This window comes from Massilia pinisoli, assembly GCF_024753285.1.
In the GTDB taxonomy this organism is placed as follows: Bacteria; Pseudomonadota; Gammaproteobacteria; order Burkholderiales; family Burkholderiaceae_D; genus Telluria; species Telluria pinisoli.
Genome location: NZ_JANUGW010000016.1, coordinates 56,886 through 112,892, shown reverse-complemented (window position 1 = coordinate 112,892; position 56,007 = coordinate 56,886). Strand labels below are relative to the sequence as shown.

At 66.5% G+C, this 56,007-nt stretch carries 57 protein-coding genes (2 of these 57 running past the window's edge); 23 read left to right on the top strand and 34 right to left on the bottom strand.

What is annotated here, in order from left to right:
- The 3 genes from NX784_RS20065 to NX784_RS20055 form a co-directional block, all read left to right on the top strand.
- Positions 1-632, top strand: the final stretch of a protein-coding gene (locus NX784_RS20065; RefSeq protein WP_258818461.1) for an MATE family efflux transporter. It extends 799 nt beyond the left edge of the window; only the last 632 of its 1,431 coding nucleotides appear in the window; its start codon lies off the left edge, out of view; its stop codon occupies positions 630-632.
- Positions 629-952, top strand: coding sequence for a low molecular weight protein tyrosine phosphatase family protein (locus NX784_RS20060; RefSeq protein ID WP_258818460.1), 324 nt, complete (start codon positions 629-631; stop codon positions 950-952). Before NX784_RS20065 ends, NX784_RS20060 begins: the two co-directional genes overlap by 4 nt.
- A gap of 249 nt (positions 953-1,201) precedes the next feature.
- Positions 1,202-3,421 carry a S9 family peptidase gene (locus tag NX784_RS20055; protein WP_258818459.1) on the top strand — a complete coding sequence of 740 codons (2,220 nt, stop codon included), beginning with the start codon at positions 1,202-1,204 and terminating at the stop codon, positions 3,419-3,421.
- A gap of 148 nt (positions 3,422-3,569) precedes the next feature.
- Here NX784_RS20055 and NX784_RS20050 read toward each other — a convergent pair whose 3' ends face one another.
- The 3 genes from NX784_RS20050 to NX784_RS20040 all read right to left on the bottom strand — a co-directional run bounded on the left by NX784_RS20050 (position 3,570) and on the right by NX784_RS20040 (position 6,698).
- Positions 3,570-3,749: a CsbD family protein gene (locus tag NX784_RS20050; RefSeq protein WP_258818458.1), complete on the bottom strand. Its 180-nt coding sequence runs from the start codon at positions 3,747-3,749 to the stop codon at positions 3,570-3,572.
- Positions 3,750-3,839: 90 nt separating this feature from the next.
- Positions 3,840-4,466 (bottom strand): class I SAM-dependent methyltransferase, encoded by a 627-nt coding sequence (locus NX784_RS20045; RefSeq protein ID WP_258818502.1) that lies wholly within the window; start codon positions 4,464-4,466, stop codon positions 3,840-3,842.
- Between the two features lie 165 nt (positions 4,467-4,631).
- A complete protein-coding gene (locus NX784_RS20040) occupies positions 4,632-6,698 on the bottom strand; it encodes a M13 family metallopeptidase (protein WP_258818457.1) in 2,067 nt (688 codons plus the stop codon).
- Between the two features lie 203 nt (positions 6,699-6,901).
- On the opposite strand from NX784_RS20040, the gene NX784_RS20035 reads away from it, so the two are divergent.
- Complete coding sequence (locus NX784_RS20035) at positions 6,902-7,186, top strand: flagellar protein FliT (RefSeq protein WP_258818456.1); 285 nt, start codon at positions 6,902-6,904, stop codon at positions 7,184-7,186.
- A 55-nt stretch (positions 7,187-7,241) separates the two neighbouring features.
- Here NX784_RS20035 and NX784_RS20030 read toward each other — a convergent pair whose 3' ends face one another.
- Together NX784_RS20030 and NX784_RS20025 are read right to left on the bottom strand one after the other, a co-directional pair.
- Complete coding sequence (locus tag NX784_RS20030) at positions 7,242-7,628, bottom strand: winged helix-turn-helix transcriptional regulator (protein WP_258818455.1); 387 nt, start codon at positions 7,626-7,628, stop codon at positions 7,242-7,244.
- Positions 7,629-8,073: 445 nt separating this feature from the next.
- Positions 8,074-9,462, bottom strand: coding sequence for a FimV/HubP-related protein (locus NX784_RS20025; protein ID WP_258818454.1), 1,389 nt, complete (start codon positions 9,460-9,462; stop codon positions 8,074-8,076).
- Between the two features lie 93 nt (positions 9,463-9,555).
- Between NX784_RS20025 and fumC the strand changes: the two genes are divergently transcribed.
- The 3 genes from fumC to NX784_RS20010 all read left to right on the top strand — a co-directional run bounded on the left by fumC (position 9,556) and on the right by NX784_RS20010 (position 11,707).
- Complete coding sequence (fumC, locus tag NX784_RS20020; RefSeq protein ID WP_258818453.1) at positions 9,556-10,950, top strand: class II fumarate hydratase; 1,395 nt, start codon at positions 9,556-9,558, stop codon at positions 10,948-10,950.
- A gap of 120 nt (positions 10,951-11,070) precedes the next feature.
- Positions 11,071-11,283 carry an RNA-binding S4 domain-containing protein gene (locus NX784_RS20015; RefSeq protein WP_166859783.1) on the top strand — a complete coding sequence of 71 codons (213 nt, stop codon included), beginning with the start codon at positions 11,071-11,073 and terminating at the stop codon, positions 11,281-11,283.
- Between the two features lie 136 nt (positions 11,284-11,419).
- Complete coding sequence (locus NX784_RS20010) at positions 11,420-11,707, top strand: DUF883 domain-containing protein (RefSeq protein WP_166859782.1); 288 nt, start codon at positions 11,420-11,422, stop codon at positions 11,705-11,707.
- Positions 11,708-11,734: 27 nt separating this feature from the next.
- On the opposite strand, the gene bufB is transcribed toward NX784_RS20010, so the two are convergent.
- The 8 genes from bufB to NX784_RS19970 all read right to left on the bottom strand — a co-directional run bounded on the left by bufB (position 11,735) and on the right by NX784_RS19970 (position 17,856).
- A complete protein-coding gene (gene bufB, locus NX784_RS20005) occupies positions 11,735-13,366 on the bottom strand; it encodes an MNIO family bufferin maturase (RefSeq protein WP_258818452.1) in 1,632 nt (543 codons plus the stop codon).
- A gap of 6 nt (positions 13,367-13,372) precedes the next feature.
- Positions 13,373-13,645: a BufA1 family periplasmic bufferin-type metallophore gene (locus tag NX784_RS20000; RefSeq protein ID WP_258818451.1), complete on the bottom strand. Its 273-nt coding sequence runs from the start codon at positions 13,643-13,645 to the stop codon at positions 13,373-13,375.
- Positions 13,646-13,884: 239 nt separating this feature from the next.
- On the bottom strand, positions 13,885-14,085 hold the full coding sequence (locus NX784_RS19995; RefSeq protein ID WP_258818450.1) for a YjfB family protein: 201 nt from the start codon (positions 14,083-14,085) through the stop codon (positions 13,885-13,887).
- Positions 14,086-14,177: 92 nt separating this feature from the next.
- Complete coding sequence (gene mobB / locus NX784_RS19990; RefSeq protein WP_258818449.1) at positions 14,178-14,714, bottom strand: molybdopterin-guanine dinucleotide biosynthesis protein B; 537 nt, start codon at positions 14,712-14,714, stop codon at positions 14,178-14,180.
- Positions 14,701-15,567 (bottom strand): general secretion pathway protein GspB, encoded by an 867-nt coding sequence (locus NX784_RS19985; RefSeq protein WP_258818448.1) that lies wholly within the window; start codon positions 15,565-15,567, stop codon positions 14,701-14,703. Before NX784_RS19985 ends, mobB begins: the two co-directional genes overlap by 14 nt.
- 1 nt (position 15,568) lies before the next feature.
- A complete protein-coding gene (locus NX784_RS19980) occupies positions 15,569-17,167 on the bottom strand; it encodes an ExeA family protein (protein WP_258818447.1) in 1,599 nt (532 codons plus the stop codon).
- A 15-nt stretch (positions 17,168-17,182) separates the two neighbouring features.
- Complete coding sequence (locus NX784_RS19975; protein WP_258818446.1) at positions 17,183-17,689, bottom strand: hypothetical protein; 507 nt, start codon at positions 17,687-17,689, stop codon at positions 17,183-17,185.
- A complete protein-coding gene (locus NX784_RS19970) occupies positions 17,671-17,856 on the bottom strand; it encodes a hypothetical protein (protein ID WP_258818445.1) in 186 nt (61 codons plus the stop codon). The genes NX784_RS19975 and NX784_RS19970 overlap by 19 nt, the downstream gene beginning before the upstream one ends.
- A 224-nt stretch (positions 17,857-18,080) precedes the next feature.
- Here NX784_RS19970 and NX784_RS19965 point away from each other — a divergent pair, with 224 nt between their 5' ends.
- The 14 genes from NX784_RS19965 to NX784_RS19900 all read left to right on the top strand — a co-directional run bounded on the left by NX784_RS19965 (position 18,081) and on the right by NX784_RS19900 (position 33,537).
- Entirely contained in the window at positions 18,081-19,079 is a 999-nt protein-coding gene (locus tag NX784_RS19965; RefSeq protein ID WP_258818444.1) for a TraB/GumN family protein, read from the top strand.
- Between the two features lie 136 nt (positions 19,080-19,215).
- Entirely contained in the window at positions 19,216-20,577 is a 1,362-nt protein-coding gene (locus NX784_RS19960) for a GIN domain-containing protein (RefSeq protein ID WP_258818443.1), read from the top strand.
- Positions 20,578-20,591: 14 nt separating this feature from the next.
- Complete coding sequence (locus tag NX784_RS19955) at positions 20,592-20,978, top strand: hypothetical protein (protein WP_258818442.1); 387 nt, start codon at positions 20,592-20,594, stop codon at positions 20,976-20,978.
- Positions 20,979-21,040: 62 nt separating this feature from the next.
- A complete protein-coding gene (locus NX784_RS19950) occupies positions 21,041-23,005 on the top strand; it encodes a CocE/NonD family hydrolase (RefSeq protein ID WP_258818441.1) in 1,965 nt (654 codons plus the stop codon).
- Between the two features lie 147 nt (positions 23,006-23,152).
- Complete coding sequence (gene htpX, locus NX784_RS19945) at positions 23,153-24,025, top strand: protease HtpX (RefSeq protein ID WP_258818440.1); 873 nt, start codon at positions 23,153-23,155, stop codon at positions 24,023-24,025.
- Positions 24,022-25,152: an AI-2E family transporter gene (locus tag NX784_RS19940; RefSeq protein WP_258818439.1), complete on the top strand. Its 1,131-nt coding sequence runs from the start codon at positions 24,022-24,024 to the stop codon at positions 25,150-25,152. The genes htpX and NX784_RS19940 overlap by 4 nt, the downstream gene beginning before the upstream one ends.
- Before the next feature lie 65 nt (positions 25,153-25,217).
- A complete protein-coding gene (locus NX784_RS19935) occupies positions 25,218-26,093 on the top strand; it encodes a glucosamine kinase nucleotide-binding domain-containing protein (RefSeq protein WP_258818438.1) in 876 nt (291 codons plus the stop codon).
- 11 nt (positions 26,094-26,104) lie between these two features.
- A complete protein-coding gene (nagA, locus tag NX784_RS19930) occupies positions 26,105-27,214 on the top strand; it encodes an N-acetylglucosamine-6-phosphate deacetylase (protein ID WP_370662953.1) in 1,110 nt (369 codons plus the stop codon).
- Complete coding sequence (locus tag NX784_RS19925; protein ID WP_258818501.1) at positions 27,207-28,217, top strand: SIS domain-containing protein; 1,011 nt, start codon at positions 27,207-27,209, stop codon at positions 28,215-28,217. Before nagA ends, NX784_RS19925 begins: the two co-directional genes overlap by 8 nt.
- Before the next feature lie 16 nt (positions 28,218-28,233).
- Positions 28,234-29,718, top strand: a complete 1,485-nt coding sequence (locus NX784_RS19920) for a glycoside hydrolase family 3 protein (RefSeq protein WP_258818436.1) — start codon at positions 28,234-28,236, stop codon at positions 29,716-29,718.
- 162 nt (positions 29,719-29,880) lie between these two features.
- Complete coding sequence (locus NX784_RS19915; RefSeq protein ID WP_258818435.1) at positions 29,881-31,179, top strand: tol-pal system YbgF family protein; 1,299 nt, start codon at positions 29,881-29,883, stop codon at positions 31,177-31,179.
- Positions 31,180-31,322: 143 nt separating this feature from the next.
- The gene (locus NX784_RS19910; RefSeq protein WP_258818434.1) at positions 31,323-32,390 is read left to right on the top strand and encodes a flavodoxin family protein; all 1,068 of its coding nucleotides are present in this window, start codon (positions 31,323-31,325) and stop codon (positions 32,388-32,390) included.
- A 121-nt stretch (positions 32,391-32,511) separates the two neighbouring features.
- Positions 32,512-33,252, top strand: coding sequence for a GntR family transcriptional regulator (locus tag NX784_RS19905; protein ID WP_258818433.1), 741 nt, complete (start codon positions 32,512-32,514; stop codon positions 33,250-33,252).
- A 24-nt stretch (positions 33,253-33,276) separates the two neighbouring features.
- The gene (locus NX784_RS19900; RefSeq protein WP_370662952.1) at positions 33,277-33,537 is read left to right on the top strand and encodes a hypothetical protein; all 261 of its coding nucleotides are present in this window, start codon (positions 33,277-33,279) and stop codon (positions 33,535-33,537) included.
- 51 nt (positions 33,538-33,588) lie between these two features.
- Here NX784_RS19900 and NX784_RS19895 read toward each other — a convergent pair whose 3' ends face one another.
- The 13 genes from NX784_RS19895 to rpsP all read right to left on the bottom strand — a co-directional run bounded on the left by NX784_RS19895 (position 33,589) and on the right by rpsP (position 44,838).
- Positions 33,589-34,371: an SDR family oxidoreductase gene (locus NX784_RS19895; protein WP_258818432.1), complete on the bottom strand. Its 783-nt coding sequence runs from the start codon at positions 34,369-34,371 to the stop codon at positions 33,589-33,591.
- A gap of 150 nt (positions 34,372-34,521) precedes the next feature.
- Positions 34,522-37,254, bottom strand: coding sequence for a M16 family metallopeptidase (locus NX784_RS19890; protein WP_258818431.1), 2,733 nt, complete (start codon positions 37,252-37,254; stop codon positions 34,522-34,524).
- Between the two features lie 213 nt (positions 37,255-37,467).
- A complete protein-coding gene (locus NX784_RS19885) occupies positions 37,468-37,932 on the bottom strand; it encodes a hypothetical protein (protein WP_258818430.1) in 465 nt (154 codons plus the stop codon).
- Between the two features lie 80 nt (positions 37,933-38,012).
- Positions 38,013-38,498: a DUF2199 domain-containing protein gene (locus tag NX784_RS19880; RefSeq protein ID WP_258818429.1), complete on the bottom strand. Its 486-nt coding sequence runs from the start codon at positions 38,496-38,498 to the stop codon at positions 38,013-38,015.
- Positions 38,499-38,937: 439 nt separating this feature from the next.
- Entirely contained in the window at positions 38,938-39,576 is a 639-nt protein-coding gene (locus NX784_RS19875; RefSeq protein WP_258818428.1) for an energy transducer TonB, read from the bottom strand.
- Positions 39,577-40,014: 438 nt separating this feature from the next.
- Positions 40,015-40,464, bottom strand: a complete 450-nt coding sequence (locus NX784_RS19870) for a CBS domain-containing protein (RefSeq protein ID WP_258818427.1) — start codon at positions 40,462-40,464, stop codon at positions 40,015-40,017.
- A 79-nt stretch (positions 40,465-40,543) separates the two neighbouring features.
- Positions 40,544-40,885 (bottom strand): DUF3579 domain-containing protein, encoded by a 342-nt coding sequence (locus NX784_RS19865; RefSeq protein ID WP_258818426.1) that lies wholly within the window; start codon positions 40,883-40,885, stop codon positions 40,544-40,546.
- A gap of 111 nt (positions 40,886-40,996) precedes the next feature.
- On the bottom strand, positions 40,997-41,956 hold the full coding sequence (locus tag NX784_RS19860; RefSeq protein ID WP_258818425.1) for a CobD/CbiB family protein: 960 nt from the start codon (positions 41,954-41,956) through the stop codon (positions 40,997-40,999).
- Positions 41,957-42,033: 77 nt separating this feature from the next.
- Positions 42,034-42,699 carry a CoA pyrophosphatase gene (locus NX784_RS19855; RefSeq protein ID WP_258818424.1) on the bottom strand — a complete coding sequence of 222 codons (666 nt, stop codon included), beginning with the start codon at positions 42,697-42,699 and terminating at the stop codon, positions 42,034-42,036.
- A 59-nt stretch (positions 42,700-42,758) separates the two neighbouring features.
- Positions 42,759-43,136, bottom strand: a complete 378-nt coding sequence (gene rplS, locus NX784_RS19850) for a 50S ribosomal protein L19 (protein WP_258818423.1) — start codon at positions 43,134-43,136, stop codon at positions 42,759-42,761.
- 90 nt (positions 43,137-43,226) lie between these two features.
- Positions 43,227-43,982, bottom strand: coding sequence for a tRNA (guanosine(37)-N1)-methyltransferase TrmD (trmD, locus tag NX784_RS19845; protein WP_258818422.1), 756 nt, complete (start codon positions 43,980-43,982; stop codon positions 43,227-43,229).
- Positions 43,983-44,008: 26 nt separating this feature from the next.
- Positions 44,009-44,572 carry a ribosome maturation factor RimM gene (gene rimM / locus NX784_RS19840; protein ID WP_258818421.1) on the bottom strand — a complete coding sequence of 188 codons (564 nt, stop codon included), beginning with the start codon at positions 44,570-44,572 and terminating at the stop codon, positions 44,009-44,011.
- A gap of 17 nt (positions 44,573-44,589) precedes the next feature.
- Entirely contained in the window at positions 44,590-44,838 is a 249-nt protein-coding gene (gene rpsP, locus NX784_RS19835) for a 30S ribosomal protein S16 (protein ID WP_056440640.1), read from the bottom strand.
- Positions 44,839-45,127: 289 nt separating this feature from the next.
- On the opposite strand from rpsP, the gene NX784_RS19830 reads away from it, so the two are divergent.
- Positions 45,128-45,541: a TM2 domain-containing protein gene (locus NX784_RS19830; RefSeq protein ID WP_258818420.1), complete on the top strand. Its 414-nt coding sequence runs from the start codon at positions 45,128-45,130 to the stop codon at positions 45,539-45,541.
- 62 nt (positions 45,542-45,603) lie between these two features.
- On the opposite strand, the gene NX784_RS19825 is transcribed toward NX784_RS19830, so the two are convergent.
- From NX784_RS19825 to NX784_RS19790, 8 genes are all read right to left on the bottom strand, one after another.
- Entirely contained in the window at positions 45,604-47,394 is a 1,791-nt protein-coding gene (locus NX784_RS19825; RefSeq protein ID WP_258818419.1) for an acyl-CoA dehydrogenase, read from the bottom strand.
- Between the two features lie 129 nt (positions 47,395-47,523).
- The gene (locus tag NX784_RS19820; RefSeq protein ID WP_258818418.1) at positions 47,524-48,456 is read right to left on the bottom strand and encodes an electron transfer flavoprotein subunit alpha/FixB family protein; all 933 of its coding nucleotides are present in this window, start codon (positions 48,454-48,456) and stop codon (positions 47,524-47,526) included.
- A 16-nt stretch (positions 48,457-48,472) separates the two neighbouring features.
- The gene (locus NX784_RS19815) at positions 48,473-49,222 is read right to left on the bottom strand and encodes an electron transfer flavoprotein subunit beta/FixA family protein (RefSeq protein WP_258818417.1); all 750 of its coding nucleotides are present in this window, start codon (positions 49,220-49,222) and stop codon (positions 48,473-48,475) included.
- Between the two features lie 210 nt (positions 49,223-49,432).
- On the bottom strand, positions 49,433-49,660 hold the full coding sequence (locus NX784_RS19810; protein ID WP_258818499.1) for a sulfurtransferase TusA family protein: 228 nt from the start codon (positions 49,658-49,660) through the stop codon (positions 49,433-49,435).
- A gap of 345 nt (positions 49,661-50,005) precedes the next feature.
- Positions 50,006-52,621, bottom strand: coding sequence for an alanine--tRNA ligase (gene alaS, locus NX784_RS19805; protein ID WP_258818416.1), 2,616 nt, complete (start codon positions 52,619-52,621; stop codon positions 50,006-50,008).
- 82 nt (positions 52,622-52,703) lie between these two features.
- A complete protein-coding gene (locus NX784_RS19800; protein WP_258818415.1) occupies positions 52,704-54,362 on the bottom strand; it encodes a flagellinolysin in 1,659 nt (552 codons plus the stop codon).
- 70 nt (positions 54,363-54,432) lie between these two features.
- Positions 54,433-55,185 (bottom strand): glycerophosphodiester phosphodiesterase, encoded by a 753-nt coding sequence (ugpQ, locus tag NX784_RS19795; RefSeq protein WP_258818414.1) that lies wholly within the window; start codon positions 55,183-55,185, stop codon positions 54,433-54,435.
- Positions 55,186-55,207: 22 nt separating this feature from the next.
- On the bottom strand, positions 55,208-55,555 hold the full coding sequence (locus NX784_RS19790) for a DUF1294 domain-containing protein (RefSeq protein WP_258818413.1): 348 nt from the start codon (positions 55,553-55,555) through the stop codon (positions 55,208-55,210).
- A gap of 150 nt (positions 55,556-55,705) precedes the next feature.
- Between NX784_RS19790 and NX784_RS19785 the strand changes: the two genes are divergently transcribed.
- On the top strand, positions 55,706-56,007 hold the 5' portion of the coding sequence (locus NX784_RS19785; RefSeq protein ID WP_258818412.1) for a hypothetical protein. Its footprint extends 235 nt past the window's final position; 302 of the gene's 537 nt are visible here — the first part of the coding sequence; it begins with the start codon at positions 55,706-55,708; the stop codon falls past the right edge of the window.

Genomic DNA, 56,007 nt, shown 5'->3' with positions numbered 1-56,007 from the left:
TCGGCATCATCAGCCTGCTCGTCGCGCGCTTCGGCGTGATCGAAGTGTCGGCGCACCAGATCGCGCTGAACTTCGTGTCGCTCGTGTTCATGGTGCCGCTGAGTTTCGGCATCGGCGCGCTCACGCGCGTGGGCCAGGCGATGGGCGAAGGCAATCCCGTGCGGGCGCGTTTCGTCGCGTGGGTCGGCACGGGCATGTGCATCGCGTTCGGGCTGATCTCCGCCCTCTGCATCGCCGTGTTCCGCTGGCAGATCGCCGCGATGTACACGTCGGACGCGGCCGTGCAGGCCACGTGCGTGATGCTGCTGCTGTTCGCCGCGCTGTTCCAGCTGTCCGATGCGACGCAGGTCGCGGCCGCGTCCGCGATCCGCGGCTACAAGGTGACGCGCTCGCCGATGGTCATCCAGATGATCGCGTTCTGGGGCGTCGCCCTGCCCGTCGGCTGGATCCTCGGCCTGGCGCCGAGCTGGTTCCCGTGGTCGCCCGGCAAGCCGATGGCCGCGACGGGATTCTGGATCGGTCTCGTGCTCGGGCTGACCGTGGCTGCCGTGCTGCTCGCGTGGAGCTTGCACCAGCTGTCGAAGCTGCGCGTGCGCGACGTGGCGCATGTGCCCGTGACGGAGACGCCATGAGACGCGTGCTGTTCATCTGCACACAGAACCGGCTGCGCAGTCCGACGGCCGAACACGTGTTCGCTTCATGGCCCGATATCGCAACGGATTCGGCCGGCCTGGGCAACGATGCCGACGTGCCGCTGTCGCCGGAACAGATCGCCTGGGCGGACCTCATCTTCGTGATGGAAAAAGTGCACCGGAATCGCCTTGGCCAGCGCTTCAGGCACCACCTGAACGGCAAGCGCGTGATCTGCCTCGACATTCCGGACGAGTACGAGTACATGCAGCCGGAGCTGGTCAGGCTGCTCGAAGCCAAGGTCGGCCCGTACCTGCGCTGAAGGATCTGCAAGACGAAAAAAAGCCGATGGACGGGGAATCCATCGGCGTAACCCTAGGAGAGAGTTTCATCCTATTGTCGGCATTGGGGCGCCGACGAATTGATCATAGTGCATGGGATCGATTGCATACATTACAGTTCATCCATCATTGACAGCCATCTCCCCGCTGTCGTTACAGCGTTTCCGGGACGACTCTGGTATCGTTCCGCCGTTGCACAAACCCATTCCTAAAAACACTACCCAAAACCCATGCGCCTTCTTCTCTGCCTTTTAGCCGCATTGTCGGCCGTTCCCGCATCGGCGGAACGGCTGACGCTGGACCGTATCCACGCCGACCCGGCGTTGTCCGGTCCGGGCGTCCGCAGCCTGCGCGTCTCGCCCGACGGCGAACGCGTGACCTTCCTGCGCGGACGCACCGACAACCAGTTCCAGCTGGACCTGTGGGAATTCAACATGAAGGACAAGACCACGCACCGCCTGGTCGACTCCAAGCAGTTGGTCCCGAACGAGAACCTGTCGCTGGAAGAAAAGGCGCGGCGCGAACGTGCGCGCACGGCGAGCCTGTCCGGCATCCTGAGCTATAGCTGGTCGCCCAGCGGCAAGCAGTTGCTCGTCCCCATCGCGGGCGACCTGTACCTCGTCGACGTGAACAAGCCGGAAGCGGCGCGCAAGGTCGCGTCGGGCAACGTCGGCGATCCGAAGATTTCGCCGAAGGGCCGCTACGTCTCGTACGTGCGCGACCAGAACCTGTTCGTCATCGACCTGACGACGGGCCAGGAACGCCAGCTGACGACCGATGGCAAAGGTACTGTGCACAATGGCGAAGCGGAATTCGTCGCGCAGGAAGAGATGGACCAGCAGACCGGCTATTACTGGGCGCCGGACGATTCCGCCATCGCGTACCGCCACTACGACGAGGCGCAGGTGCCCGTCGCGCGCCGTTTCGAGATCTTCGCCGACCGCACGGAAGTCATCGACCAGCGCTACCCGGCCGCGGGCGCGAAGAACGTGCTGATCGACCTGATGATCGTGAACCCGGCGACGGGCGCGCAAAAGCAGGTCGACCTCGGTCCGGCCAAGGACATCTACCTCGTGCGCGCCGACTTCAGCGCGGACGGCAAGACGCTCGTCTACCAGCGCCAGTCGCGCGACCAGAAGCGCCTGGACCTCGTCGCCGTCGACGCGGCCACGCTCGCGCAGCGCCCGCTGCTGACCGAGACATCGAAGACGTGGGTCAGCATCCACGACGACCTGCGCTTCCTGAACCGCCAGAACGCCTTCATCTGGGCGTCCGAGCGCAGCGGCCGCAAGCACCTGTACCTGTACGATATGTCGGGCAAGCTGCTGCATCCGATCTCGAGCGGCGAATGGGGTGTCGACAACATCCTCGCCGTCGACGAGCAGGCCGGCAAGGTGTATGTCGCATCGAACAAGGACGCCGTCGTCGACAAGCAGGCGTACGCGCTGAACCTGGACGGCAGCAATGCCGCCAAGCCCGCGCGGTTAACGAAGCAGGACGGCTGGCACGAAGACGTGTTCGCCCGCAACGGCAAGATCTTCGTGGACACGTTCTCCGATCCGAACACGCCGCCGCAAGTGTCGATCCGCCGCGCGGACGGCACGATGGTCGAGTGGCTCGAGCATAACGAGCTGAACGCGTCGCACCCGTACGCGAAATACGTGACGGACCACCTGCCGACGGAATACGGCACGATCAAGGCGCACGACGGCCAGACGCTGTACTACTCGATGATCAAGCCCGCAAACTTCGACGCGAGCAAGCGCTACCCCGTGTTCCTGTTCACGTACGGCGGCCCGCATTCGCAGCGCGTCACGCGCCAGTGGGGCAATCTGTTCAACCAGTACATGGCGCAGCAGGGCTTCGTCGTGTTCGTGCTGGACAACCGCGGCTCGTCGCGGCGCGAGCGCGCGTTCACCGACGTCATCTACGGCGACCTCGGCGCGCACGAAGTCGAGGATCAGCTGACGGGCATCGACTGGCTCGCGCAGCAGAGCTTCGTCGATCCGAAGCGCGTGGGCGTGTTCGGCTGGAGCTATGGCGGGTTCATGACGTTGCGCCTGCTGGAAGCGGGCTCAAGCAAGATCGCGATGGGTGTGGCAGTGGCGCCCGTGACGGACTGGTCGCTGTACGACACGCACTACACGGAACAGTTCGTGGGCGCGACGCCGCAGGCCGACCCGGCCGCGTACGAACGCAGCGGCGTATTCGCGCACCTGGACGGCTTGAAGTCGCCGCTGCTGCTCGTGCACGGCATGGCCGACGACAACGTGCTGTTCACGAACTCGACGCGCCTGATCGACGCGCTCGTCAACCGCAACGTGCGGTTCGAGCTGATGACATATCCCGGCGCCAAGCACGGCATTTCGTCGCGTGCGGGACAGCGCCACGTGTACGGGCTGATCGACGCGTTCTTCAAGAAGAACCTGGGCGGGACGGCGCCGAACTGAGTCGTCGCGTCAATGAAAACGGCCGCGCAATGCATCGCATGCGCGGCCGTTTTGTTTGGTACCGAAACGCATGGTGGGCACGGGGTGCCCACCCTACGACGCCGTAGGGTGGGCGGCCTCCGCCCACCATGCCCGCGCTACCGCACTGTCAGCGATTGCCCTTGTTGATCGCGTCGCGCAGATCGCCAGCCTTTTCCTGCACCTTGCCTTCGACTTGCTTGGACAGGCCCTTGGCTTGCTGCTCGCTGCTGCCGACCACCTTGCCGACTTCCTCTTGCACCTTGCCGCCGATGTCCTTGGCTTTGCCTTTGATTTGGTCCTCGTTCATGTCCGTATCTCCTTGTAGGTAAGACCGCCTGCTGAATCAAGCGGGATGCATTCAGGTTAATTGCATGCCGATCTTCATTCTGTACGCAACCTAACAGAGTGGCTTGCGCCAGACGCTGGCCAGCCAGGGCTGCTGGTCGCGCGGCAATCCTTCTGGCCGGTAATAGTGGCGCAGCGGCACGAAACCGGCCGCGACGACGTAGCGTTCCCACGCCGCGTAATCGTGGAAGCAGCCGTAGCGCGGGCCGTTCCAGCCCTCTTCGTTATGGCCGCGCGGGTTCGAGCTGAACAGCACGCCGCCCGGCTTCAACGTCGCGTTGAGTTCGTTCAGCACTTTCGGCAGCACGTCGCGCGGGACGTGGAAAAGCGACGCGTTCGCGAACACGCCATCGAACGTGGCGTCCGGCAAGTGCAGGTCGATGAAGTTCTGCTGCCACACCTCGCAGCCGCTGTACTCGCGCGCCATCTCGACGAAGCGTGCGCTGCCGTCCAGGCCGACGGCATGGTGGCCCAGCGCGGCGAACGTCTTGAGGTCGCGGCCCGGGCCGCAGCCGAAGTCGAGGATCGCGTACGGCGCCGGCGCCTCGATCGCGGTCAGCAGTGCCTCGATGTTCTGGCTGACGTCGTGGTCGATGGTGCCGGCAAAGAAACGGCGCGCGTTGTCGTCGTAATGGTGCAGCGTGCGCTGCGTGATGTCTTCGTAGTCGTCGTCGATCATGGCGGGGAGGTCGAAGTGAGCATGGACGATGCGCCGGCGGACGTCGAGATAATGCTGTTTCATGAGCAAAAACCACGATGAAAGATGCCAGGTCATTCTAGTCCGGGCATCTTCCATGCCGGCGCAGCTTACCCACGGGACATAAGCTGCCCCATCAGCGCAGGCTTACCAGACGCGCACACGCTCGTCCGGCGGCAGGTACAGCGCCTGGCCCGGCTGCACGTCGAACGCCTTGTACCACGCGTCCAGGTTGCGCACGGTGGCGGTGCGGTAGCGCGGCGGCGCGTGGCCGTCCGTCAGGATGCCGCGCCGCTCGGCCTCCTCGCGCGCCTTCGTGCGCCAGCTCTGCGCATAGCCGGTGAAGAACTGGCGGTCAGTCTCTTGTGTCGCATTCTTGCCGGCGGCCGCGCGGTAGGCGTCGTACGACGCTTCCAGACCCGCCAAGTCCGCGAGGTTCTCGGACAGCGTGAGCTGGCCGTTGACGGCGAGGTCCTGGTACGGCTTATACGCGTTGTACTGCTCGACGAGCTTGTGCGACGCGGCCTTGAAGTGCTCCATGTCTTCCTTCGTCCACCAGTCGCGCAGGCGGCCCTGGGCGTCGAATTGCGAGCCCTGGTCGTCGAAGCTGTGGCTGATCTCGTGGCCGATGATGGCGCCGATCGCGCCATAGTTGACGGCGTCCGGCGCCTTCGGATCGAAGAACGGCGGCTGCAGGATGGCGGCCGGGAAGTTCAGCGCGTTCTGCAGCGGCAGGTTGACGGCGTTGACGAGCTGCGGCGGCATCGACCATTCGGTGCGGTCCGGCTTCGTGTGCAGCTTCGCCAGTTCCTGCCCCATGTGGAACGCCTCGGCGCGCAACGCGTTGCCGAACGCATCTTTCGGGTCGACCTTCAGGCCCACATACGATTTCCACTTGTCCGGGTAGCCAACGCCGACGTACAAGGTCTTCAGCTTTTCCTTCGCCTGCGCGCGCGTAGCGGGGGCCATCCAGTCGAGCTTGTCGATGCGCTTGCCGAACGCCGTCACGATGTTCGCGACCATCCGCTGCAACTGCGCCTTGTTCTCGGCCGGGAAGTATTTCGCGACGTAAAGCTTGCCGACCGCTTCATCCATCGCCTCGTTCGTGGCGCCCAGCGCCCGCTTCCACCGCACGGATTGCTGCGGCGTGCCGGACAGTGCCTTGCCGTAGAAGTCGAAACGCTGGTCGGCGAACGCCTTCGGCAGCACGTTTGCCATGCGGTTGATGGTGTGGAACGCGAGATAGTCCTTCCACGTGGCGAGATCCGTCTTGTCGACGAGGGCCGCCTCGCCCTTCACGGCCGACGGGTGCCAGACGATGAACTTGTCCTGGTCGGACAGGTGCGCGGCCTTGAAGAACGCGTCCCATTCGATGCCCGGCGCGTTGGTAGGGAAGTCCTTGCGCGTCCACGTGTTGTCGGCCTTCAGCACGTCGGCCGAGTCGGCGCGGGTGGTGTGCGTGTTGGCGATGTCGACCTCGAGCGCGAAGATCTTCGCGGCGCGCGCGTCGGCGTCGGCGTCCGTCGTCGCGTAGCCGGCCAGTTTCAGCATCGCGGCGATGTGTTTTTGATATTGTGTGCGCAGGCCCGCCATGCGCTCGTTGTTGTCGAGATAATACGCACGGTCCGGCATGCCCAGGCCGCCCTGCAGCAGGTACGGCCAGTTGTGCGCCGGATCGTGCAGGCCGGGCGACACCCACAGCCCGAAGATGTTTTCGGTCGCAAAATGCGTATTGTTCAGCGGATCGACGTCCGCGCGCACGGACGCGCCCAGCACGCGCACGAGGCCGGCCTTGTCCTTGATGGCGGCGATCTGCGCCAGTTCGGGCTTCAGCGGCGCGGCGCCGCGCGCCTCGATCGCGGCCTCGTCCATATAGGCGTTGAAGTAATCCGCGACCTTGCGCGCTTCCGGGCCGGCCTTCTTGTCCGCGCCGACCGCCTCGATCAGCTTGACGATGCGCTGGTTCGTGTCTTCCGCCAGGTTGTCCATGGCGCCCCAGCGGCTGCGGTCCTCGGGGATGGTCGTTTTGGCAAGCCAATCCTTGTTGGCCCAGGCGAAGAAATCGTCGCCGGGGCGCGGCGCGGCCTGGGCGGTCCCGGCCGGTGCGGCCGCGGGCGGGGTCTGCCCGGATGCTTCCGCGCCCGTGGTAACGAGGGCGGTTCCGCACAGCACGAGGGCAATGGCGGTCTTGATCGGAGTCCTGCTGAGTTTCATGATGTCCCTTTATTGTTCAGGTTCGTCGGTCTCGTCGTGGCACGCGCCGGCATGGCAGCACGCGCCGGCAAGCACTATAGCGCGCCGTCCGAAAAAAAATTTCAAAAAAATCTTTCGAAAACCCTAAAGTTCCCCAAAACGCTGCCGTAAAAGGCAGACAACCGGTAATCCGGCCGGTGTGGTCACCCTGGTGGAGCGCAGTCATGACGTCCAACGAAGTCCTCGCAATGTACGAAAACATCGCCGCATTGAGCAGCCGCATGGCAGTGGCCGCGCGCGAAGGGGATTGGGACGGCCTGGCCCGCCTGGAAACGCAGTGCGCCCTGCAGGCGAGCGCGGCGAAGAGCGGCGTGCCGCCGCTGGCCGGCGTCGAGCGCAAGCGCAAGATCGACCTGCTCAAGCAGATCATGGCCAACGACCGCGCCGTGCGCGACATCACGGAACCGTGGATGGGCCAGCTCGACCGCGCGCTGAGCCCGGCTCACTGATCCGCCGCCACGCCAGCCGAAGCCCCTCGACCACGGTCCTGGGGCTTTTTGCTTTCTAGCTTGCCTCTGCCGCATGCGCCGCCTGCGCCGCCTGGATGCCGTCCAGGTTCCCTTCGATCCACGCCACCACCTCGCCGACCTTGCGGCCGATGCCCTCGCCCAGCGGCGTCAGCCGGTAGTCCACGTGCGGCGGCGCGACCGGGTGCGCGATGCGCTGCACGAAACCGTCCTGTTCCAGCCACTGCAGGGTCTGGCCCAGCATCTTTTCGCTGATGCCGCCCACCTTGCGGCGCAATTCGCCGAAGCGCTGCGGGCCGTCCAGCAAGGCGACGAGCAGCAGCACGCCCCAGCGGCTCGTCACGTGCTTCAGCACGTCGCGCGACGGGCAGTATTCGGAAAACAGGTCGGCACGCGGCGCGCGCGCCGGCGAGGCGTCGCTCATGTCCCCTCCTCATCGATCGGATGAAGCACCATGGTAGCGATAACCCGGGCATGGGGCCAACGCACCAAGCAACCGCGCGACCGCCAAACAAAAACCCGCGCAGCGACGGGGTCGTCTGCGCGGGTTGTTTAGTTCGTCGTGGCGACCCGTCGTGGACGTTCCGCCGGAATTGGGGGAGAGCGAGCACCAGGCATCCCCTGGCGTCGCCTCTTGCCGGTTGCCTCCGGCGTCCACCTGCCACTGCCGGCAGGCGAACCGCTTCCGGTCCCAGGCGCTTCCTCAGCGATAGTCCGGTCCCGCGCCACGCTATCGGTGGTGGCTGCGGCGGACCCTGGGCCGTTTCATGAGCTTTGATCTGTGATCAAAAGATCATTGAAACAGAGTATAACGCAAAAATCGGACTTGTGTAGACGACTTGTGCGCCGAACTTGAACGTGTTCAAGGATCAGTCCAGCGTCGGTTCGGCGGCCTGTTGCGCGCGGGGTTCAAGCGCATCCGGCTGCGTCTTCCCGGCACGCGCCGCGAAGCGCGCCCTCAGCCTGGCGAGGGGACCTGCGCCACCGCCGCCCGCACCGGCGCGGCGCCGGCGGACGACGACGAACGCCCCTGCCCCGCCCAGCGCCAGCACACCGGCGACGGCGGCGATCCAGCCCCATGGCAGGCCGTCATCGGGCGGCGGCGCTTTCGGCGCGTGCGCCACGAGCGGCTTGATCGAATGGATGGGGCGCGGGCCCGCCGGCACGACGGGCTTCACCGGCGTGGGCGGGACGGCCGCGGCCGGCTTGGGCGCGTCCGGTGCGGGCTTGGCGTCCTTGGCCGGCTCGGGTTTGGCGCCGTCCGGATGCGCCGGCGCGGGCTTGGCGGGCTCGGGCTTGGCGACCGCCGGATGAGCCGATGCGTTCTTGGCCGACTCGACCTTGGCGCCGTCCGGATGCGCCTGCGCGGCCTTGGCTGCCTCGGGCTTGGCGACGTCCGCGTGTGCCTGCACGTCCTTGGCCGGCTCGCCCTTGGCACCACCGTCCTTGCGCTCGAGCCCGGCCGGCGGCTTCACGCCGACCGGCGCCGTCAGCGCCACCTGCAGCTTCTTCATCCGGTCCTCGACCTGGCCCAGCCGGGCGCGCAATTCGTCGTTCTTCGCGCCGAGCGCCGCGCAGGCCTGGGCTTCCGCGGCGGGTCGCGCGCACGTGGCCGGATGGGCGTCCGGCTGCGCCACCGGCAGTGCGGGCGCCTTGGCGGCCGGCGCCGGATGCGGGCGTCGCACCGGCGGCCGGGGCGCGGCGGGCACGGCGGCCCCTTCGACGGCGGCAGTTGCAGCGGCAGCGGCGCGCGCCGCACGGGCCCGCTCGACCTGGGCCAGCAGCACGGCATCCGGCACCGGTGCGGACAGCGGTGCCGGTGCAGCCACGCGCGCCGGCGCGGGCGCGGGCGCGGGAGGCGGTGCCGGCGTGGGATCGGGCGTCAGCCACAGCGTGGCCAACCGCACGGCGCGCTGCCCCTTGTCGACGAGTTCCAGGTACAGGTGCACGTGGTCCGCATCGACGGGGCGCAGCGACGTCACGTGCAGGAACTGGCGGCCGTCGCGCCGCATCACGGACAGGTTCAGGCTGGCCAGCACGGGCGGCACGGCGATGCCGGCGCCGTTGTAGACCTCCGGGCTGGCCACGCGCACCTGCACGGGCGTGGCGGGATCGTCGAGCAAGGTCAGCTCCACGTCGGCCACGAGCGGCTGGCCGATGTGCGACGACACGCGCGGATCGCCCAGCTCGGCCGCGTGGGCAGAAACGAACGCGGCGAGGGAGAGACTGCAGAGGATAAGGCGTGTGCGGCGGGCCATGGCGTGGGAGCGTGGAAAATTGAGGCTTCTGCGTCGTTAACGACCGTTGCGGTACACTCTTTAATTCCATTGTCAAACCAACAGGACACATCCATGGAAAACCGGATCGAGAAGGACAGCTTCGGCCCCATCGAGGTACCGAACGGCCATCTGTGGGGCGCGCAGACGCAGCGCTCGCTGCACCATTTCCACATCTCGAGCGAGACGATGCCGCCCGAGCTGGTCGCCGCGCTGGCGCAGGTGAAGCGGGCCGCGGCCGCCGTCAACCGCTCGCTCGGCAAGCTTCCGCAGGACAAGGCCGACGCCATCATCCGCGCCGCCGACGAAGTGCTGGAAGGGCGCCATCCGGCAGAATTCCCGCTGTCCGTCTGGCAGACGGGCTCCGGCACGCAGAGCAACATGAACATGAACGAGGTGCTCGCCAACCGCGCGTCCGAACTGCTCGGCGGCGAACGGGGCGAGGCGCGCCTGCTCCATCCGAACGACCACGTCAACATGGGGCAGTCGTCGAACGACATGTTCCCGACCGCGATGCACGTGGCGGCCGCACTGGCCGTCGCCAAGGACGTGGTGCCCGCGCTGGCGAAGCTGCGCGGCACGCTGGAAGCCAAATCGCGCGATTTCGCCGACATCGTCAAGATCGGCCGCACCCACTTGCAGGATGCGACGCCGCTGACCTTGGGCCAGGAATTCTCCGGCTACGTGGCGCAACTCGAATTCGCCGAGCACGCGATCAAGAACACCCTGCCCGGCCTGCTGCTGCTGGCCGCCGGCGGCACGGCAGTCGGCACGGGGCTGAACGCGCATCCGGAATTCGCCAACCGCATCGCGGCCGAGATCTCGTCGCGCACGGGCCTGCAATTCAAGTCGGCGCCGAACAAGTTCATGGCGCTCGCCGGCCACGACGCGATGGTGCTGGCGCACGGCGCGCTCAAGACCTTGGCCACCGCGCTGATGAAGATCGCCAACGACGTGCGCTGGATGGCGTCCGGCCCCCGCTCCGGCCTGGGCGAGATCACGATCCCGGAAAACGAGCCGGGCAGCTCGATCATGCCGGGCAAGGTGAACCCCACGCAGTGCGAGGCGCTGACGATGCTGTGCTGCCAGGTGTTCGGCAACGACGTCGCCCTCACCGTCGGCGGCGCGCAGGGCAATTTCGAATTGAACGTGTTCAAGCCGATGATCGCCCACAACTTCCTGCAGAGCGCACGCCTGCTGGCAGACGGCATGCGCTCGTTCGACGAGCATTGCGCCCGCGGCATCGAGCCGAACCGCAAGCGCATCGGCGAGCTGATGGAGCAATCGCTGATGCTGGTGACGGCGCTGGCCCCGCATATCGGGTATGATCGCGCCGCGCAGATCGCCAAGACGGCCCAGCACGACGGGCTGACCTTGCGCCAGGCCGCGCTGCAGTCGGGCTTCGTCGACGAGGCGCAGTTCGACCAGTGGATCGTGCCCATCGAGATGACGCGGCCGAGCCCGGACTGACGGCGCCGCATGGCCATCGAACGTCGTCCCCGCCCGCGCGGGGGCGGCGTTGTTTTTTTTCCAGGTGTTGTCTAAACAGACACAACAGTACGACACCGATTGTTATCCAGGGATAGAATGATGCAAACAACAACTTTTGAACTGACATCGGAGTTCATCGAGCTGAACCAGCTGCTGAAACTGGTCGGCGTGGTGGACAGCGGCGGCGCCGGTAAGCACGTCGTGGCCAGCGGCGACGTGTCGGTCGATGGGAAGCAGGAACTGCGCAAGACGGCCAAGATCCGCGCGGGCCAGGTCGTGACCTTGGGCGACATCCGGATCCAGGTGCGCTGAAGCGTTGCCGCGCGGCCTGCAAGGTCGCGGTGGGTAAGCCGTCCCCGACGGTGCGGGTTGACGTTTGCGCGCTGACAAACTTGGGCAGTCCCCCTTCTCTATATTGAAGTCGTAAATTCGGCTAAAGGTGAGGAAGATGGAAACCCCGGAACCAAGCTCCATGACGCAGCAGCGCCTCATCGGCGACCTGCGCCTCGTCATCGAAAACGCGGAAGAGCTGCTCAAGAATACCGACCATTACACCGGTGTCGTATACCAGAACGCCCGCGCCAAATTGGCGGTGGCGCTCACGGCCGCCAACGAGGAACTGGCCCGCTTCGAGGAAGAACAGCTGAACCGGATGATGGAAGCGACGCACGCGGCGAACGAGCTGCACCACGACCGCACCGGCGAAGAACGCATCCTGCGCGCCTTCTACCACTGACGGCACGGCGGCCCCGCGGCGCCGCCTTCACCGCTCCGTCACGATTCTCCTCACGATTCCCCCATCCAGCCAGCGCCGCAGGTGCGCGGCCACATCGAAGTCCCCGTCCACGTCGAACGCCGCGTCGAGCGCCGCGCCGAACGTGCCACCGTGCGCGAGACATGCGAGCGCCGCGTATTCCGCCGCGCTGATCGCCTCCACCGTCACGGCGACGCGCGCGCGCAGCACGAGCGCGTGCGTGTCCGCCCGCAGCGCGTCCGGAAACGCGGGCCCGCCGTCCTGGTGCGCGCGCCACAGCGCCACCGTGGCCCACGGCGACGCGTGCAACCGCAGCGCCGGATGCAGCACGGCGCGCGCGGCCTCGAACGCATCGGGTGCGAGGCCCGCGACGGTCGGCGCCGGGCCGTCGTCATCGGGGGCGAACCACGCCTCGTGCACGCACCACTCGAGCCGCGCGACGTCCGGCAGGTACGGGTGGTCGGCGGCCGGCGGGAAGCCGGCGAGGAAATCGGGTAATTCGGCACCGAAACGGTTCAGGTCCGGGTCGCGTGCGGGATGCGCGCGGCCGAAGACGCCAGCCAGCGCGTCGAAGAAGTCGTCGCCCACGAGCCGGCGCAGCACGGGATACGCGGACGCCAGCGCACGCGTCCAATGCGCGGCGAGATTGCCCCGGTAGATGCCGACGCGGCGCGCATCGCCCTTCAACAGCGGCACGAGCGCCATGTCGCCGGCCGCATCGAACAGCGCGACGCCGAACGCTTGCTGGATCGTGTCCAGGTCGGCGCGCGGCGCCGGGTCGACGGTGATGATGAGGTCTCCGCCGGCACCCTGCCCCGCCGTGGCAGCCGCGATCGTGTCCGCGCGCGCCGCCTCGTCCAGCAGCACGGCGAGCGGCGGCAGGTCCGTGTCCCATTCGACGAGCGTGGGCACGGCGCCGAAGCGGGCCAGCGCGGCGCGGTACAGGTCCCACACGGGTGGCGCGACCTTGGCGCCGTGGTGGTCGATCACGCCGTCCGCCGTGACGAGGTGGCCGCCCAGGTGGATCTCGCCCACGCTCGCGCGCGGCAGTGCCTCGATGGCGGCGTACGGATCCTCGCCGTGGTTGCGCTCGTTGACATACAGGTTGTTCACGTCCAGCAGCACGCCGCATCCGGTGCGGCGCGCGAGTTCGGCGAGGAACTGGGCCTCGCTCATCGCATCCGCCGCGAAGCGCACATAGGTGGAGACGTTTTCGACGAGGATCCGACGTTTGATGGCATCCTGCACGCGCATGACGCGCGTCGCGACGAGGTCCAGCGCGGCGCCGTCCAGCGGCAGCGGCAGCAGGTCGTTCAGTTGGCGGTCGCGCAGCGCGCCCCAGGCGAGATGTTCGGAGACGAGGGCCGGTTCGATGGCCGCCACGAGCGCGGCGACGCGGGCCAGGTGGTCGTCGGAAAAGCCGTGCACGGAACCGAGGCCGAGGCCCACGCCGTGCAAGCCGACGGGATAGTCGCGCCGCACCGCGCGCAGCACGTGCCAGTCGTGGCCGCCCCGAGCGATAAAATTTTCCGTGTGCACCTCGACCCAGCCGACGGCCGGTTTGTCGTCGAGGAAGGCGCGGTAGTGCGGCGCCCGCAGGCCGATGCCGGCGCCTTGCGCGGGCCGGTCAGCGGCGGCCATGACGGCTTACTTGTCCTTCTTCTTCGGCGGCGTCAGCTTGCCGCCCGCTTTTTCGCACGTGCCCTTCGGAACGAATTTCCAATCGCCCGGCTCGTTGTCCGACTTCGCCAGGCCGGCGCAGCCATGGGTGGCGCTGCCACAATCGTTCTGGCCGGCCTTCGCCACGCCATAGCATTTTTCTTCGGCGCCGGACTGCGCATCCATCTGGCCGGCGGCCGATGCCTGGGCGGCGCAGACGCTCGCGAGCGCGGCGGCGATCAGGGCTTGTCGTTTATTCATGGGTTTCTCCGAATGATGGTGCGTACATGCACTACGGCAAGCATTCTAGCGCGGCCGGGCAGGATGCGGGAAAGTGTACGCCGGCCGGGGCGGCCGTTGGCGGCTGCGCGCGGGACGCTTTGGGTCGCCGCTGCACAGCCCGTTGGTGGCGGCTGAGCGGATTGTCGTTGTGTGGCCGCCCCCGTCTGCCGGGTACTGCGCCGATAACGCGGGGCGCGGCGATTCCGTTGACGTGCGCGTCAGGCCGTCGTGTTGACGTGGTTGCCCAGGTGCGGCGGCAGGTTCGGCGCGGGCGACGCGGCCTGCACGGCTTCCAGCAGCTGGGTCGCCTGGGCGGCCTCGATGTCCTGCGCTTTCTTCAGCACCGCGACGGCGACGTCCTGGCGGGTGCCCGTGTCGGCGATGCTGGTGGCGAGCTTGGCAATACCCATGACGTCCATATGTGCTCCTGTGGTGGTCTCGACGGTCGGCCGGGCGCCGAGTGCGCCCGTACAGCCGGTCATCTCCATTAACGGCAGGATCGTCGCGGACTTTAGGCCGGCAGGCGATGGAATTGACAGATCCAGCGCAAGACGGCGTCCCGGTCTTCCAGGTCCAGCCACGCGACATGCGCCGCGAGCCCGTCCGGCCGTGCCGCGGTGGACGCGACGGCGACGATGTGCGGATCGTCCGGAAACATCGGCGGCTTGCCGACTTCCGGCCGGTACACCTCCAGCTTCGGCAGCGGCTCCCATTTATAGCCTTCGACGAGCGTCAGGTCGGCCGGTGCGAGGCGCGCCAGGTGCTCGGCCAGCGGGGGCTCGGCGGCTCCGCGCAGCTCGCGCATGATCGCGACGCGGTACGGCGACGCGATCATCACCTCGGCTGCGCCGGCCGCGCGCAGGCGGGCGCTGTCCTTGTGCGGCGGCTCCAGCATGATGTCGTGGTGGCTGTGCTTGACGACGTTGACCCGCAGCCCCGCCGCCGCCAGCCGGCCGACGAGCCAGGTCAGCAAGGTCGTCTTGCCGCTGCCGGACCAGCCGATGACGCCCAGCACGGGGCCGCGGCCGCCGGCCTCAGTAGACGACACGGTAGCGCAGGCCCCGGTAGTTCATGACGGCCGCCTTGGGCAGCAGCTTTTCCAGCACGAGACCGGGCGCGACTTCCTCGCCCTCGTGGCGCAGCGTCTTGTCGACCAGCAGCAGGCGGTCCGCCGGATTCGCGGAATACATATAGCCGCCGAACGTCACGCGGGGGATGTCGCGCTGCTGGGCCTCCGGCAGCTGCTGCAGGAACGGCAGGCTGTCCTCGGGAGCAGGTTTGGCGGCGGCCTGCGCGGGGGGCGCCGGACGCGCCGCCGCCGGCTCGGGCGCGCGTGCGGGGGCGACGGCAACCTGCGCAGGTACGGCTGCTGCCGGACGCGCTGCTGCAGGCGCGGCGGCGGCCTGCGCCGGGGCGGTCGGTGCCGGAACGGCGGGCGCGCTCGGCGCCGGCCGCGCGACCGCAGGCTCGGTCACGCGTCCGGGTACGGGTACAGCGGCGGTCTGCGCCACCGATGCGGGCGCCGCCGGGACCTGCGCCGGGGCGATCGACGGCTCGGCCACGCGCGCGGGCGCGGGCGCATTGGCGGACACTGGCGCTGGCGCGGACGCGGGCGGCACGCTCACCTGCAGCGCATCCGGCGCGCGGACGGGCGCCGGCGTGGGCGTGCGGGCGGCATCGAGCCGCGCTGCCGGTGCCGCCGTGGGCGCCTGGCGCCACACGAGCAGCGCGCCCGCGACGACGACGAGCGCCCCTGCGCCGAGGCCGACGAGCAGCGGCTTGCGGCCGCCCGCCGCGCGCGCGGGCGCCACGGGCGCGGCCTGCTGCGCGTGGATCGTCGGCGCATTGCCGAGCTGGCGTTCGGCCTGGGCCTTCTTCAGGGCTTCGAGGATGTAGGACATGTCATTTTCCCGTGGCTGCCAAGAGGCGCGGCTCGGCGACGCCGGAGAGCTGGTTCAGCCGCATATAGGTGCGCGGGCCGGCCAGACCGTCCGCCTTCAGGTTCTGCTTCACCTGGAACGCGCGCAGCAGGCGCCGCGTCGGCTCGTCCAGGGCCTGGCCCGGCGGCGGGGCCGCGTGCTTGCCGTCGAGTTCCGCGAGCCGGGTCGCGATCCAGTCGACGTCCGGCCCGCTGTCGCCCGGCCCCACCTGGTCGCGGAAACCGCGCGGCACCTTCCACAACGTCGTGTAGTCGCCGTCCAGCCGGGTCGCCAGCGCGCCGAGGCTCACGATATGTGGCCGGCCGTCGATGGTGAGTGTGGCGTTCGTGTCGTCGATGCCGGTGAGCACGGCGTAGCCGAGCCGCTGGCCGTCGTGCAGGCCGATGATCGCGGGCCGGTCGAGCAGGCGCAGTTCGTACAGGCCGCCGTGGCCCTGGTAGCAGCGCAGGCCCAGGCGCGGCGCGCCGTCGCACGGGGCGCCCGCCGGCAACTGCTGCCCCCACAGCGCACCCAGCGCGCGCAATGCCTCGTCCTGCGTGCCGAGCGCCAGCGGTTGCGCGGACGGGTCGGCCAGCGCGACGGCCGGTGCCGGCTTGGCGGGCGCCTTCACGGCGACGGGCGCGGCCGGCGGTGCGGCGCCGTGCGGCACGGCCTGCCACGCGGCCGCGCTGAGCGCCGCGCCGGCCAGCACGCCGCCGGCCACGAACGGCCAGCGCAACGGGGGACGGGGGGCGCCGGCGGCGGCCGCGGCGTCGCCCGCGAACACTTCACGCGCGGCGCGGCGCAGGATCTTGGCCGTCACCTCGCGGCTGTTCTCGACGTAGGCGCCGAGCAGCGCGCGGTCGCACAGCAGGTTGATGCGGCGCGGCACGCCATCCGTCAGGCGGTGGATCAACGGCGCCAGCGCGGACGGGATCGGCGCCGCGCCCTGTACGCCCGCGACTGCCAGGCGGTGCGCGACGTAGGCATCCGTCTCGGCGGCCGACAGCGGGCCCAGGTGGTAGCGGGCGATCACGCGCTGGGCCAATTGCTCCAGCTCCGGCCGCGCGAGCATGGCGCGCAGTTCCGGCTGGCCGATGAGGATGATCTGCAGCAGCTTGCGCTCGCTCGTCTCGAGGTTCGTCAGGAGGCGCAACTGCTCCAATACCTGGGCCGACAGATTCTGCGCCTCGTCGATCACGAGCACGTTGTTGTGGCCGCGCGCGTGGCTGTCGAGCAGGTACGCGTTGATCGCGTCGACATAGGCCTTCACGCCGCCGCCCGCCGCGACGTCGATGCGGAATTCGTCGCAGATCGTCTGCAGCAGTTCTTCGACCGTCAGTTTCGGATTGAAGATGTACGCGAGGCGGCAATCGTCCGGCACCTGCTCGATGAAGCAGCGGCAGACGGTCGTCTTGCCGGCGCCGATCTCGCCCGTGAGCAGCACGAAACCGCCGCCGCTCTTGACGCCGTACAGCAGGTGCGCAAGCGCCTCGCGGTGACGCTCGCTCATGAACAGGTAACGCGGATCGGGCGCGATCGAGAACGGCGCCTGCTTCAGATGAAAATAATGTGTGTACATACCAATACCAAAGGCTTACCGGCGCGGCGGCAGCGGTTTGAACTTCGCGCAGTATATTTTGCTTTGGGCATTGTAGTAGGCGATCGTGCTGCCGGGGGTGGATATCCGCAATGGGTAGGCCGATGCGTCGGCCGCCACGTGGCGCACGCCGGCCGCCTTGCGGACCGCCTGTTCCAGTTCGTCCGGCGGCACGTCGGCGACGGCGCCCACGAACACCCACTCGCTCGTGTCGTCGCTGACCATCACTTCCGTCACGGGCGCGCCCCACAGCGTCGCCTCGCCCGTGCGGAACCAGTACGCGCCGCCCGTGTGCTTGTACGGCGCGCCGAAATGGGTCGTCAGCCAGGAATAAAAATACGCGTTGTCGAGATGGTCGTGGCACAGCAGCGCCGCGCCGATGACGGGGCCGAACGTGGATGGCTGCTTGTCCTGCGTCTGCGCACACGCCGGCCCGGCGAGAGACAACGCCAGCGCAAGCACGCCGGCAAACCGGCGCAGCGGCGTCACAGCTTGGACAGCCATGCCCGGTTGGCGGCGATCTTCGCCTTCACCGAAGCCGGCAGCGCTTCGTAGCAGCCGGGATGCTGCTTGAGGGCGTGCTCGCGCACTTCCTTTTCCAGGCCGTTGACGATGAATACATAAACGGCGGCACCGTCCGCATTCTTGCGCGTGCCCATGTAGCGGATCACTGTGTTCTCCTTGACGAGCATCCATTATGACATTCGGCCCCCGTTCCGGCCACGGGTCAGCTTGCGGCGGCGCGCCCGGACGGGCGAACGCGGCGGCGCGGCCGGCTGCGCCGTTGTGCTCGAGCCACATTCACGGCGGGACGTCTCGGCGGGGCGATGCCGCGTGGACAAACTGTCATGTTCGGCTCGGCCGTGCGCGGGCCCGGCGGCCTATAATCGCCGCCATGACGACCGCCCGCCTTCTTCCCTGCCTGTTCGCGCTCATGGTCGGCGCCGCGTCTGCCGCACCGGCCGCCGCGCCGCGGCTGTGGAAAGCCACACGCACCGCCCCCGAACACGGTACCACCGTGCTGTACGTGCTGGCAGCAACCTCGGTCGGCCTGCCCGTCGAGTTCGACGGCTATTACACACGCGCTGTGCTGCCTGCGCTGCGGGCGTCGAGCACGCTGTCCGTCGAGGGCGTGGGCGACGGCGACGAGGCGCCGCCCGACTTCGACGCCAATCCAGGCTGCGACCTGCGCCAGCTCGACGAAGCCGGCATCGCCCGGCTGAACGACCTGCGCCAGCGCATCCTCACGCTCACCTTGCAAGCCGACATGGCGCGCCGCGATGCCCTCGACGTCAAGGCGCTGGCGCAGGCGCCCGACCCCGACACGCAGGCACGCTCATGGGCGCGCCTGATCGAGATGAGCGACGAGTTCACGCTGCTGCAGTTCGCGCGCGACCAGGCGGCCGCGCTGGCGGCCGGCCGCAAGACCGAAGGGGCCGCGGCCGAGGCGCCGCGCGGCAGCGTGGCGGCGGCACTCATCCGCGCGCGGCCCGACATCGCCGTGCACGACATCGACGACCGCACGGGCATGATGCGCGCCTACTGCGCGTCCGGCCCGCGCCGCACGTTGCTGCTGCAGGACGTCGTCGACAACGCCGCCGAGCCGGCGGCCCGCGCCATCCCCCGGCTGACGCACGACTTCGACGCGTTGCTGCGCAACCGCACGCCCGCCGCGGGCGGCACGTTCGCGCGCCTGGCGCCGCTGGACGCGGGCCTCGTCTGCGCGCGCAATCGCGACTGGGTCCGGCGCATCAACGCGCTGGCCGACGGCGGGACGCATTTCTACGTCGTCCCCGTGCGCAACCTGTTCGCGGCGAAGCACGACGGGGCCGATTGCGGCGGCCTGCTGGCCGACCTCGAACAGGCCGGCTATACGGTCGCGCCGGTGAAGTAGAGCGGGCCGCCGTCCGCCCCCTCTTTTCCGCAGCCTGTTCCACGGATTCGCGCGTTCGTCGAACGGCGGCTGCGCGCCGACGGTGCCTGTCGTATCGTGCAGTCTCCCGGCGCTGCCGCACGAGAACGACGACACCATGAAGACCGCCCTCAAGCTCACCCTCCTCGCCGCCGCGCTCGCGGCCGGTGCCATCGCCACGGCACCCGTCTCGTACGCCGGGCCGCAAGACGCAAGCTCCGCCGTCGCGACGGAACGCCGCCCCGTCGCCGCCTTCAGCGCGATCGAGCTGGCGGGGCCGTACCACGTCGTCATCGACGCGCAGGCGCAGCCGGCACTGGAACTGAGCGGCGAGCGCCAGCAACTGGCCGAGGTCGAGACCCTCGTGCGCGGCGACACGCTCTTCGTGCGGCCCGTGCAGCGCAACGGTTTCTCCTTCAGCTTCGGCAAGCGCCGCGAGACCGTCACCGTGCGCATCGGCGCGGCCGGCCTGAAACGCCTGGCGACCGCGGGCAGCGGCGACGTCGAGGTCGACCATCTCGGCGGCGATCGTTTCACGCTGGCCGACACGGGACCGGGCGACGTGCGCGCGAGCGGCGCCGTGCGACAGCTGGCCGTGACGGCAAGCGGCAGCGGCGACCTGGACCTGACACGCGTGAAGGCGGCCGACGTCGACCTCACGATGAACGGTCCGGGCGACGTGCGGCTCGCGGGCGTGGGCAATACGTTGGCCGTGCAGAGCGGCGGTGCCGGCGACCTGGAAGCGGACGGCCTGCGCGTCGCGAAGGCCACGGTGCGCATGCACGGCCCGGGCGGCGTCAAGTTGTCCGGCACGAGCCGCGACCTGGACCTCGAGATGTCCGGCGCGGGCGACTTCGAAGGCTGCGCGCTGGCCGTCGACGGCGCGCGCAGCGTGCAGCACGGCCCCGGCCAGGCATGCATCGCGGGCAATCTGCGCCGCCTCGACGCGGAAGTGGACGGCTCCGGCGACCTGGCCGTGCGCGGCCTGCAGGCGAGCGCCGCGCAACTGCGCATGAACGGACCGGGCAACGTGACACTCGCGGGCTCCGTGGGCGACCTCACCGTGGAGATCGGCGGCTCGGGCGACCTCGACGCCGCGAACCTCAAGACGAACAAGGCGACCGTGCGCAGCCACGGTCCGGGTGGTGTCAAGCTGGCGCAGGTATCCGACACGCTGGACGCGGACCTGCACGGCTCCGGCGGCATCGACGCGCACCTTGCGGCCAAGCGCCTGCTGCTGCGCATGGGCGGCCCGGGCGACGCGCACGTCGACGGCACCGTGGCGCAAGTCGACGCGCAGTTGTCCGGCTCCGGCAGCATGGATGGCCGCGGCCTGACGGCGACCCACGCGGACATCGTCGTGCACGGGCCGGGCACGGCCAGCGTCAACGTCGACGACCGCGGCCGCACCGCGGCGAAGACAGTGGGCCGCGGCCAGCTGCTGCTGGTCGACCGCAGCGGGCCGCACGCGGGCCGGTGACGGCGGAGCGCACCATGCCGTCCGCCCTCGCCCGCCTGGCGCGTCGCATGACACTCCGCCTGGTGCCGCGCGCCCAGTCCGGCATCCGCACGTTCCCGGACGGCTTCGCAACCAGGGACGTCGTCGTGCCGTGGGACGACGTCTCGCGCGTGCTGGCCTTTCCCGGCGAAGGCGGCATGCGCATCGAAGTGCGGGCGTCGCACCTCGAGGAAGCCGTCGTGCTGGCGCAGACGCAGCCCGGCTTCGACGCGTTCGTGCGCATGGCCGACCGCCGCCTCACCTTCCCGCTCGCGTGGTGGGAAGGCTTGCCGCGCGCGCGCCGCGTCGTGCTGTTCGAAGCTGGTCTGCATGAAGTGCCGGCGTGCGGCGAACACGCTGCGGCGCGTACGGCGAACGGGTGAGCGGATGCGCGTCCGGCTGTGCTAATGTAGCGGCCGACCCGACCAGCCAAGGACGCCTCCCGATGATGCCACTCGCTGTCCGCCGCGCGCCGCGCTTCCCTCTACTTCTCGCCGCGCTGGCACTCGCCGGCCTCGCGCACGCGCAGGTGGCGCCGCCCGCACCGCAATATCCCGCGCTGCCTACCGAGACCCCGGCCGAATTCACCGCGCCGAACGCGGGCTTCAACTACGTGAAGCGCACGGTGCTGATCCCCATGCGCGACGGCACGAAGCTCAACACCATCATCATCGTGCCGAACGGCGTGCAGAACGCGCCGATCCTGTTGACGCGCACGCCGTACGATGCGTCCAGCCTCGTGAACCACGCGGACAGTTCGGACCTCGAGACGATCCTGACGGGCTACGACAACGCGGCCGACGTCATCGCCGAAGAGGGCTATATCCGCGTCGTGCAGGACGTGCGCGGCAAGTACGGGTCGGAAGGCGACTACGTGATGAACCGCCCGCTGCACGGGCCGCTGAACCCGACGCCCGTCGACCACTCGACGGACACGTGGGACACGATCGAATGGCTGACGAAGAACGTGCCGGAGACGAACGGCCGCGTGGGCATCATCGGCATCTCGTACGACGGCTTCCTGCCGCTGATGGCGCTCGTGCATCCGCATCCCGCGCTGAAGGTCGCCGTGCCGATGAACCCGATGGTCGATGGCTGGATGGGCGACGACTGGTTCCACAATGGCGCCTTCCGGCAGATCAATATGTCGTACATCCTCGAGCAGGTCGTCACGCGCGCCAACACGGTCAAGTGGCCCATCACGAACTACGACGACTACGACATGTACATGCGCGCGGGTTCCGCGGGCGCGCTGGCGCGCGAGCGCGGGCTGGAACAGAGCGGCTTCTGGAACAAGGTCGTCGCGCATCCCGCCTACGACGACTTCTGGCGCCAGCAGGCGATGGACCGCATCCTCGCCGGCGAACCCGTCACGGTGCCCACGTTGCTCGTGCACAGCCTGTGGGACGCGGAAGACATCTACGGCGCCATCGCCGTGTGGAAGGCGATCAAGCCGCACGATACCGACAACAAGGTGTTCCTGTCGCTGGGCCCATGGTCGCACGGCGGCGCGATCGGCGACGGCAGCTCGCTGGGCACCCTGAAGTTCGGCAGCGACACGGCGCTGACCTGGCGCCAGCAAGTGCTGAAACCGTTCCTTGCGCGCTACCTGAAGGGCGACGCATCCGTGCCCGCGATTCCCACGGTGACGGCGTTCGAGACGGGCACGAACAAGTGGCGCAACCTGGCCGCGTGGCCCGCAGGGTGTACGTCCGGCTGCGCCATCGAACCCGTCGCGCTGCACCTGACCGCCGGGCAGAAGGCCGTGCTCGGGGGCGCGGCGGATGCGAAAGGCTACGACGAATACGTGTCCGATCCGGCGAAGCCCGTGCCGTTCCGCCAGCGCCCGATCCCGCCGTACGGCTACGATGAAACGAAGGGCCAGACGTGGCCACGCTGGCTCGCCGACGACCAGCGCGAGGCGTCAGGCCGCACGGACGTCGCGACGTTCGTGTCCGACGTGCTGACGGCGCCCGTGAAAATCAGCGGCGAGCCGGTCGCCCACCTCGTCGCGTCGACGAGCGGCACGGATTCCGACTGGGTCGTCAAGCTGATCGACGTGTACCCGGACCAGGTGGGGTCGCAACCGGCGATGGGCGGCTATCAGCTGATGGTCGCGGGCGACATCTTCCGCGGCCGCTACCGCGAAGGTTTCGACAAGCCGAAGGCGCTCGCGCCGAACAAGGCGCTGGCGTACCGCTTTGGCCTGCCGACAGCCAACCACGTGTTCCTGCCGGGCCACCGCATCATGGTGCAGGTGCAATCGAGCTGGTTCCCGCTGTACGACCGCAATCCGCAGACGTTCGTGCCCAACATCTTCTTCGCGCAGCCGGGCGACTACAGGAAGGCCACGCAGCGCGTCTACCACAGCAGCTACGTCGAACTGCCGCTCGTGCGGGCCGCGCGATGATGGGTGGCGCGCATCGCTTATAATCGGTTTTTCCGAAGAAATCCTTCCAGATACTTCGCTTTTTCAAGATCCGTCATTGCCCTATCCTTCGCCTTGACAACGGCCCGCCGGGCCGCGATTCTTGTGTTAACGATGAGAGATACGACCATGAAACGGATCCTGCTTTTCCTTGCCACCAACCTCGCCATCATGCTCGTGCTGGGCATCACGGCGAGCCTGCTCGGTGTCGACCGCTACCTGACGGCCAAGGGCCTGAACCTGGGCGCCCTGCTCGTCTTCGCCGGCCTGATGGGCTTCGGCGGCGCATTCATCTCGCTGTGGCTGTCGAAACCCATCGCGAAGTGGACCACGGGCGCGCGCGTGATCGCGCAGCCGGCCAACGCCACCGAACGCTGGCTGCTCGACACCGTCGCGAAACAAGCCGGCCGCGCCGGCATCCCGATGCCGGAAGTGGCGATCTACGAGGGCGCGCCGAACGCGTTCGCCACGGGCGCGACGAAGAACGCGTCGCTCGTCGCCGTGTCGACGGGGCTGCTGCAATCGATGACGCATGACGAAGTGGAAGCCGTGCTGGCGCACGAAGTGGCGCACGTGGCGAACGGCGACATGGTGACGCTCACCTTGATCCAGGGCGTCGTGAACACGTTCGTGATCTTCCTGGCGCGCGTCGTCGCGTACTTCGTCGACCAGTTCCTGCGCCGCGACGGCGACGAGGCGCGCGGTCCCGGCATCGCATTCACGATCACGTCCGTCGTGTGCGACCTGCTGTTCGGCCTCGTGGCCAGCATCATCGTCGCGTGGTTCTCGCGCAAGCGCGAATACCGCGCCGACCGCGGCGCCGCGCAGATCATGGGCACGCCGCGTCCGATGATCGCCGCGCTGCAGCGCCTGAACGGCATCGCGCACGCCGACCTGCCGAAGAACCTGGCCGCATCGGGCATCGCAGGCGGCGGCGTGCTCGCGCTGTTCAGCAGCCACCCCTCGTGCGAAGACCGCATCGCGGCCTTGCAACACGCATGACGGACCGGCGCGCAACGCGACTCGTGGTGCCCGCGCTGTTCGCGCTGGCGCTGGCCTTCCTCCTGCAACACTTCCTCGGCGCGCTGGCGTGGGCCGGCCTGCTCGCCGTCATCACGTGGCCCGGCCACGTGCGCCTGCAGGCCCGCGGCTGGCCGCCTTTCGCCAGCGCGGCCTGCCTCGTGGGCCTGTTGATCCTCGGGTTCGTGGCGCCGTCGCTGGTGCTGCTCAATACACTGGGCGGCGAACTGGCCGGCGTGCAGCGCCTGCTCGCGCGCGCGAACGAGATCGGCTTGCCGGCGCCGGCGTGGCTCGCCCGGCTGCCCCTCGTCGCGGAACACGCGATCGCGTGGTGGAACGACCACCTGGCGCTGCCCGGCGGCTTGAACCGCCTCGTCGGCAGCGCCGCCGGCGACTTCGCCCCGCACCTGACGGGCGCCGCGCGCCTGTGGGGCTCGACGATTCTCGCCAACGCGCTATACCTCTTCCTCGCGCTGCTCACCTTGTTCGTGCTGTACCTGCACGGTCCCGCCGCCATCCACCACGTCGACACGGCCGGCATGCGCGCGCTGCCGCGCCAGTACCCGATGCTGCGCCGCGTGTTCCCGCTGTCCGTGCGCGGCACGGCACTGGGCCTCGTCTCCGTCGCGATCCTCGAAGGCTGCGTGCTGGGCGGCGCCTACTTCATCGCGGGCGCGCCGGCACCGGCGCTGCTCGGTGTGCTGACGGGCTACCTGGCGCTCGTGCCGGGCGGCGCGCCGCTGTCGTTCACGCTCGTCTCGCTGCTGCTGCTGGGCCAGGGCCATTCCGGCGCGGCGCTCGGGTTGTTCTGCTGGGGCGCGTTCGAGCTGTTCATGGTCGACAAATTCATCCGCCCGAAACTCATCGGCCGGCGCGTCAACCTGCCGTTTCTCGCCGTGCTGTTCGGCCTGCTCGGCGGCGTGTCCACGCTGGGCGTGATCGGCCTGTTCGTGGGCCCGTTCATGATGGCGATCCTGTTCGAATGGCTGCGCGGCGATGATATCGACAATACCGCATTCAATACCAATTTCAGCTCTCCGGGGGATGAAGCTCTTAGAGAAAACCAGACCAGTTTGGCCTCACCCGCTCAGCGCGACAATACCACTTAAATACCTGTTGACAAGCCTATCCGTGCTGCCTATAGTGCCCTGACCTTCCCGGCACAGCACTCAATATGATCGACTATCTCATCGGCGTCGACGGCGGCGGCACCGGCACCCGCGTGCGCATCGCCCGCCGCGCGCCTGGCGGCGCCGTCGAACTGGCGCAAGGCGCCGGCGGCCCTTCCGGCCTGGGCCTCGGCATCGCCCGCGCCTGGGTTGCCGTCCAAGACGCCGTCGCGCAAGCGTTCGCCGCGGCCGGCATCGAACGACCTTCCCTCGACCGCATCGCGATCGGCCTGGGCCTCGCCGGCGTACACAATCGCCAGTGGGCCAAAGAATTCGAAGATGCCGACCCTGGCTATGCCGCGCTGCGGCTCGAAACGGACGCGTTCACGACCTTGATGGGCGCACACGGCGGCCGCCCCGGCGCCATCGTCGCCATCGGCACGGGCAGCGTGGGCGAAGTGTTGCAGACCGACGGCACGCGGCGCGAAGTCGGCGGCTGGGGCTTCCCCGCCGGCGACGAAGCGAGCGGCGGCTGGATCGGCCTCGCGGCCATCAACCACATCGAGCAGGTACTGGACGGACGGCGCGCACACAGCGCGTTCGCGGCCGACGTCATCGACGCATGCGGCGGCCACCGCGCCGCCATCCAGGTCTGGCTCGGCCAGGCCACGCAGACGGCATATGCCACGCTCGCGCCGCTCGTACTGAAGCATGCGGATGACCCGGCCGCGCGCGCCATCCTGACGAAAGCAGGCGAGGAAGCGGCCGCCATCGCGCGCGCGCTCGACCCGGACGGCAGTCTCCCGCTGGCGCTGTGCGGCGGCCTTGGTGCCGCGCTGCGCGACTGGCTCCCGGCCGCGCTCGCGGCCCGTGCCCGCGCGCCCGAAGGCGATTCGGCACGCGGCGCGCTGAACATGATCGAGCTGCACGTCGCGGCATGAAAGGATTCACTATGCAAGGCAATATCCTGACACCGGACGGCTGGATCCGCGGGCGGCTCGTCATCGACGATGGCGGCGCGACGATCGCCGCCATCGAAGGCGACGCGGCCCATCCGTCATCGAACACGGACGACTACATCCTGCCCGGCTTCATCGACCTGCACGTGCACGGCGGCGCCGGACGCGACATGATGGAAGGCGGCGACGCGCCGCACGTGATCGCCCGGCTGCACGCGCGGCACGGCACGACGAGCCTCCTCGCCACGACGATGACGGCACCGCTCGACGACATCGACCGGGCCCTCACCGCCATCGGCACGGCGTGCGAACAGCGCGGCAAGGGCGAGGCGCGCATCCTTGGCGTGCACCTGGAAGGCCCGTACATCAATTCGGGCAAACTCGGTGCGCAGCCGCCGTTCGCGCGCGAAGCGACGATGGAAGAAGTCGAGCGTTTCCACGCGCAGGCACCGATGCGCCTCATCACCGTGGCACCCGAGGTCGACGGGCACCTCGCGCTCGTGCGCCAGATGACGGACGCCGGCATCCGCGTGCAGATCGGCCACACGAACGGCAGCTATGACGACGGCGTGCGTGCGCTGGAACAAGGCGCGGCCGGCTTCACGCACCTGTTCAATGCGATGCCGGGCCTGCACCACCGCGATCCCGGCATGGTGGGCGCCGCGCTCGCGCATGCGCAGTACGCGGAGATCATCCCGGACCTGTTGCACGTGCACCCGGGCGCGATCCGCACGGCGCTGCGCTGCATTCCGAACCTGTACTGCGTGACGGATTCGACGGCCGCCGCCGGCATGCCGGACGGCCAGTACATGCTGGGCCGCCAGGTCGTCCACAAATGCATGGGCGGCGTGCGCCTCGCGGACGGCACGCTGGCCGGCAGCACCTTGACGATGGACCAGGCGCTGCGCAACCTCGTCTCGATCGGCCTCGATCTGGCCGATGCCGCGCGGCGCGTGTCGACGAACGCGGCCGACTACCTGGGCGAAACGCGCCGCGGCCGCCTGGCGCCGGCCTGCTTCGCCGACGTCGTCGTGCTGGGGCGCGACCTCAAACTGAAAGCCGTTTATATCGAAGGAGAAGCGTGTGACCTCGCTGATGCTTGAAGAAGCCGTGTCCGCGGCCGACTGCGTCGCCCTGCAGCTGGCCAACGACGCCGACCGCTACGCGGCACTGGGCCACCGCCTGCGCAGCACATCCTTCCACAACGCGGTGACGGTGGCGCGCGGCAGTTCGGACCACGCGTCGAGCTACCTCGCCTACCTGATCATGGCGCGCATGGGCCGCCTCGTGACGTCGCTGCCGATGTCGCTCGTCACGTTGTACAAGGCGCCGCTGCAGGCCGCCGGCCTGCTTGCCGTATCGATCTCGCAGTCGGGCCAGAGCCCGGACGTCGTCGAACCGATCCGCTATTTCCGCGCGGGCGGCGCGACGACGGTGGCGCTCGTGAACGACATCGATTCGCCGCTGGCCCACGAGGCGGAATGGGCGCTGCCGCTGCGTGCCGGGAAGGAGCAGAGCGTCGCCGCGACGAAGAGCTTCATCGCGAGCCTGACCGCGGGGGCGCGCCTCGTCGCGGAGTGGCAGCAGGACGACGAATTGAAGGCGGGCCTCGCCGCCCTGCCCGACGCGCTGCGCCGTGCCGTGCAGACTGACTGGTCGGCCGCGCTCGAGGTGCTGACCCCGGCGCGCAACATCATGGTCGTGGGCCGCGGCATCAGCTTCCCCATCGCGCTGGAAGCGGCGCTGAAATTCAAGGAGACGTCCGCGCTGCAGGCCGAGGCGTTTTCCGGCGCCGAGATCAAGCACGGCCCGATGGCCTTGATCGACGAAGGCTATCCGCTCTTGATCTTCGCCACGCGCGGCCCCGCGCAGGCGGGCCTCGTCGCGCTGGCCGACGAGATGCGCGGCCGCGGCGCGCGCGTGCTGCTGGCCGCGCCGGCCGACGTGCCGTCGCGCGACCTTGACCTGCCCGTCGCGGGCTGCCCGGACCTCGACCCGATCGTCGCGATCGCCGCGTTCTACGTGATGGCGGCGCACCTGTCGGAAGCGCGCGGACTCGATCCGGACAAGCCGCGCCACCTGAACAAAGTCACGAAGACACACTGACCGCACTGACACGCTGATGCACACGAACGACTTACGCCAACTGGCCGGCCGGCTGATGATGATCCGGCTGTTCGGCACGGAACTCGATACGGCCACCGCCGATTTCATCCGCGCCAACCGCATCCGCGGCGCGTGCCTGTTCCGCCAGAACATGACGGACGCGGCGCAACTGACGCGTTTTACCGGCGACCTGAAAGACGCGATGGGCGCCGAAGCGCTGATCGCGCTCGACCAGGAAGGTGGCGCCGTCGTGCGCGCGCTGTGGGTGCCGCCGCCGCCGTCCGCGATGGCGCTGGGCGCCGCGGGCGATGCGAACCTCGCGCGCGACGTGGGCGCCGCGGTCGCGCGCGCGATCCGCGCGCTGGGCTTCAATTGGAACTTCGCGCCCGTGCTGGACCTGAACAACAATCCGCAAAACCCCGTCATCGCCGAGCGCTCGTTCGGCGCCGATCCGGAGCAAGCGACCAAGCTGGCGCTCGCATGGATGGCCGGCAGCGAGAGCGAAGGCGTGGCGTGCTGCGTGAAGCACTTCCCCGGCCATGGCGACACGCACGTCGACTCGCACCGCGACCTGCCCACCGTGGACAAACCCTTGCCGGACCTTACGCGCTTCGAATTCGCGCCGTTCCGCGCGGCGGCGCCGCATGCGCCCGCCGTGATGACGGCGCACATCGTGTATCCGGCGCTCGACGGGGACAATCCGGCCACGATGTCGCGCGCGATCCTGCACGACCTCTTGCGCACGCAGTGGGGTTATGAAGGCGTGATCATCACGGACGGCATGGACATGCACGCGATCGCACACCGCTACCGCGCGGGCGACGCGGCCGTGAACGCGCTGGTCGCGGGCGCCGACATGGTCATGGCCATCGGCAACCGCGAGACGCAGGAGGAGACGGTCGATGCGATCGCCGCCGCCATCGCGGACGGCCGCTTGCCGCTGGCCGGCGTCCATGCCCGCCTCGAACGCCTCGACCGGCTCGCACGAGCACATCCGGCCGGTGCGGTGCCGTACACCACCGATGCCGCCGACCGCGCGCTGATGGCGCAGGCGTGGCGCCGGGCGCTGACGGCGCGCGGCACTCTGGAACGTCCCGCGCCGGGTGCCAAGGTGCGCCTCGTCGCGCGCCAGGACGTCGTCAGCGACGGCGTGTCGGAAGCCGGAGTGCCGGCCGGCGCCATCGCCGCGATGCTCGGGCAGTTGTTCGACGTCGACCTCGTGACGTTCGCCGACGCGGAAACGTTCGACTGGGGCACACTGCCCGACGATGGGCGCTTCACGATCCTCGCGTCGACCTCGCGCCGCCGCTACGGCCCGCACGCCCGCGCGACGTGGACCCCGGACCTGCACCTCGCGCTGTGGAACCCGTACCAGGCCCTCGACTTCGCGGCACCCGCGCTGCTGACGTACGGCTTCGCGCCGCCCGCGCTGGATGCCGTGCGTGCATGGCTGACCGGCGACATCGCGGCGACGGGCCACTGCCCCGTGCCGGGCTTTTAGCGATGGCGGGTAACGACATGTAACGCCGCATACGGACACCGCACGGCTGGGGCACAATTGTCACGTCCGTCAACAGTTTGTGGGACAATGCACGCTTTGTCCGACATCGGCATCCGGCACCGTCGCCATATGTATTTCACGTCATTAAGAGAGGATTTTTCAATGTCCCAATTCCGTTTCGCCCGCCTTGCCATGATGCTGGCCGCCCTTGGCCTGAACGCGGCACCGGCCCTGATGCACAGCGCGTCGGCGCAGGACAAGAATGCACCGGCCGCCGCGCCGAAGCCCGACTCGGTCCGTCCCGAGCTGTACAAGCTGCTCGACCCGGCCCAGATCAAGCCGCTGATGGATGCAAAGAATTACGCGGAAGTGCAGAACCGCGTCACGCAGGCCGAAGCTTTCCCGGACAAGACGCCGTACGAAACCTATGTGCTGAACCGCATGAAGTTGTCGCTGGGCTCGACGACGGGCAACGACCAGATGGCAATGAGCGCGCTGGAAGCGATCCTCGCGTCGGGCAAGCTGCCGGAAGCGGACAAGCCCAACTTCACGCAAGCGCTGGCCACGATGTACTACAACGCCAAGAACTATCCGAAGGCGATCGAGCTGTACAAGCAGATCCAGGCCAGCGGCAAAGCATCCGACCAGGTCAACTCGGCACTGATCCGTTCCTACTACCTGAGCGGCGACTACGCGTCCGCACTGAAGGCCCAGGAGCCCGTGCTGCAGGCCGCGGAACAGGCCGGCAAGACGCCGTCGCAGGAAGACCTGCGCCTGTACGCATCGGCCGCGAACAAGGTCAAGGATGACGCCGCCTACCTGCGCGGCCTGGAGCAATTGGCCGCGTACTACCCGAACGACGATTTCTGGACCGACCTGATCAGCCGCGGCATCGTGCGCAGGCCGGGCTTCCAGGACGCCAGCATCCCCGACGTGCTGCGCCTGCAATTCGCCGCCGTCAAGCAGATGTCGTCCGACTCATACACGGAACTGGCCGAGCTGGCCATGAAAGACGGCTTCCCGACCGAAGCGAAGAGAGTCGTCGACGCTGGCTTCGCGGCCGGCGTGCTGGGCACGGGCAGCGGCGCCGCCAAGGACCGCCAGCTGCGCGACCGCGCCACGAAGGAAGCGGCAAGCGACGCCAAGAACATCGCCGCGGGCGAAGCGGGTGCCGCCAAGGCCAAGACCGGCGCCGGCCTCGTCAACCTGGGCTGGGCATACGTCACGATGGACCAGTACGACAAGGGCATCGGCTTTATCCAACAGGGTATCGCGAAGGGCAGCCTGAAGTCACCGGACGAAGCGAAGCTGCGCCTGGGCATGGCTTACGCCAAGGCTGGCCAGAAGGACAAGGCCATCCAGACGTTCCAGGAAGTGAAGGCGGGCGGCGGCCTGTCGGACACGGCCAAGTACTGGATCCTGCTGCTGAACCACCCGACGGGCGCCACGGCAGCCAAGTAATCCCATACCGCCGGATCTTCCCGGCCCAAAGGCGGCGCGCACCGACGGTTCGCGCCGCTTTTTTTCGTCTATGTTAATTGCCGTACGGGCAGCGCCGAGTCCGCGGCCGATAATCGCCGCAACTCTTCCAGAAAGGGCCGGCCATGACGACCGTACGCAAGGGACAGGCTCCCGCGAAACTGAACCGAGACGAATTCCACCTCGTGTTCACGCGCGACTTCTACGACCCCGCCTACCGGGCCGTCGCGCGGGAACTGGCGGCCGTCGAGGAAGTCGCGTGGCAGGCCTACGTCGATTCGCACAAGGCGCCCGTCACCGTGAAGGCGGGCCCCGGTTTCGCCGATCCGGACTACGACCTGTCCGTCGAATGGAAAGAGACGCACGACCGCCTGCTGGCCGCCGAGGCACATCAGAAGGACCCGGCCACGCGCAGCCGCGTGCTCGTGATCAATGGCGCGGCCCGCAACGACGGCAGCTGCCCCGGCGAAATCTCGAAGACATGGCGCCTCGCCAAGCTGTGCGAAGCCGTGCTGGCGGCCGAGGGCATCGAGACGGACCTGCTCGACCTGTCGCTCATCATCTCCGACTACGATCGCCACATCCACCCGTGCAAGGCCTGCGTGTCGACGGCGATGCCGCTGTGCCACTGGCCGTGCAGCTGCTACCCGAACCATTCGCTGAACCAGGAAAACGACTGGATGAACGAGATCTACGAGCGCTGGGTGGCCGCGCACGGGATCATCATCGTGACGCCCGTCTACTGGTACCAGTCACCGTCGATACTGAAACTGATGATCGACCGGCTCGTGTGCGCGGACGGCGGCAATCCCGATCCGACGTCCACGCACGGCAAGAAGGCGGAGGAAGCGAAGGCGCTGGAAGAACACTGGCATTATCCGAAGCACCTGGCCGGCCGCATCTACGGCGTCGTCGTACACGGCGACGTGGCAGGTATCGAATCGACGCGGCGCTCGCTGTCCGACTGGCTCGACTGGATGGGTCTCATCGACGCGGGCCCCGTCGCCCAGCTCGACCGCTACGTCGGCTATTACGAGTCGTATGCGGACAGCCACGACACGCTGGACAAGGACACGGCGTTCCAGGAGGAGGTGCGCAACGTCGCGCGCGCCGTGTCGGCCGCCGTCGCGGCCGTGCGCGCAGGCAAGCTGGTGCAGCCGGATCGCAAGGTCGTCAATCCGCGGCCGAAATGAGCGGGCCAGTCCGGCGCGGAAGGACCGCCTTCACCAGCGGTCTTTAGTTGGCGCTTTTTTGGCGCTTTTTTGGCGCGGTTTTGGTACTATCGCGGCATCGTTCGCCCCACATACCCACCGCATGTCCGACCTCGCGCAGTTGATGCAGCAACTCTCCGCCACGAGCAATCTGCCGCTGTACCAGCAATTGCAGCGCGCCCTGCGCGATGCGATCGAACGCGGCATCTACGGGCCGGCGGAGGCTCTGCCGGCCGAGCGCCAGCTGGCGGCGGAACTGGACATCTCGCGCATCACCGTGCGCAAGGCCATCGACGGCCTCGTCGAGGAAGGCCTGCTCGTGCGTCGCGCCGGCTCCGGCAACTTCATCAACACGCGCATCGAAAAGAACTTTGCCAAGCTGACGTCGTTCTCGGAAGACATGCGCTCGCGCGGACGCACCCCGCGCAGCGTGTGGCTCAAACGGTCGGAAGGCCAGGTGACGCCGGAAGAAGCGCTGCGCCTCGGCCTGTCGCCGGGCGCCGCCGTCTACCGCTTCAACCGCATCCGCTACGCCGACGACATGCCGATGTGCCTGGAATACGCGACCATCGCCGCGTCCGCCCTGCCCTCGCTGGACGCGGTGGACGTGTCGATGTACGAAGCGCTGGAAGCGAACGGCAAGCGGCCCGTGCGCGCGCTGCAGCGCCTGTCCGCACTGTTGCTGAACGCCGAGCAGGCGAAGCTGTTGCAATCGAAGGAAGGCGACGCGGGCCTGTGTGTGGAACGGCTGGGCTTCCTGCCGGACGGCCAGGCCGTGGAATTCTGCCGCTCGTACTTCCGCGGCGACATGTACGACTTCGTGGCCGAGCTGAGTGCCGGCTGATTCACTTTTTAAAACAACAACACCATGACGAACCTGACCTACGAAGCCTACCTGGACGAAGTCGCCACCTTGCTGACCGAACTCTACGACCTCGACGACGCCACCGCCATCAAGCTCGTCGTCGACGCGCAGGCCGCCGAGTATTTTTCGCCGCACGACGACCATCCTGACATGCGCACGCTCACGCGCGCACGCGAGGATGCCGTGGCGCTGTACAAGGCGCGCCAGGCGCGCGTGGGTACGCAGGCGAAGCAGCAGCGGGCGACGAGCCGGAAGCGCAAATAAAGAACGACATGCCGGCGGCGCGGTCCAAAAAATCTCGCGTAGAACCCCGTCTCAGATCGCAGTCAAACCACCATCGATGGCAAGCTGGTGCCCCGTCACGAACGACGCCTGCTCCGAGCACAGCCACAACGCCGCGCTGGCAATCTCGGACGGATCGGCGATGCGCCCCATCGGGTGGGCCGACTTGAGCTTCTTGTCGCGCCCTGGCTCGCGCTCGAGCGCGCGCGCGAGCATCGGGGTCTTCACGGCGCCCGGGCAGATGCTGTTGATGCGGATGCCATCCTTCGCGTATTCGACGGCCGCGCTCTTCGTCAGGCCGACCACGGCGTGCTTCGAGGCGGAATAGATGGCGCGATGCGGCGCAGCCACGAGGCCGCCGGCATCGGCGATGTTGACGATCACGCCACCGCCTTCCTGCTTGAGCATCTGGCGCAGCTGGCTCTTCATGCACAGCCACACGCCCTTGACGTTGACGCCCATGATGCGGTCGAACTGGTCGTCCTCGCCCTCGGCCAGCGGCAGGTATTCCTCTTCGACTGCCGCACCGTTCACGGCGCAGTCGACGCGGCCGTAGTGACCGACCGCCTTCTCGATCAGCGCTTCGACATCTGCCGCGACCGTGACGTTGGCCTTCACGAACAGCGCCTTGCCGCCCGCCTCGACGATCAGCGCCGCCGTCATATGGCCGCCATCGACGGCCGTGTCGGCGATGACGACGCAGGCGCCCGCGCGCCCGAATGCGAGCGCCATCGCGCGGCCGATGCCGCTGGCGCCACCCGTTACCAGCACAACCTTGCCTGCATACGAGATGCCGCCCGGTGTCTGCTTGGTCATGCCCTTCATCATGCTTCCTTTACAATGGCTTTACGCAATCTTCGCTTCCTGCGAGAAATACTGCGTTGAAGCAACATGATAGCGCCCGTCTCGGGCATTGACCAAGTTTCTCAGCACGTCGACCGCTTCATGAACGGCCGAGTGTTGCAATCAGGGTGCAGCTTTGGCTTTCGCCTTGTCGCCGGCCATGACGACGGACATCTTCGCCGGGTCGACGGCCTTGCGGAACGCCGCGTTCAACTGAGGCAAGGTGACGGCCATCAAACGTTTTTCGAACTCGGCCGACCATTCGAACGTGCGGCCGCGGTACAGGTACGACGTCCAGCCCGCCGCCAGCGCGCCATCGTCCGCACGATTCTGGATCCGTTGTTGCATCAGACCCGACTTCGCGCCGGCGAGTTCCGCCGCCGTGAAGCCATCCTTGAGCGCGCGCATGAGTTCCGCCCGGACGGCCGCATCGACCTTCGCCAGGTTCTGCGGCGCCGCGATGGCATTGATCGCGAACATGCCCGCACGGTCGAGGTCACCGGCCGCCAGGTTCGAGCCGACGCCATACGACAAGCCGTCCTTCTGGCGCACGCGGTCCATCAGGCGCGAGCGCAGCCCGCCCCCGCCGAAGATGTAATCGGCCAGCATCAGGGCCGGATAGTCAGGATCCTCGACGTTCAGGTCGACGTTGATGCGCGCCGCGTAGTAGCCATTTTCCTTGTCCGCCGTGTTGAGGAATTCATGGATCGGCGCGATGTCGCCGTTCTTGCGCAGCACAGGGGCCACGTGCATCGGGGCTTTCCACTGGCCGAACAATTGATCGACGAGGGGTGCGATCGCCTGGGCGTCGAAATCGCCGACGATGGCCATCTCGGCCGGCACCGTGCCGTAATAGTCGCGGTGGAAGGCCTTGACCTGATCCACGGTGGCGGTCTTGAGGTCGGCCAAATCTTCGTCGAGGGTCGTTTCGTGGCGGACATCGCCCTTCGGATAGATGTCGAAATGCTCATTCAGCGCGCGCGACGCGACGCTGGTCGGCTCGCTGCGGCTCGACTCCAGGCCCACGATCGATTGCTGGCGCAGCTGTTCGAATTCGCTGGCCGGGAACGTGGCTTCGTGGAGGACGTGGGCGACGAGCTTCAGTGCTTCCGGCAAATTCTCGCGCGTCGTCTGGAAATGCGTGAGGCTGCCGGAAATCTTGAGCTTGTCGAACGCGTCCGCCAATTGCACGCGGTCGTATTTCGACGTGCCGCGCATCAGCATCGCGGCCGTCAGGCCGGGCAGCGCGCCCTTGCCGAACAAGTTCTGTTCGTCGCCGATGTGCTGGCGCAGGTCGACGGTGACGGTCTGGCCGCGGTTCTTTTTCGCCAGCAGCGCCAGCTTCACGCCGCCGGCCGTCGTCAACGTCGTGCGCTTCATGATGTTGGCCTGGCTCGGATCGAAATCCTCGGCCGTCAACGTGGACGCCTGCGGCTTGAAATCCTTCAGCACACTCTGCACGCTGGGCGCGGGCGGAACGACGGCGCGTTCCGGATGGTCGTCCGGAATGAATTCGCCCGTGACGCGATTATCGCGCTTGAAATAGCGGCCCGCCGCGGCGGCGACCTCGGCCGACGTGATCTTGTTAACGCGGTCGCGTCCGACGAAAAACAGGCGCCAGTCGCCGAGCGCGATCACTTCCGACAGCGCGAGGCCCACCTGTTGCGGATCGTTCAGGCTGCGCTCGAATTCGTTCAGGAAGCTGCGCTTCGTGCGCTCCATTTCTTCCGGCGTCGGCGGATGCTGGGCGAATTCCTCGACGGCCTTCGTCAGCGCGGCGCGCACGGGTTCGAGCGGCGCATCCTTCTTGACGACGGCGCCGACGTATTGCAGGCCCGGCGCATATCCCGTCTGGCCGTAGGCGAATACCTGGCTGGCCTGCCCCGACTCCACGAGCAGCTTGTGCAGGCGGCCCGTGGGCGCGTCACCGAGAATGGTTGAAGCGAAGCTCAACGCGTCGCTGTCGTCGTGCAGGCCGGACGGCACCTTGTAGCCGAGCTCGACGATCTGCACGTCGCCCTTGCGGCGCACGGTGAACGTGCGCTCGCCGTCCTGCGTGGGTTCGACGGTCCAGAACTCCGGCAACGTGCGCTTGGGTTTCGGAACGACGCCAAACAGCCGGTTGATCGACAACAGCGTCTTCGCGGGATCGAACTTGCCCGCGACGAGCAGCACGGCGTTATCCGGCTGGTAATACGTGCGATAAAAATTCTGCAGATTGGCGATGCGGACGTTTTCGATATCGCTTTTGTTGCCGATCGTCGCGCGGCCGTACGCGTGCCAGTCGTACGCGACGCTTTGCATGCGCTTGGACAGCACGGCGCCCGGCGAGTTCTCGCCGTTCTCGTACTCGTTGCGCACGACCGTCATTTCCGAATCGAGGTCCTTCTTTGCGATATTGGAATGCGTCATGCGGTCCGCTTCCATGGCCAGCGCCCACTGCAGATTGTCGTCGGATGCCTGGAACACTTCGTAGTAGTTCGTGCGGTCGAGCGACGTCGTGCCGTTGAACTGCATGCCGCGGTCCTGGAACTGGCGCGTGATGTCCGGATGCTTCGGGCTGCCCTTGAACATCATGTGTTCCAGCAGGTGGGCCATGCCCGTCTCGCCGTAGTTCTCGTGGCGCGAGCCGACGAGGTACGTGACGTTGACGGTGACGGTGGGACGCGACGAATCGGGGAACAGCAGCACCTTCAAGCCGTTCGGCAGGCGGTATTCCGTGATGCCTTCGACCGACGGCCCCTGCACGACGCCCTTGGGCAAGTCGAAGGCCTGGGCACCACCGGCCGCGATGAAGGTGAGGCCGCCAACGACCGCATAAGCGGCCACGCCGCGCTGGAAAAACGTCAAGCTCATGTCACTCCGTCCGTAAGGTCCACGTTATCGGGACGCGCCACGGCCGAGGGGCCTGGCGCGGCCGCGGGACATGGTAACAGACGGTGGCTTAGGCTAGGCTTACCTGATGGACATTTACATCGTCGACCGTCAACGCTGCAATGGCTTTCGCATCCTCGTCGTCAAGGACCACGTTCAGATCATCGTCATCGCTGGGCATGGTGACTCCTATGTTCAGGCACTCCGACCTGCTGCGGTACGTCTGCCTGACCCTCCTGACTCGGCACGCCAGGCAATGCCAACCGTCGACATCACGAATACTAGGAACAGGGCTTGTGCAGCAAACGAAGCAAGGTCGAAGCCGTATCGCATTCCAACCCAAGCATTGATCACGACATCGCACACGATGATGGCAGTCGCGAGACCCAGTCCGAGTATGGGCTTGGTCATCAATAAGATGACAGCGAGCGCGTCAACAAATGTCAGTGCAGTCCAGAAAACGCAGACAAACGCGGGCAACCCACCATAGTCCCAATCGAAACCATGCGCGGCGACTATCCTCGCATGATTGAAGGACGCGCCAGCAAGACAAATGGCATAGATAAAGCGTATCAAGAAAGATGAATTTCGCATGGCCTTCACAAGTCCTTCCTCATTTTCCAGACACGACTGGCAGCTTCTGAGTGGTTTGACGCCCACGACCGCTCTCGCCCCACCCCGACGATTCAACTCGGCACAGCAACCCCGGCTAATCGTTTCCGCCCCATTCGACCTGCAGGCTACGCAAACAGGGCAGCGTATTCAGATACCCGATGTTCGTCGATTCCGTGTGCCTGCTCGATGTAGAGCTGGTGTTGGCTCGGCAGAAGGAAAACATCTGGCCGGGTAGCCGGACCGGTCAAACGCATTTCCGCATGTAAGCCGAGCGAGCCACCGGCCGTCGGGATGTCATTAGCGATTCGCGCAGCGAAAGGCGGCTCGTGTACTTGGTCGTCCGAGTCCCACAGTTCGTAGACTCGCTCAAACGTCGCCTGAGTGACTTCAACCCATAACCCAATGCAGTATGGTGTGTCGCGAAACTCGACAGGCAGAGGCAGCAGCGCACGGATGAAAAACCGCTTCCGTTCGATGACACATAAATCGTTATCTTCTCGAACGAGGCGACCCCGTTCCTCTGCAGAGAGTCGCGCCACGTCATCAGGGCGACGAAAAGTCAATTCCATGTCTTTCAATGGATGCTCTTGACCGCATTTGGAACAAATCAAGGTAACGTCTCTTTCATGAGTTGATGAAGCAGCCCACAGCGGCCAAAGACCAGCGCTTGTTCAAGTATCCGCTCCTGGGCGAACCCGGTCACTTGGTTGCTGCTCCGCCTTACCTCGAGAACGCATGAGCGAAACGAGAATCCACGAGGTCAGTGTCAGGAGTGGCCAAGCCACCATGAACGCGCCGTGGGCCAGTCCCCAACTGTGAAAGACTGGCCAGTTCATGATCCCGAATAGCCACCCGAGTGGAAACATCAGGGCAAACCCAAGGACTATCGAAATTAGAAGAAGCATGATTGACCTCCATCGTCGAGCGGCCGTTCTTGGCCGAACCCGGCAGTGCGCGTGCAGCAGTCAGGACGTTTGACTATGTCACATCCGCATCGTTGCACGGCATTCTTACCGCAGCAAACGGGGGGGCATATCACTCTCGTGAAGATCAACGCATGAGCACACGCCCGAACATCGCATCGGTGCTCGGCTTAGGCACGACCTTCGGATCGAACACGAAGCGGCAGGACTGTACATAGGCCGCCAACTGGTCGGCTGTGGCGGTGTCCAGCGAACCGCCTTCCGATTTGACGCCATACGGTTGCCCGGCGGCGTCAACCAGGAAACGTATCTTCAGGCCGCGCTCGTCGCTCGATTGGTCATCGAAGAGCTTCAGGCCAGCAAAGGTTTGCGACGCTTGGCAGCTGTCCGTCACCAGCGCCGGATGCGCCTCATGCCGATCCAGGCTCCAAACGTATTGCAGCGGATAGGTCTTACCCTGAAACGCAGCAATTTGCTCGGGAGGAAACGCGCAGCTTGACGCGAACGCCACCGTTGCATCGTCGAGCAAGCGCCAGCCACTGGACTTAGTCACCGTCACGTCGACCATCCGCCCCTCGGGCGATATCGTGTAGCGCAGGGTGGTTTTGCCCTCGAGCTCGTAGCGTAGCGCTTCTTTCGGGTATTCGGGTTTCGCGCAGTACTGCGGGGCGACAGGAGGATACTTTTGCGCCGGCGCCGCGGCCGACGGCAACGAGGTGGCGGCGAGAATAAGGACGGAGGCGACGCTAGCGGGATAGTTCTTCATGGCCTAGCAATATGTGAGGACGGGCACATGATATCGCTTAAGCGCACAGGAAAATTCTCCAATTCTCACGTCGCCATCCATTGATTGACGACGGCAGACCTGCTGCCATGGCCCGTGTCGAATGCATCAGGAACAGCTCTTCATCATAAAGCGCCGTGTCATCGCTGTAACCTCGACTTACCAGAAAAGCAATGCGGGCCGTACACTGATCCTTACGAACGGCCGGGTTCGGCCAGCAGCAGACGATCGCGTTCGATTCTCCGGATACCTGTTCTACATCGAAAAGAGACAAGTCATGAGTTTGTCATTCCACATCGACTACGACGGCAGGTGCGAGGATGCGTTTAATTTTTATGCGGCACACCTCGGCGGTGAAATCGGCACGATGCTGAAAGTTGCAGATTCTCCTATCGCGGTCTCATTATCGGCGCTTCACAATCACTGCCGCGTACGCCGCTCGTGCTGCTGCTGATAGGGACTGATGCGCGCCAGATCTTCCATCTCCTCGGCCAGGAAGCCGAGCAGGTCGTCCGCGCTGACGATGCCGACGAGGCGCCCGCCCTCGCCCACGACGGGCACGCGGCGGATGCCGCGCAGGCGCATGCGTTCGATGATGACGTTGACGTCGTCGTGCTCGTCGGCCGTGAGCAGGTCGTCCGTCATGATGTCGCCGACCTGCAGCCCGTTCGGGTCGAGGCCGAGGGCGACGACGGACACGACGATATCCCGGTCCGTGACGATGCCCGCCGGCGTGCGCTGGCTGTCGGTATCGTCGACGACGACGATGTCGCCCACGTGGTGTTTGCGCATGAGGAAGGCCGCACCCTGCACGCTTTCGTCGCGCGCGCAGCAGATGGTGTCGACCGTACAGAGTTTTCCGACTTCCATGGCCAGCTCCAACGTCAGATGCTTACGCTATCCTTGGAGCATAGTCGCAGGTTAGCGACAAATCAAACCTGCGCGGCGATCAGGCTTTCTTTTCGTTGGCGGGCGGCACGAAGCAGGCTTCGACGACTTGCAGGTCGTTGTCCTTGGCGAAATTGCACACGAAGTGGTAAGCGAGCGGTTCGATACTTTTGAGGGCGTTGTTCACGACGACGGCCTTGACGCCGTTGACGACGGTCGGGTGCACGTAGGGGGAGAATTTCAGGTGGGCGTTCGGACCGCCGCTGCCCGCCGGCCGGAAGCACGACATGACGCCGCACAGACGCTCGGCCCAGTCACTCGGGCGGAATTGCCTGCCCTTACTTGTCACGCCGAGAATGAAGAATTCGTCGGCGCCTTTCCCGGTTTGCGGTGAGTCGGCCATAGTGCGGCTTCTGAAACAAAGGCGTGGATGAGAACAACCCGACTATTATATCTTATAGAAGACTTGCGGACGAGCCCTTCGTGCCAGCCCGTGCTGGCACGCCAAAGATCATCAGCCGAGCAGGACGGCGCCGGACAGCAGCAGCAGGAGCAGCATCCATAATAACAGCGCGCGCCAGACCAGGCCGACCGTGCTTTGCAGTGCGCGCACGTTCGGCTCGTCGCCGGGGAGCATGTCGTCCTCGCCGGCGGACAGGTCGACGATCGCCGCGTCCGCAGGCAGCACGCGCGGCGCCGTCTCGGCCGGCGTGCCCAGGCGCACGCCCATGGCGCCACCGCCCGCGGCGAGGATGATCCCTTTCGATTCGTCCACCCACCGGTTGGCGAAATTGCGCCAGGCATAGATCGCGTCCTCGAAATTGCCGACGACGGCGAACGCGATCGCCGTCAGGCGCACGGGAATCCAGTCGATCCAGTAGAACGCGCGGGCGGCGAACTGACCGAACGCTTCGTTGCGCATGTGGTCCGGCTCGTTCCACGCGCGCGCGAGGTATTCCGACACGCGGTACATGACGGCGCAGGCGGGCCCGAGGGGCATCAGGAACCAGAAGAACACGCCGAACACATTGCGGTGCGTCGTGATCAGGGATTTTTCGACGGCGATGCGGGCGATCTCGGTGGCGTCCATGCCGACCGTGTCCAGCTTCGTCCACTCGGCGAGCAAGGTACGGGCCGTCGCCTCGTCGCCCGCGTTGAGGGCGAACTGGATCGACGTGAAGTAATGGCTGTAGTGGCGGAAACCGAGCGTCAGGTAGACGATCAGCACGTTCCAGGCGAACTTGGCGAACACGAACTGGTAATGGTCCAGGACGCCATAGATCACGGCCGTCGGCAGCATCAGCGCGGCCATCATCAGGAACCAGCCCAGCCGGCCATGGCTCGCCTGGCCCGCATTGCACCAGCCCTCGATGCGCATGGCGAGGCGCTTGATCTCGGCGTAGATCTGGTTATCCGCGCGCAGCGGCTTCAGCTGTTCGATCAGCAGCGCGCACAGAATGGAGAAAAAAGTCATGCACGGTCCTTTGTCGTTGTTGCCTTACTTCATTGCCCGCTACGATAGCGCAGAGACCGGCGCGAGTCCATGCCCGATCAGGCGCGCAGCAGATGAAATAAGTTGCGAAGCATACCTGCCGTCGCGCCCCAGATGAAGAAGCGTTCGTACGGCATCGCGTAGAAGCTGCGCCGGCCGCCGCCGTCGGGCAGCTCGAACGACATGCGCTGGTGGTTCATGCCGTCCATCAGGAACCGCAACGGCACTTCGAAGATGTCGGCCACTTCGTTCGATTCGGCCGTGAGGTCGAACGGCGGCGCGACGAGGCCCACGACCGGGGTGACGACATAGGCTGACGCCGTGACGTGGTCGGGCAGCACGCCGATGATCTCGATGTGGCGGCGCGACAGGCCGATCTCCTCCTCCGTTTCGCGCAACGCGGTTTCGATCGGCGAGGAATCGAGCTCTTCGGCGCCGCCGCCGGGGAAGCTGACCTGGCCCGCGTGGTTGGTCAGGTGTTCGGTACGCTGGGTCAGCAGCACGGTCAGGCCGTCAGGCCGGCGCACGAGGGGGATCAGGACGGCCGCACGGCGCAGCACGGGAAAGCGCTGGCGCATGTCTTCCGGCAATTCCGGCTCCCACAGCGGCGGATGCGCAAGGCGCGCGCGCAGCCAGGCGGCATCCAGGCGGTCGGCCGGCACCGCCGGCTCGCCGGCGATCGCGTCGACGGGCAGGCGCTTGGGATCGATGTGCAGTTTTGCCAAGGCTCTCTCCAAAAGAAAAAGGCATCCGCCTGGATGCCTTTTCCCTATCGCAATTGCTATTACTTTGCAGCAGCAGCTTTGCGGGTCGGCAGTTTCTCTTTGATACGTGCCGATTTGCCCGAACGCTCGCGCAGGTAGTACAGCTTCGCACGACGCACGTCACCGCGACGCTTGACTTCGATCGAAGCGATCAGCGGCGAGTACAGCTGGAACGTACGCTCCACGCCTTCGCCCGACGAGATCTTGCGAACGATGAAGTTCGAGTTCAGGCCGCGGTTACGACGCGAGATGACGACGCCTTCGTATGCCTGGGCGCGCTTGCGGTTGCCTTCGACGACGTTGACGTTGACGACAACGGTGTCGCCCGGTGCGAAATCAGGGATGTTGCGGCCGAGGCGCGCAATCTCTTCTTGCTCGAGTTGCTGGATCAGATCCATTTGTAGACTCCTTATACCATCTTGCCGGCGCGTTCGATGCCCGGTAGAGGATGGGGTTAAACATGCGAATAGCCTTGCGGTTATTCGCCTTTATTCCGCAACCAAGGTTGCGAGAAACTGCTCGTCGGCCTTCGTCAGCAGACCGGCGCTGCGCGCCTTGTCCAGCAGATCGGGCCGTTTCTTCGCGGTCGCCTCCAGCATCCGCTGGCGGCGCCACTTCATGATCTCGGCGTGGTTGCCGCCCATCAGCACGGGCGGCACGGCCACGCCTTCATAGACTTCCGGACGCGTGTAATGCGGCGAATCCAGCAAGCCGTTGACAAAACTGTCTTCGACGGCGGACGCGTCATCGCCCAGCACACCGGGCAGATGCCGCACCACGGCATCCATCAGCGCCATCGCGGGCAACTCCCCGCCGGACAACACGAAATCGCCCAGCGAAATTTCCTCGTCGACAACACGGTCCAGCAGGCGCTGGTCGACCGCTTCGTAGCGTCCGCACAGCACGACGAGACCGGGCTCGTCCTTCAAGTCCATCACGCGCGCATGCGTCAGCGGCTTGCCTTGCGGCGACATGAACACGACTCTCGGCGCAGGCAGGCCCATCTCGACCTGGCGCTGCTTCGCCGCGTTGATCGTCGCCTCGAGGGGCTTGGCCAGCATCACCATGCCGGGGCCGCCGCCATACGGGCGATCGTCCACGGTGCGGTGGCGGTCGGTCGTGAAATCGCGCGGATTCCAGATCGACAGGTTCCACAAGCCCTGCTCGTGCGCGCGCCGGGTCACGCCCGACTGCGTCAATGCGGCAAACATTTCGGGAAACAAGCTCACGACGTCAAACTGCATCGAGACCTCGCTTCAGGCGGACGGGATCAATAATCCAGACCCCAGTCCAGGGTAATCAGTCTGGCTTGCAGGTCGACCGTCTTGACGTACTGGTCCACGAACGGCACGAGCCGCTCCGGCGCTTTCACGTCGGGAGCGGCGTTCGGATCGGGCACGGGCGTGATCCGCAGAATGGACTGCGCGCCATTGTGCATCATGTCGGTCACCTTGCCGAGCGCTTCGCCCTGCAGGTTCACCGTCTCCAACCCGATCAGGTCGGTCCAGTAATACTCGTCTTCCGGCAGCGCCGGAAAGTCCGCCCGCGACACCTGCACCGTGGCACCTTTCAGGGCCTCGGCGCCTTCGCGGTCGGTCACGTCGACCAGCGTGGCCGTCACGTCGCCGCTGTGGTACTTCGCGTTCCGCACCTCGACGGGACGCAGCGACGGCTTGTCGAGCCACCAGGTTTTGATGTTCAGCAGCGCATCCGCATCCATCGAATACGGTGCGACGCGAATGCCACCCCGGATCCCGTAGGCGCCGGTGATGTGGCCGACCTGGATCAGGTCGTCAGGCGCGGTCGCGCCCGGATGTGCTGCCGAATCAGTCAAACCTTTACAACCTCGAATTAAGCAGCAGCCTTTTGCGACGAGATCAGGCGAGCAACGGTCGGCGACAGTTGTGCGCCAACGCCTTGCCAGTACGACAGGCGGTCAGCGGTGATGTTCAGGCCGACTTCTTTGCCCGAAGCCATCGGGTTGTAGTAACCGATGCGCTCGATGAAACGGCCGTCGCGGCGATTGCGCGAGTCGGTTGCAACGATGTTGTAGAACGGGCGCTTCTTGGCACCACCACGAGCTAAACGAATAACGACCATAATATTTCCAAAAAATTGTGCTGGACGGAGAAAGCCGACGATTATAGCGCGCCCTACCTCGCATCAGCAAGCGTTTACATAAAAACCAAGAACGCGGGGCGCGCAGTCCCGGCCGAATCCAAGATTATCGCCGATTTCGGGCCACTCCGCCACTGTGCGGCCCCGTTCTCCCTGCGGAATTGCGCATTGCGACCGCGTACTTGCCCCCGTGGACACCCGGAGCGCGAAAGCGCGTGCCACATACCCCGTTTTGGACGATACTGATGGCTTTCCTTTCAACAAGAACGCGATGTCGCAGCACAAGAACAAGACTCTCGCCACCTCCCTCGCCTTCCTGCTCGGCGGCATCGGCGCGCACCGTTTCTACCTCAAGGGCAGCGTCGACCGCATCGGCCTGCTGCACGTCTGCAGCCTCCCCGTGGCCGGCCTCGTGTACGGGCTCGGGCACGCGCCGAATCCGTTCTGGGTGCTGCTCCCGATCATCGTATCGTGCGTCGCCGGCTTCATCGAGGCCCTGGTCATCGGGCTCACGCCGGACGAGAAGTGGGATGCCCGCTACAACGCCGGCTCGGGGCGCCAGTCTTCGTCGCACTGGTTCGTGATCCTGCTCGTCGTGCTCACGATGCTGGTCGGCGCGACGGTGCTCATCGCCACGATCTCACGCATGTTCGACCTGCTGTACACGGGCGGCGCCTACGGCTGATCCCGCCGCGCCATGAAAAAAGCGGCCCGCAGGCCGCTTTCAATGCATCGTATGGATCGCCGTCAGAACTGCTCGACGTCCAGCGCCAGCACGCCCGCGCTGCCGTCCACGATCGCGTGGCGCAGGCCATCCGCCTGCGACAGGATGTGGTCGGCGAAGAAGCGTGCCGTCGCGATCTTGGCGCGGTAGAACGCCGCGTCGCCATCGCCGGCAGCCAGCTTGTTGCGGGCCACGAGGGCCGCGCGCGCCATCTGCCAGCCGCCCAGCACGACACCGGCCAGCTTCAGGTACACGACGCTGCCCGCGAACACGGCGCGCGGGTCGGCTTTCGTGTTCGCCACGACGTAGTCGACGACCGCTTCCAGCGCCGCGCTGCCCGCCACCAGTTGCGTGCGGATCGCGGCGAGGTCGGCATCCTGCGCGTCCGCCAGCTGCGCCTCGGTCGCGCGGACTTGCGCCAGGATAGCCTTCGCCACGGCGCCGCCGTCGCGCACCGTCTTGCGGCCCACGAGGTCGTTCGCCTGGATCGCCGTCGTGCCTTCGTAGATGGTCAGGATCTTCGCGTCGCGATAGTGCTGCGCGGCGCCCGTCTCTTCGATGAAACCCATGCCGCCATGGACCTGCACGCCGTCGCGCGCGACGTTCTCGCTCATCTCCGTCGACCAGCCCTTGATCACCGGCACGAGGTATTCGTACAGTGCCAGGTTGGTCTTGCGCGTCGCCTCGTCCGGGTGGCTGTGTGCCAGGTCGGACAGGCCGGCACCGACGTACGCCAGCGCGCGTGCCGCCTCCGTCTGCGCACGCATCGACATCAGCATGCGGCGCACGTCCGGGTGGTTGATGATGGCGACGGGGCCGCTGGAACCTTCGACGGCGCGCGACTGCACGCGCTCCTTCGCGAACGCGACGGCCTGCTGGTAGGCGCGCTCGGCCAGGCCGATACCCTGCATGCCGACGCCGAAACGCGCGGCATTCATCATGATGAACATGTATTCGAGGCCGCGGTTCTCTTCGCCGACCAGCGTGCCGATCGCGCCGCCATGGTCGCCGAACTGCAGCACGGCGGTCGGGCTCGCCTTGATGCCCAGCTTGTGTTCGATGGAGACGCAGTGCACGTCGTTGCGCTCGCCCAGCGAGCCGTCGGCGTTCACGTGGAACTTCGGCACGATGAACAGCGAGATGCCCTTCACGCCCGCGGGCGCGTCCGGCGTGCGCGCGAGGACGAGGTGGATGATGTTCTCCGCCATGTCGTGCTCGCCATACGTGATGAAGATCTTGGTGCCGAAGACCTTGTACGTGCCGTCGCCCTGCGGCACGGCGCGCGTGCGCACGGCGGCGAGGTCGGAACCGGCTTGCGGCTCCGTCAGGTTCATCGTGCCCGTCCACTTGCCGGAGATCAGCGGCTCGATGAAGCGCGTCTTCTGTTCGTCTGTGCCGGCCGTCAGCAGCGCCTCGATGGCGCCGTCCGTCAGCAGGCCGACGAGCGCGAACGCGATGTTCGACGCATTCAGCATCTCGATGCACGGCGTGGCGACGAGCTTCGGCAAGCCCTGGCCGCCAAATTCGGCCGGGTGCTGCACGCCTTGCCAGCCGGCATCCGCGAAGCTCCTGAACGCTTCCTTGAAACCTTTCGACGTTGTGACTTGGCCGTCGTGCCAGTAGCTCGGCTCCTTGTCGCCCGGGTGGTTCAGCGGGGCGACGACTTCGCCGCAGAATTTCGCGTTCTCTTCCAGCACGGCCTCGACGGTGTCGGGGGTCGCGTCTTCGCAGCCGGGCAGCTGGTTGATCTCGGACAGATTGGCCAGTTCGTTCATCACGAACAGCATGTCTTTCAGGGGGGCGTTGTAGCTCACCGCGGTCTCCTAGTTTCTCTTTACGTAAACGTCAATCTCAAGTCGCAAAAAAGGCGGGAACCCACAGCCAGCAACGGCAAACGCCGGTTAAACGCTACAGACTCGGGTTCCCGCCTTCGCGGGAGTGGATCAGCCCAGTTCCTTGACCAGGGCAGGCACGACCTCGAACAGGTCGCCGACGATGCCGTAATCGGCCACCGAGAAGATCGGCGCTTCCGGATCCTTGTTGATGGCGACGATGGTCTTCGAATCCTTCATGCCGGCCAGGTGCTGGATCGCGCCCGAGATACCGACGGCGATGTACAGCTGCGGCGCGACGATCTTGCCCGTCTGGCCGACCTGCCAGTCGTTCGGCACGTAGCCGGCGTCGACGGCGGCGCGCGATGCGCCCATGGCGGCGCCCAGCTTGTCGGCCAACGGCTCCAGGATCTTGAAGTTGTCGCCCGAGCCCATGCCGCGGCCGCCAGAAACAACAACCTTGGCGCCGGTCAGTTCCGGACGGTCCGACTTGGCCACTTCGCGGCCCACGAAGCTCGACTTGCCGGAGTCGGCGACGGCGGCGACCGTCTCGACGGCGGCCGAACCACCTTCGGCGGCGGCCGCATCGAAGCCGGTGCCGCGCACGGTGATGACCTTCACCTTATCCGTCGACTGCACGGTGGCGATGGCGTTGCCGGCGTAGATCGGACGCTCGAACGTGTCGGGCGAATCGACCTTGGTGATTTCCGAGATCTGTGCGACGTCCAGCTTGGCGGCGACGCGCGGCAGCACGTTCTTGCCGAAGGCCGAAGCCGGCGCCAGGATGTGCGAGTAGTTACCGGCGACGGCAAGAATCTGCTCGGCGACGTTCTCGGCAAGGCCGTCGGCGAATTGCGCGGCGTCGGCGACCAGCACTTTCGACACACCGGCGACCTTGGCGGCCGCTTCCGCGACGGCGCCGCAACCGCTGCCGGCGACGAGGATGTGCACGTCACCGCCGCATTGCGCGGCCGCGGTGACGGTGTTCAGGGTGACAGCCTTCAGGTGGGCGTTGTCGTGTTCAGCAATGACGAGTGCGACCATGGATGAAATTCCTTAATTAGATGACTTTAGCTTCGGTGCGCAGCTTCGCAACCAGGGTCGCCACGTCGGGCACTTTGACGCCGGCCGAACGCTTGGCCGGCTCGGCGACCTTGACGGTCTTCAGGCGCGGCGTGACGTCGACACCGAGGTCTTCCGGCTTGACGGTCGTCAGCGGTTTTTTCTTCGCCTTCATGATGTTCGGCAAGGTGACGTAGCGCGGCTCGTTCAGGCGCAGGTCGGTGGTGACGATGGCCGGCAAGGTCAGTTGCACGGTTTCCAGGCCGCCGTCCACTTCGCGGGTCACGGTGACCTTGCCGTCTTCCAGCACGACCTTCGATGCGAACGTCGCTTGCGGCCAGCCCAGCAGCGCGGCCAGCATCTGACCGGTCTGGTTCGAATCGTCGTCGATCGCCTGCTTGCCCAGGATGATCAATTGCGGCTGCTCTTCCACGGCCAGCGCTTTCAGCACCTTGGCGACGCCCAGCGGCTCGATCTCGGCAGCGGTCTCCACCAGCACGCCGCGGTCGGCGCCGATCGCCATCGCGGTGCGCAGGGTTTCCTGGGCCTGGGCCACGCCGCAGGTCACGGCAACGATCTCGGTGACCTTGCCGGCTTCCTTCAGGCGCGTGGCTTCTTCCACCGCGATCTCGTCGAACGGGTTCATCGACATTTTGACGTTGGCGATATCGACGCCACTGCCGTCGGACTTGACGCGGACCTTGACGTTGTAGTCGACCACGCGTTTGACGGGTACCAGGACTTTCATATTGGGCCTTTGGAAAATGGGGTGAAGACTAAAGACTAAAAATGATCCGAATTATAAAAGCAAATGTCGTTCAGGTCAGAATTAAAGCACGATCGTGCGTTTTTCGGCTAGAGGAAATACCCTAATCGTGATGTGTTGTGCGTGTTGGGGTTTCCTGAAGAACAGGCTATGGGGTTGCCCGGCGAACCGGGCCATCGGTGGAAAGCGGTGTTACTTGCGGCGGAGCCAGAACGTGAATTCGCCGTTGGTGTGGGTATGTGCCAGCAAGGCGTTGCCGGTCTGCTTGGCAAATGCCTGGAAATCGCGTACCGAACCGGTGTCGGTGGCGACGATGCGCAGTACCTCCCCGCTCGCCAGTTCGGCAAGCGCCTTCTTGGCCTTAAGAATCGGCAAGGGGCAGTTCAAGCCACGCGCATCCAGGTCCTTCTGGACCTCGATGGTGCCGGTGTCGATCATGGTTTCGCTCATCGATTGCCTGCTGGTTGGTAGGGCACGTGACCCCATAGTACTCCAATTACCCCATTATGACGCGCCGCACCAAAATTTGGTATCGGTGTTGCGATGTAACAACGGCAATAACTTGACAGGCGGACAGAGATGCGCGACGCATGACCGAAAGAAAGGGATGACCCGTGGATCGCTTGTCAGCGGGCCCTGGACTTGATGCGCCATGCGTTCAACATGACCTACCGTTGACCCTGCTCAAACTTCGCTCGATTCGTGCTCTTGTTGAATGCGTGGGCGGAAAATCCGCCCACGCTACCGTGACGCAGGCGGCGCTCGTTACGCGGACACGCGCTCGCCAACCCAGCCAGCGACGCCAGCCAGTGCCTGCGGCAGTGCGGCAGGATCCGTACCGCCGGCCTGCGCCATGTCCGGACGGCCGCCGCCCTTGCCGCCCACCTGCTTGGCGACGAAGTTGACGAGATCGCCCGCCTTGACCTTGCCGGTGGCATCGGCCGTGACGCCGGCAATCAGGCTGACCTTGCCGTCCGCCACCGACGCCAGCACGATGGCCGCCGTCTTGAGCTTGTCCTTCAGCTTGTCCATCGTTTCGCGGAGGCTCCCCACGTCGGCGCCTTCCATCGTGGCGGCCAGCACCTTGATGCCGTTCACGTCGATGGCCTGCGTCACCAGCTCGTCGCCCTGCCCCGCGGCCAGCTTCGACTTCAGCGCGGCGATTTCCTTCTCGAGCGACTTGACCTGGTCCTGCACTTGCGAGATACGCGACGGCAGCTCGTCCGGGCTCGTCTTCAGCGCGCCTGCCGCTTCGTTCAGCTTGCGGTTGATCGACTGCACGAGCGCCAGCGCGCCCTCGCCCGTCACGGCTTCCACGCGGCGGATGCCGGCGGCCACGCCCGACTCGGACACGATCTTGAACAGGCCGATGTCGCCCGTGCGGGTGACGTGCACGCCGCCGCACAGCTCTTTTGACGAGCCGATGTCCAGCACGCGCACCGTGTCGCCGTATTTCTCGCCGAACAGGGCCATGGCGCCATGCTTGATCGCGTCGTCCATCGACATGTGGTGCGCCTGCGTCGCGTGGTTCTGCAGGATCTCGGCGTTGACGATCTGCTCGACTTTCGCGATTTCCTCGGCCGTCAGCGGCGCGTTGTGGCTGAAGTCGAAGCGCGTCTTGTCCGGGTCGACCAGCGAGCCCTTCTGCTGCACGTGGCCGCCCAGCACTTCGCGCAGCGCCTTGTGCATCAGGTGCGTGGCCGAGTGATTGCGGATGGTGCGGGCGCGTTTGACTTCATCGACTTGCGCGTCGACCATGTCGCCCACTTTCAGCGAGCCCGACTGCAGCACGCCATGGTGGCCGAACACCTCGGCCTGGATCTTCAGCGTGTCTTCCACTTCGAACACGCCGCCGGCCGATTTCAGCAGGCCCTTGTCGCCCACCTGGCCGCCGGATTCGGCGTAGAACGGGGTCGTGTCCAGCACGACGATGCCGTCCTGGCCGGCCTTCAGCTCCTGCACCGGAGCGCCGCCCGCGTACAGCGCGAGCACGCGGCTGTTGTGCGCGAGGGCGTCGTAGCCGACGAACGTCGTCTTCTCGCCCGAGTACTCGACGTTGGCGGCCATCTTGAACTTGCCGGCGGCGCGGGCGGTTTTCTTCTGCTGCTCCATGGCGGCAGCGAAACCTTCCTCGTCAAGCTTGACGCCGCGCTCGCGGCAGATGTCCGCGGTCAGGTCCAGCGGGAAGCCGTACGTGTCGTACAGGGTGAACGCGGTGGCGCCGTCCAGGTTCTTCGGATCCTTCGCGAGCTGCGCTTCCAGGATCTTCATGCCGTGCTCGAGGGTTTCGCCGAAGCGCTCTTCCTCGGCCTTCAAGGTCTGCATGACGCGCTGTTTCGCCTCGTGCAGTTCCGGATACGCGGCGCCCATTTCGATGTCCAGGTCGTCGACGAGCTTGTAGAAGAACGGCTTCGTCTGCCCCAATTTGTGGCCGTGGCGCAGCGCGCGGCGGATGATGCGGCGCAAGACGTAGCCGTGGCCTTCGCTGCTCGGGATGATGCCGTCGACGATCATGAAGCTCGCCGCGCGGATATGGTCGGCGATCACTTTCAGCGAATTGTTCGCGAGGTCCGTCGCGCCCGTCTCGCGGGCGGCGGCGCGGATCAGATTCTGGAACAGGTCGATCTCGTAGTTCGAGTGCACATGCTGCAGCACGGCGGCCAGGCGCTCGAGGCCCATGCCGGTGTCGATCGACGGCTTCGGCAGCGGGGTCAGCACGCCGGCTTCATCGCGGTTGAACTGCATGAACACGAGGTTCCAGATCTCGATGAAGCGGTCGCCGTCTTCTTCCGGCGAGCCCGGAGGACCACCCCAGATTTCCGGACCGTGGTCGTAGAAGATTTCCGTGCACGGACCGCACGGGCCCGTGTCGGCCATCTGCCAGAAGTTGTCGGATGCGTAGCGCGCGCCCTTGTTGTCGCCGATGCGGATGATGCGCTCCGTCGGCACGCCGATTTCGTTGGCCCAGATGCCGTAGGCTTCGTCGTCTTCGAAGTAGACGGTGATCGTCAGCTTTTCCGCCGGCAGGTTATAGACCTTGGTCAGCAGCTCCCAGGCAAAGTGGATGGCGTCGCGCTTGAAATAGTCGCCGAAGCTGAAGTTGCCCAGCATTTCGAAGAACGTGTGGTGACGCGCCGTGTAGCCGACGTTCTCCAGGTCGTTGTGCTTGCCGCCGGCGCGCACGCAGCGCTGCACGGTGGTGGCGCGCTTGTACGGACGCGTATCCAGGCCCAGGAACACGTCCTTGAACTGCACCATGCCGCTGTTGGTCAACAACATCGTCGGGTCGTTGCCCGGCACGAGCGGGCTGGAGCGGACGATCGTGTGGCCTTTGGACTCAAAGAACTTGAGAAACTTTTCGCGAATTTCGGTGGATTTCATGTCGTAGGGGCGGATTTAGGCAGCTTGCTATATAAAGAAAATCGATTATAGCGTGCTATCGGCGGTAAACGGCAATGCTGATTCAGCGCAGCAGCGCGAGCACCGCCCGCGGCTCCCCGTTGGCCTGGCTCAGCATGGCCGATGCCGCCTGCTGCAGGATCTGGGCGCGCGTCAGCCGGACCGCGGTCCCGGCATAGTCGGCGTCCTCGATGCGGCTGCGCGCCGCTTCCAGGCTCATCGACGTGGTCTGGTTGGTGTTAGCCGCCGCGTCCATGCGGTTGCTGTAGGCGCCCACCTGCACGCGCTGCGCGGTGACGGACGCGAGCGCGTCGTCGATGCGCATCAGCGCCACCGCGGGGTTATGCAGGTCCAGGTCGGCGAGGCCCAGCGCGCTCGCGTTCATGGCCCCGAACTCCATGTCGACGAGGTCGCCGGCGCCCGCCCCGACCTGGATCTGCACCCGACGCTTGGGTGGCTCCGCGTCACCGATGTCCGGATAGTCGACCTTGAAGTTTCGCAGCGGCTGGGCCGGCGTGCCGGCGCCGGATGGGGGAACGACGCTGCGCGCGTCGCGCGACGGTCCGCCGTCCGCGTCGAGGCCGCCGATCGCGCCCGTGTCGGCGTTCGTCAGGTTCATGTTCCCGATGAAGCTGGCGCCATCGGCCGCGAAATCCGCCATGAAATCGGCGGTGTTCTGGTACTTCCCGCCCGTGACCGCGTTCAGCGCCGTATCCAGATTGGCGGCCTGGTGGGCATGCAGGTACGTCATCAGACCCTTCATGCCGCCATCGACGCCCATCGCCTTCAGCCGGCTGTGCAGGTAGCGCGATGCGACGTAGCCGCCTTCGTAGCTGAAGCCGCCGCCCGTGATCGTGTCGACGATGCCCTGCGCCGTCTGGCCGCCCGCGAGCGCACCCGCCACGCGCTCGTCCGCGCCATGGATCAGCTCGGCGGTGCCTTCGATGAACCATTGCGGAAAACTGAAACTGGTCGAACGCAGCATGATCGCGTGCACCATCTCGTGTGCGACGACGCGGTCGTCGAAGACGGGGCCGGCACCGCCGTCCGGCGTGCTGATATTGCTGAAATCGGCCATGTCGACGTTCAGCGTGATGGCGCTGCCCGGCGCCGTCGACCCCGTGACGGATGCGAGCACGCCGCTCTGGCCGTCCGTCGTGTCGAGGTTGATCTTCAACGTCACGCCGTCGCCCTGCAGGCCGTAGTACTGCTGGACCATGTCTTCGGCGGCGCTGAGCCAGCCGGCCCTGAGACTGCCCAGCACGGCACGCTTTTTCTCGTCCACGTTACCGCTCCGGGACTCTTGCGAAAAGATGGCCTGGTGATTGAACGACGCGCCATTGCCGGTCAACGTGATCTGGGACAGGATCTGGTTCGCTTCGTCCTGCAGCGTATCGCGGTCGCTGGCCGTGTACGACCCGTTGCCGGACGCCACCGCCAGTTCACGCAGGCGCTGCAGGCCGTCGTTGATGTTCGACAACGCGCTGTCCGCCACCTGCAGCATCGACGTCGTGTCGTTGATACTGCGCATGGCCTCGCGCATCCCCGTCACCTGCGACTTCATGCGACTTGTGATGGCCTGGCCGGCCGGATCGTCCGCGGCGCTCGCGATGCTGACGCCCGAACTGAGGCGCGAGACGAGGCGCGTCACCTCGTTCGTGTGCTCCGCCAGCTGGCGCTGGGCGTTCAGGGACAGAAAATTATTGTTGATCGAAAGTGACATAAGGCCGTAACCGGGAGCCGAATGTCATTAACGACAAGACATTACAATTCTTGAGACAAAATTTTGTCTTTTAGGAAAAATCAGGCCCGATGAGGTCGATCCGGTCCGTGCACAATCCGTCCACGCCCCAGCCGAACAACTCGCGTGCGCGGGCAGGCTCGTTGACGGTGTAGCAGAACAGCCCGAGGCCGGCGGCTTTCACCTGCGCCGCGGCGGCCGCTGTCAGCCGCTTGTGGTCGGTATGGATGGCGACGGCGTCCAGTGCGCGTGCGCGTGCTTCCCAGTCGGGTGGGATCGAGGACGTCAGCCAGGCGCGCGGCACGGCCGGCGCGGCGTCCCTTGCCGCTGCCAGCGCTTCCTCGCTGAACGACGACAGCAACGGTGCCCGCTCCACCCTGCCCTCGGCCAGCTCGTCGGCGAACATCGCCGCCGCCAGCCGGGCGACAACGGTGCCCGTCTGCGCGTCGTGACCGGGCACGGGCTTGATCTCGATGTTCATCCACACGCCGTGCGCCTTGCAGTACTGCGCGAATTCCACGAACAGCGGCACCGGTTCGCCCGCGTAGTCCGGCCCGAACCAGGCGCCGGCGTCGCGCGCGGCCAGGTCGAGCGCATCGAGGTCGGCCACCGATCCCCTGCCGGCCACCGTGCGGCCCAACTTGGGGTCGTGCAGGACGACGGGCACGCCGTCGCGCGCCAGCATGACGTCGAATTCGATGGCGCGGAATCCGGCTTCCATGCCGCGCCGCACGCCGGCCAGCGTGTTTTCCGGCGCCAGCGTGCCGCCGCCGCGGTGCGCCAGGATCCTGGGATAAGGCCACATGGTGACTCCTCGTGAACGGTGATCAGGCCGCGGCGGGCGCGAGCGCACGGGCCAGCCAGCACAGGCCGGCGAGATTGACGCCGACCGTGAGCCAGAACCAGTGCCGGAATGGCCTCTTGACGGTCTTGTGGCGCAGCCATTGCTGCGCCAGCAAAGCGCCCGGCCAGCCACCGGCGAGCCCCAGCAGCAGCAAGTGACGCTCGGGCGTGCGCCGGTCGCCACGCCGCGCTGCCGCCTTGTCGAACGCGTACAGCGCGAAACATCCGACGCTGGCCAGCGTGTACGCGCACCCCACGGCCGACGGCAGGCCCAACGCCAGCGCGGCGTAGGCATACAGAGCAAGGAACAGCAGCAAAGGCAGGTAGACCATGGCGCCAGCTTACGCGCCGGCGCAGTGAGTGTCCACTTGGCAATTGCGGGAGGCCAGACTTCCCCGCTATCCCGGTCCGTTAGTGAACGTACGGAGCGATTCCGCGCGAAGGCCTACGCTTGCCCTCCGACGTCAACGCGGGAGAACATCATGAGTTTTAATTTGGGCAATTTGGGCAATCTGGGTAACGTGTTGCAGCAATACCTGGGCGGGGCGAATCCGAACGTCAACCCGGCACAGGCCGAGAACGATTTCGACCAGGTGACACAGAGCGTACCACGCGCCACCGTCGCGCAAGGGGTGACGCAGGCACTGCGCTCGGAGCAGACGCCGCCGTTCGCGCAGATGGTCAGTCATTTGTTCAGCAACGGCAATCCCGACCAGCGCGCCGGCATGCTGAACCAGCTGCTGGCCAATATCGGCCCGTCCGTCTTGTCGTCCGTGGCCGGAGG

Bases quoted from the DNA above. Each gene is read 5' to 3' on its own strand.
- NX784_RS20030 (WP_258818455.1), bottom strand. From the start codon at position 7,628: ATGAGCGACGCCTCGCCGGCGCGCGCGCCGCGTGCCGACCTGTTTTCC.
- NX784_RS19980 (WP_258818447.1), bottom strand. From the start codon at position 17,167: ATGTACACACATTATTTTCATCTGAAGCAGGCGCCGTTCTCGATCGCG.
- NX784_RS19860 (WP_258818425.1), bottom strand. From the start codon at position 41,956: ATGACTTTTTTCTCCATTCTGTGCGCGCTGCTGATCGAACAGCTGAAG.
- NX784_RS20025 (WP_258818454.1), bottom strand. From the start codon at position 9,462: ATGGCCCGCCGCACACGCCTTATCCTCTGCAGTCTCTCCCTCGCCGCG.
- NX784_RS19820 (WP_258818418.1), bottom strand. From the start codon at position 48,456: ATGGTCGCACTCGTCATTGCTGAACACGACAACGCCCACCTGAAGGCT.
- NX784_RS19790 (WP_258818413.1), bottom strand. From the start codon at position 55,555: ATGGTCTACCTGCCTTTGCTGCTGTTCCTTGCTCTGTATGCCTACGCC.
- NX784_RS20035 (WP_258818456.1), top strand. From the start codon at position 6,902: ATGACGTCCAACGAAGTCCTCGCAATGTACGAAAACATCGCCGCATTG.
- NX784_RS20050 (WP_258818458.1), bottom strand. From the start codon at position 3,749: ATGAACGAGGACCAAATCAAAGGCAAAGCCAAGGACATCGGCGGCAAG.
- NX784_RS19950 (WP_258818441.1), top strand. From the start codon at position 21,041: ATGATGCCACTCGCTGTCCGCCGCGCGCCGCGCTTCCCTCTACTTCTC.
- NX784_RS19910 (WP_258818434.1), top strand. From the start codon at position 31,323: ATGACGACCGTACGCAAGGGACAGGCTCCCGCGAAACTGAACCGAGAC.
- NX784_RS20045 (WP_258818502.1), bottom strand. From the start codon at position 4,466: ATGATCGACGACGACTACGAAGACATCACGCAGCGCACGCTGCACCAT.
- nagA (WP_370662953.1), top strand. From the start codon at position 26,105: ATGCAAGGCAATATCCTGACACCGGACGGCTGGATCCGCGGGCGGCTC.
- NX784_RS19985 (WP_258818448.1), bottom strand. From the start codon at position 15,567: ATGTCCTACATCCTCGAAGCCCTGAAGAAGGCCCAGGCCGAACGCCAG.
- NX784_RS19865 (WP_258818426.1), bottom strand. From the start codon at position 40,885: ATGGCCGACTCACCGCAAACCGGGAAAGGCGCCGACGAATTCTTCATT.
- rplS (WP_258818423.1), bottom strand. From the start codon at position 43,136: ATGGATCTGATCCAGCAACTCGAGCAAGAAGAGATTGCGCGCCTCGGC.
- NX784_RS19830 (WP_258818420.1), top strand. From the start codon at position 45,128: ATGTCGCAGCACAAGAACAAGACTCTCGCCACCTCCCTCGCCTTCCTG.
- NX784_RS20060 (WP_258818460.1), top strand. From the start codon at position 629: ATGAGACGCGTGCTGTTCATCTGCACACAGAACCGGCTGCGCAGTCCG.
- NX784_RS20000 (WP_258818451.1), bottom strand. From the start codon at position 13,645: ATGAATAAACGACAAGCCCTGATCGCCGCCGCGCTCGCGAGCGTCTGC.
- NX784_RS20010 (WP_166859782.1), top strand. From the start codon at position 11,420: ATGGAAACCCCGGAACCAAGCTCCATGACGCAGCAGCGCCTCATCGGC.
- NX784_RS19975 (WP_258818446.1), bottom strand. From the start codon at position 17,689: ATGGCTGTCCAAGCTGTGACGCCGCTGCGCCGGTTTGCCGGCGTGCTT.
- NX784_RS19900 (WP_370662952.1), top strand. From the start codon at position 33,277: ATGACGAACCTGACCTACGAAGCCTACCTGGACGAAGTCGCCACCTTG.
- NX784_RS19995 (WP_258818450.1), bottom strand. From the start codon at position 14,085: ATGGACGTCATGGGTATTGCCAAGCTCGCCACCAGCATCGCCGACACG.
- NX784_RS19955 (WP_258818442.1), top strand. From the start codon at position 20,592: ATGCCGTCCGCCCTCGCCCGCCTGGCGCGTCGCATGACACTCCGCCTG.
- ugpQ (WP_258818414.1), bottom strand. From the start codon at position 55,185: ATGTGGCCTTATCCCAGGATCCTGGCGCACCGCGGCGGCGGCACGCTG.
- NX784_RS19940 (WP_258818439.1), top strand. From the start codon at position 24,022: ATGACGGACCGGCGCGCAACGCGACTCGTGGTGCCCGCGCTGTTCGCG.
- fumC (WP_258818453.1), top strand. From the start codon at position 9,556: ATGGAAAACCGGATCGAGAAGGACAGCTTCGGCCCCATCGAGGTACCG.
- NX784_RS19895 (WP_258818432.1), bottom strand. From the start codon at position 34,371: ATGACCAAGCAGACACCGGGCGGCATCTCGTATGCAGGCAAGGTTGTG.
- NX784_RS19870 (WP_258818427.1), bottom strand. From the start codon at position 40,464: ATGGAAGTCGGAAAACTCTGTACGGTCGACACCATCTGCTGCGCGCGC.
- rpsP (WP_056440640.1), bottom strand. From the start codon at position 44,838: ATGGTCGTTATTCGTTTAGCTCGTGGTGGTGCCAAGAAGCGCCCGTTC.
- bufB (WP_258818452.1), bottom strand. From the start codon at position 13,366: ATGGCCGCCGCTGACCGGCCCGCGCAAGGCGCCGGCATCGGCCTGCGG.
- htpX (WP_258818440.1), top strand. From the start codon at position 23,153: ATGAAACGGATCCTGCTTTTCCTTGCCACCAACCTCGCCATCATGCTC.
- alaS (WP_258818416.1), bottom strand. From the start codon at position 52,621: ATGAAATCCACCGAAATTCGCGAAAAGTTTCTCAAGTTCTTTGAGTCC.
- trmD (WP_258818422.1), bottom strand. From the start codon at position 43,982: ATGCAGTTTGACGTCGTGAGCTTGTTTCCCGAAATGTTTGCCGCATTG.
- NX784_RS19925 (WP_258818501.1), top strand. From the start codon at position 27,207: ATGCTTGAAGAAGCCGTGTCCGCGGCCGACTGCGTCGCCCTGCAGCTG.
- NX784_RS19890 (WP_258818431.1), bottom strand. From the start codon at position 37,254: ATGAGCTTGACGTTTTTCCAGCGCGGCGTGGCCGCTTATGCGGTCGTT.
- NX784_RS19815 (WP_258818417.1), bottom strand. From the start codon at position 49,222: ATGAAAGTCCTGGTACCCGTCAAACGCGTGGTCGACTACAACGTCAAG.
- NX784_RS20015 (WP_166859783.1), top strand. From the start codon at position 11,071: ATGCAAACAACAACTTTTGAACTGACATCGGAGTTCATCGAGCTGAAC.
- NX784_RS19960 (WP_258818443.1), top strand. From the start codon at position 19,216: ATGAAGACCGCCCTCAAGCTCACCCTCCTCGCCGCCGCGCTCGCGGCC.
- NX784_RS19915 (WP_258818435.1), top strand. From the start codon at position 29,881: ATGTCCCAATTCCGTTTCGCCCGCCTTGCCATGATGCTGGCCGCCCTT.
- NX784_RS20055 (WP_258818459.1), top strand. From the start codon at position 1,202: ATGCGCCTTCTTCTCTGCCTTTTAGCCGCATTGTCGGCCGTTCCCGCA.
- NX784_RS19965 (WP_258818444.1), top strand. From the start codon at position 18,081: ATGACGACCGCCCGCCTTCTTCCCTGCCTGTTCGCGCTCATGGTCGGC.
- NX784_RS19875 (WP_258818428.1), bottom strand. From the start codon at position 39,576: ATGAAGAACTATCCCGCTAGCGTCGCCTCCGTCCTTATTCTCGCCGCC.
- NX784_RS19920 (WP_258818436.1), top strand. From the start codon at position 28,234: ATGCACACGAACGACTTACGCCAACTGGCCGGCCGGCTGATGATGATC.
- NX784_RS19935 (WP_258818438.1), top strand. From the start codon at position 25,218: ATGATCGACTATCTCATCGGCGTCGACGGCGGCGGCACCGGCACCCGC.
- NX784_RS20040 (WP_258818457.1), bottom strand. From the start codon at position 6,698: ATGAAACTCAGCAGGACTCCGATCAAGACCGCCATTGCCCTCGTGCTG.
- NX784_RS19905 (WP_258818433.1), top strand. From the start codon at position 32,512: ATGTCCGACCTCGCGCAGTTGATGCAGCAACTCTCCGCCACGAGCAAT.
- NX784_RS19800 (WP_258818415.1), bottom strand. From the start codon at position 54,362: ATGTCACTTTCGATCAACAATAATTTTCTGTCCCTGAACGCCCAGCGC.